The sequence below is a fragment of the Dactylosporangium thailandense genome (assembly GCF_059739745.1).
In genome coordinates this window covers 11024226-11081896 of record NZ_AP029195.1, presented here as the reverse complement: position 1 = coordinate 11081896, position 57671 = coordinate 11024226, and the positions used below count along the sequence as shown (strand labels likewise).

Annotated in this window: 45 protein-coding genes, 1 tRNA gene and 3 rRNA genes (1 of these 49 only partly in view); 13 read left to right on the top strand and 36 right to left on the bottom strand. The window is 70.6% G+C overall.

The features are described from left to right. A protein-coding gene (locus AC6JBM_RS49690) for a L,D-transpeptidase (RefSeq protein ID WP_497980515.1) crosses the window boundary here: on the top strand, positions 1–120 show its final stretch. 1110 nt of this gene lie to the left of the window's left edge; 120 of the gene's 1230 nt are visible here — the last part of the coding sequence; its start codon lies beyond the left edge, outside the window; the stop codon is at positions 118–120. Positions 121–328: 208 nt separating this feature from the next. After that, a complete protein-coding gene (rpsT, locus tag AC6JBM_RS49685; protein WP_350619458.1) occupies positions 329–598 on the top strand; it encodes a 30S ribosomal protein S20 in 270 nt (89 codons plus the stop codon). 476 nt (positions 599–1074) lie between these two features. Here rpsT and AC6JBM_RS49680 read toward each other — a convergent pair whose 3' ends face one another. The 9 genes from AC6JBM_RS49680 to nadD form a co-directional block, all read right to left on the bottom strand. Further along, positions 1075–2619 (bottom strand): hypothetical protein, encoded by a 1545-nt coding sequence (locus tag AC6JBM_RS49680; RefSeq protein WP_497980514.1) that lies wholly within the window; start codon positions 2617–2619, stop codon positions 1075–1077. After that, positions 2616–3593, bottom strand: coding sequence for a DNA polymerase III subunit delta (gene holA, locus AC6JBM_RS49675; protein ID WP_497986717.1), 978 nt, complete (start codon positions 3591–3593; stop codon positions 2616–2618). The genes AC6JBM_RS49680 and holA overlap by 4 nt, the downstream gene beginning before the upstream one ends. A gap of 4 nt (positions 3594–3597) precedes the next feature. Next, on the bottom strand, positions 3598–5868 hold the full coding sequence (locus tag AC6JBM_RS49670; RefSeq protein WP_497980513.1) for a ComEC/Rec2 family competence protein: 2271 nt from the start codon (positions 5866–5868) through the stop codon (positions 3598–3600). After that, positions 5865–6518: a ComEA family DNA-binding protein gene (locus AC6JBM_RS49665; RefSeq protein ID WP_497980512.1), complete on the bottom strand. Its 654-nt coding sequence runs from the start codon at positions 6516–6518 to the stop codon at positions 5865–5867. Before AC6JBM_RS49665 ends, AC6JBM_RS49670 begins: the two co-directional genes overlap by 4 nt. A 52-nt stretch (positions 6519–6570) precedes the next feature. Next, a complete protein-coding gene (locus AC6JBM_RS49660; RefSeq protein ID WP_497980511.1) occupies positions 6571–7437 on the bottom strand; it encodes a DegV family protein in 867 nt (288 codons plus the stop codon). A 37-nt stretch (positions 7438–7474) separates the two neighbouring features. Continuing rightward, positions 7475–7855, bottom strand: coding sequence for a hypothetical protein (locus AC6JBM_RS49655; protein WP_350619450.1), 381 nt, complete (start codon positions 7853–7855; stop codon positions 7475–7477). Positions 7856–7902: 47 nt separating this feature from the next. Then, on the bottom strand, positions 7903–8502 hold the full coding sequence (locus AC6JBM_RS49650; RefSeq protein WP_497980510.1) for a histidine phosphatase family protein: 600 nt from the start codon (positions 8500–8502) through the stop codon (positions 7903–7905). Then, entirely contained in the window at positions 8499–8882 is a 384-nt protein-coding gene (gene rsfS / locus AC6JBM_RS49645) for a ribosome silencing factor (RefSeq protein ID WP_433080130.1), read from the bottom strand. Before rsfS ends, AC6JBM_RS49650 begins: the two co-directional genes overlap by 4 nt. Before the next feature lie 81 nt (positions 8883–8963). Then, positions 8964–9557: a nicotinate-nucleotide adenylyltransferase gene (gene nadD, locus AC6JBM_RS49640; RefSeq protein ID WP_497980509.1), complete on the bottom strand. Its 594-nt coding sequence runs from the start codon at positions 9555–9557 to the stop codon at positions 8964–8966. A gap of 113 nt (positions 9558–9670) precedes the next feature. Here nadD and AC6JBM_RS49635 point away from each other — a divergent pair, with 113 nt between their 5' ends. Beyond that, entirely contained in the window at positions 9671–9883 is a 213-nt protein-coding gene (locus AC6JBM_RS49635) for a DUF397 domain-containing protein (RefSeq protein ID WP_497986716.1), read from the top strand. Between the two features lie 18 nt (positions 9884–9901). On the opposite strand, the gene AC6JBM_RS49630 is transcribed toward AC6JBM_RS49635, so the two are convergent. Together AC6JBM_RS49630 and AC6JBM_RS49625 are read right to left on the bottom strand one after the other, a co-directional pair. Beyond that, complete coding sequence (locus tag AC6JBM_RS49630; RefSeq protein ID WP_497980508.1) at positions 9902–10411, bottom strand: hypothetical protein; 510 nt, start codon at positions 10409–10411, stop codon at positions 9902–9904. Further along, on the bottom strand, positions 10408–10581 hold the full coding sequence (locus tag AC6JBM_RS49625) for a hypothetical protein (protein ID WP_497980507.1): 174 nt from the start codon (positions 10579–10581) through the stop codon (positions 10408–10410). Before AC6JBM_RS49625 ends, AC6JBM_RS49630 begins: the two co-directional genes overlap by 4 nt. Before the next feature lie 291 nt (positions 10582–10872). On the opposite strand from AC6JBM_RS49625, the gene trpS reads away from it, so the two are divergent. Further along, on the top strand, positions 10873–11898 hold the full coding sequence (gene trpS / locus AC6JBM_RS49620) for a tryptophan--tRNA ligase (RefSeq protein ID WP_497980506.1): 1026 nt from the start codon (positions 10873–10875) through the stop codon (positions 11896–11898). On the opposite strand, the gene AC6JBM_RS49615 is transcribed toward trpS, so the two are convergent. From AC6JBM_RS49615 to AC6JBM_RS49570, 10 genes are all read right to left on the bottom strand, one after another. Further along, positions 11831–12979: a hypothetical protein gene (locus tag AC6JBM_RS49615; RefSeq protein ID WP_497980505.1), complete on the bottom strand. Its 1149-nt coding sequence runs from the start codon at positions 12977–12979 to the stop codon at positions 11831–11833. The two genes, trpS and AC6JBM_RS49615, sit on opposite strands and share 68 nt — an antisense overlap. 16 nt (positions 12980–12995) lie before the next feature. Beyond that, positions 12996–13919 (bottom strand): GNAT family N-acetyltransferase, encoded by a 924-nt coding sequence (locus tag AC6JBM_RS49610; protein WP_497980504.1) that lies wholly within the window; start codon positions 13917–13919, stop codon positions 12996–12998. Between the two features lie 69 nt (positions 13920–13988). After that, on the bottom strand, positions 13989–15437 hold the full coding sequence (gene obgE / locus AC6JBM_RS49605; protein WP_497980503.1) for a GTPase ObgE: 1449 nt from the start codon (positions 15435–15437) through the stop codon (positions 13989–13991). A 231-nt stretch (positions 15438–15668) separates the two neighbouring features. After that, positions 15669–15926 (bottom strand): 50S ribosomal protein L27, encoded by a 258-nt coding sequence (rpmA, locus tag AC6JBM_RS49600; protein WP_350619430.1) that lies wholly within the window; start codon positions 15924–15926, stop codon positions 15669–15671. Between the two features lie 10 nt (positions 15927–15936). Next, positions 15937–16251 carry a 50S ribosomal protein L21 gene (rplU, locus tag AC6JBM_RS49595; RefSeq protein WP_345136130.1) on the bottom strand — a complete coding sequence of 105 codons (315 nt, stop codon included), beginning with the start codon at positions 16249–16251 and terminating at the stop codon, positions 15937–15939. Positions 16252–16381: 130 nt separating this feature from the next. Then, positions 16382–19258 (bottom strand): Rne/Rng family ribonuclease, encoded by a 2877-nt coding sequence (locus AC6JBM_RS49590; protein ID WP_497980502.1) that lies wholly within the window; start codon positions 19256–19258, stop codon positions 16382–16384. A gap of 172 nt (positions 19259–19430) precedes the next feature. Continuing rightward, positions 19431–20177, bottom strand: a complete 747-nt coding sequence (locus tag AC6JBM_RS49585) for a TIGR03936 family radical SAM-associated protein (protein WP_497986715.1) — start codon at positions 20175–20177, stop codon at positions 19431–19433. Between the two features lie 70 nt (positions 20178–20247). Further along, on the bottom strand, positions 20248–22221 hold the full coding sequence (locus AC6JBM_RS49580; RefSeq protein WP_497980501.1) for a TIGR03960 family B12-binding radical SAM protein: 1974 nt from the start codon (positions 22219–22221) through the stop codon (positions 20248–20250). A 15-nt stretch (positions 22222–22236) separates the two neighbouring features. After that, positions 22237–24594 (bottom strand): glycoside hydrolase family 65 protein, encoded by a 2358-nt coding sequence (locus AC6JBM_RS49575; RefSeq protein ID WP_497980500.1) that lies wholly within the window; start codon positions 24592–24594, stop codon positions 22237–22239. Then, positions 24591–25322, bottom strand: coding sequence for a beta-phosphoglucomutase family hydrolase (locus AC6JBM_RS49570; RefSeq protein WP_497980499.1), 732 nt, complete (start codon positions 25320–25322; stop codon positions 24591–24593). The genes AC6JBM_RS49575 and AC6JBM_RS49570 overlap by 4 nt, the downstream gene beginning before the upstream one ends. A 66-nt stretch (positions 25323–25388) precedes the next feature. On the opposite strand from AC6JBM_RS49570, the gene AC6JBM_RS49565 reads away from it, so the two are divergent. Then, entirely contained in the window at positions 25389–26255 is an 867-nt protein-coding gene (locus AC6JBM_RS49565) for a hypothetical protein (protein ID WP_497980498.1), read from the top strand. A gap of 83 nt (positions 26256–26338) precedes the next feature. On the opposite strand, the gene AC6JBM_RS49560 is transcribed toward AC6JBM_RS49565, so the two are convergent. After that, positions 26339–27868, bottom strand: coding sequence for a chitinase (locus AC6JBM_RS49560; protein WP_497980497.1), 1530 nt, complete (start codon positions 27866–27868; stop codon positions 26339–26341). 352 nt (positions 27869–28220) lie between these two features. Here AC6JBM_RS49560 and ileS point away from each other — a divergent pair, with 352 nt between their 5' ends. Beyond that, entirely contained in the window at positions 28221–31352 is a 3132-nt protein-coding gene (gene ileS, locus AC6JBM_RS49555; RefSeq protein WP_497980496.1) for an isoleucine--tRNA ligase, read from the top strand. On the opposite strand, the gene AC6JBM_RS49550 is transcribed toward ileS, so the two are convergent. Beyond that, positions 31318–31923 (bottom strand): helix-turn-helix domain-containing protein, encoded by a 606-nt coding sequence (locus AC6JBM_RS49550; RefSeq protein WP_497980495.1) that lies wholly within the window; start codon positions 31921–31923, stop codon positions 31318–31320. The two genes, ileS and AC6JBM_RS49550, sit on opposite strands and share 35 nt — an antisense overlap. Positions 31924–31950: 27 nt before the next feature. Between AC6JBM_RS49550 and AC6JBM_RS49545 the strand changes: the two genes are divergently transcribed. The 5 genes from AC6JBM_RS49545 to AC6JBM_RS49525 all read left to right on the top strand — a co-directional run bounded on the left by AC6JBM_RS49545 (position 31951) and on the right by AC6JBM_RS49525 (position 38997). Then, entirely contained in the window at positions 31951–32613 is a 663-nt protein-coding gene (locus AC6JBM_RS49545) for a B3/B4 domain-containing protein (protein ID WP_497980494.1), read from the top strand. Further along, positions 32610–33446 carry an EamA family transporter gene (locus tag AC6JBM_RS49540; RefSeq protein ID WP_497980493.1) on the top strand — a complete coding sequence of 279 codons (837 nt, stop codon included), beginning with the start codon at positions 32610–32612 and terminating at the stop codon, positions 33444–33446. Before AC6JBM_RS49545 ends, AC6JBM_RS49540 begins: the two co-directional genes overlap by 4 nt. A 328-nt stretch (positions 33447–33774) precedes the next feature. Further along, positions 33775–34479, top strand: coding sequence for a lysophospholipid acyltransferase family protein (locus tag AC6JBM_RS49535; RefSeq protein WP_350619408.1), 705 nt, complete (start codon positions 33775–33777; stop codon positions 34477–34479). 594 nt (positions 34480–35073) lie between these two features. Continuing rightward, complete coding sequence (locus AC6JBM_RS49530) at positions 35074–36330, top strand: ATP-binding protein (RefSeq protein ID WP_497980492.1); 1257 nt, start codon at positions 35074–35076, stop codon at positions 36328–36330. Between the two features lie 243 nt (positions 36331–36573). Further along, entirely contained in the window at positions 36574–38997 is a 2424-nt protein-coding gene (locus AC6JBM_RS49525; RefSeq protein ID WP_497980491.1) for a VOC family protein, read from the top strand. Positions 38998–39131: 134 nt separating this feature from the next. Here AC6JBM_RS49525 and AC6JBM_RS49520 read toward each other — a convergent pair whose 3' ends face one another. From AC6JBM_RS49520 to AC6JBM_RS49505, 4 genes are read right to left on the bottom strand one after another with little or no spacing between them, the layout of a single operon-like run. Then, positions 39132–40103 (bottom strand): helix-turn-helix transcriptional regulator, encoded by a 972-nt coding sequence (locus AC6JBM_RS49520; RefSeq protein ID WP_497980490.1) that lies wholly within the window; start codon positions 40101–40103, stop codon positions 39132–39134. Beyond that, the gene (locus tag AC6JBM_RS49515) at positions 40103–40459 is read right to left on the bottom strand and encodes a DUF4233 domain-containing protein (RefSeq protein WP_497980489.1); all 357 of its coding nucleotides are present in this window, start codon (positions 40457–40459) and stop codon (positions 40103–40105) included. Before AC6JBM_RS49515 ends, AC6JBM_RS49520 begins: the two co-directional genes overlap by 1 nt. After that, complete coding sequence (locus tag AC6JBM_RS49510; RefSeq protein ID WP_497986714.1) at positions 40456–41736, bottom strand: bifunctional folylpolyglutamate synthase/dihydrofolate synthase; 1281 nt, start codon at positions 41734–41736, stop codon at positions 40456–40458. The genes AC6JBM_RS49515 and AC6JBM_RS49510 overlap by 4 nt, the downstream gene beginning before the upstream one ends. 50 nt (positions 41737–41786) lie before the next feature. Beyond that, a complete protein-coding gene (locus tag AC6JBM_RS49505; protein ID WP_497980488.1) occupies positions 41787–44408 on the bottom strand; it encodes a valine--tRNA ligase in 2622 nt (873 codons plus the stop codon). A gap of 73 nt (positions 44409–44481) precedes the next feature. Here AC6JBM_RS49505 and AC6JBM_RS49500 point away from each other — a divergent pair, with 73 nt between their 5' ends. Then, the gene (locus AC6JBM_RS49500; RefSeq protein WP_497980487.1) at positions 44482–45375 is read left to right on the top strand and encodes a hypothetical protein; all 894 of its coding nucleotides are present in this window, start codon (positions 44482–44484) and stop codon (positions 45373–45375) included. Between the two features lie 141 nt (positions 45376–45516). Beyond that, positions 45517–46155, top strand: a complete 639-nt coding sequence (locus AC6JBM_RS49495) for a hypothetical protein (RefSeq protein WP_497980486.1) — start codon at positions 45517–45519, stop codon at positions 46153–46155. A 171-nt stretch (positions 46156–46326) separates the two neighbouring features. On the opposite strand, the gene rrf is transcribed toward AC6JBM_RS49495, so the two are convergent. The 9 genes from rrf to AC6JBM_RS49450 all read right to left on the bottom strand — a co-directional run bounded on the left by rrf (position 46327) and on the right by AC6JBM_RS49450 (position 57567). Beyond that, a 5S ribosomal RNA gene (gene rrf / locus AC6JBM_RS49490) occupies positions 46327–46443 on the bottom strand. Between the two features lie 106 nt (positions 46444–46549). Next, positions 46550–49657, bottom strand: a 23S ribosomal RNA gene (locus AC6JBM_RS49485). A gap of 351 nt (positions 49658–50008) precedes the next feature. After that, a 16S ribosomal RNA gene (locus AC6JBM_RS49480) occupies positions 50009–51523 on the bottom strand. The 16S, 23S and 5S rRNA genes sit together here, the layout of an rRNA operon. Positions 51524–52250: 727 nt before the next feature. After that, positions 52251–53045, bottom strand: a complete 795-nt coding sequence (locus AC6JBM_RS49475; protein WP_497980485.1) for a carbon-nitrogen hydrolase family protein — start codon at positions 53043–53045, stop codon at positions 52251–52253. Between the two features lie 10 nt (positions 53046–53055). Next, positions 53056–54354 (bottom strand): ATP-dependent Clp protease ATP-binding subunit ClpX, encoded by a 1299-nt coding sequence (clpX, locus tag AC6JBM_RS49470; protein WP_350616061.1) that lies wholly within the window; start codon positions 54352–54354, stop codon positions 53056–53058. Between the two features lie 236 nt (positions 54355–54590). Next, positions 54591–55250: an ATP-dependent Clp protease proteolytic subunit gene (locus tag AC6JBM_RS49465; RefSeq protein WP_350616060.1), complete on the bottom strand. Its 660-nt coding sequence runs from the start codon at positions 55248–55250 to the stop codon at positions 54591–54593. Between the two features lie 11 nt (positions 55251–55261). Continuing rightward, complete coding sequence (locus AC6JBM_RS49460) at positions 55262–55912, bottom strand: ATP-dependent Clp protease proteolytic subunit (protein WP_497980484.1); 651 nt, start codon at positions 55910–55912, stop codon at positions 55262–55264. Positions 55913–56043: 131 nt separating this feature from the next. After that, positions 56044–57429, bottom strand: coding sequence for a trigger factor (tig, locus tag AC6JBM_RS49455; RefSeq protein WP_497980483.1), 1386 nt, complete (start codon positions 57427–57429; stop codon positions 56044–56046). A 64-nt stretch (positions 57430–57493) separates the two neighbouring features. Further along, positions 57494–57567 (bottom strand) — tRNA-Pro (locus AC6JBM_RS49450). Positions 57568–57671: the final 104 nt, after the last annotated feature.

The window sequence follows — 57671 nt, the reverse complement described above, 5'->3', positions numbered from 1 at the left end:
GTGACCCACATCGGCGACCCGGTGATCGTGAAGGGCACCGAGGAACGCGTGAAATACGGCGACGGCTGGACCGACTGGGAGCTCTCCTGGGACCAGTACGTCAAGGGCAGCGCCCTCTGACCCAAGCCCCTCGGACACCGGCGCCATCTCCACTCGGAGACGGCGCCGGTTTCCTTTTCCAGCTTCTCGCCTCCGCGTCCCTCTCGGACGCGGCCCGTTTTGGCTGGCTGCGGGGTGACCTGGTAGCCTGATTCATCGCGCTAGGTGACGCGCCGTCGTGCCATGCGCTCTAGGAATCCAACCCGAGCTATCAAGACGAGGCTGTCGCGTGGCGAACATCAAGTCCCAGATCAAGCGCAACCGGCAGAACGAGAAGCGCCGCCTGCGCAACAAGTCGGTGAAGTCGTCGCTGAAGACGGCCATCCGCAAGTTCCACGAGGCGACCGCCGCCGGCGACAACGACACCGCCGCCGCGCTGCTCCGTGACGCTTCCCGCAAGCTGGACAAGGCCGCCAGCAAGGGCGTGATCCACAAGAACCAGGCCGCCAACCGCAAGTCGGCCATCACCAAGAAGCTGCAAGGCCTGACCTCCGCCTGACCGGAGCAGCAGCAGCTCACGAGCCCTGCGAAAAGCGCCGCCCACATAGGTGGAGCGGCGCTTTCGCCGTGCCCAGCTCCAAACCAACGCGGCCGCACTGACGCGGCAACAACCGAACGCCCGCACCACCGCGCGCTCCGGCCGCATCTCACCACCACCCGGCACGGCGACCCTCCGCACCGCTCCATCGCACGGCGACACCGGCACCGGACCACTCATTCCGAGGCGGCGCTCGATCGCCCCCTCGCATCCGGCCGCACCTCAACACCCCGGGCCCGTCCCAGCCCGCACCCCCTCCGGTAACGCGCCGAAGCCCGACGGCCCGAGAGGCCCGAGCGACACAAAAGTGGCCCTGGAGCACCGGAGAGCCGAAGCCCGCCGATCCTCCAAGGCCACACCACCGACACTCACATGCCGGATAAATCGGATTTACCGGTTACCTGCCGACCCTCAAGGCGAGCCGGCGACCAAAAGCCTCAGGCGAACCGCCCCTGGTTGACCCCACCCGTACGCTGCCGAGCCATCTCGTCCTCCGACCGCCAGCCCCGGTCCGCGTGCCGCCCGGAGCCGAAGTGCCCCGACGTCACGTTGTCGGTCTCGTCCGACCGCCGCCGCCCGGGCGGAGGCGGCTGCTGCCGAGCGTGCCGCCCGGGCGTCTCCCGGTGCAGCGGCCGGGTGTCGTGCCCGTGGTTCTGCTCCTCGTCATAGCGCCGGTGCCCTCCGGTGGACTCCCCGGACCGGTAGGCCTCCCCGCGCGCCGCCAGATCGCGAGCGGCCTGCTGCGGCCCCGTGGTCTCCCCGGTGTAGTCCGACACGTAGTCGGGCGCCCCCGGCTCCCACTGGCCCCACGTCGAGCCGGACGAGTACGGCGACCGCGCCGGAGTGCCCCAGGCCGCCTGGTCGGCGAACCCGGTCTCGTCGTCCCACTCGCCGGTGTCGGCCGCGGACGAGTACTGCGTCCCGCGCCCGTAATCCCCGGCCGCCCAGGCCGCCCGGTCGCCCCACGCCGTCTCGTCGCCCCAGTTGGCCTGGGCCTGCGCGCCGGAGCCCACCCGGGCGTTCCACGCCGCCTGGTCGCCCCACGCGTTGGTCTCCGTCGGCCAGTCCATCGGCGCCGCCTCGCGCACCGGCTCGGCGTAGGTCGCGGCCGCCTGCTCCGCCCAAGGGTCCTGGGCCGGCTGGTCGCGCCAGCGGTCCTGCACCGGCTGGTCGGCGCGGCGATCCTGCGCCGGCCGGTCGCTCCACTCCGATGGGTGCAGCGGCCGCGACCGCTGGAACCCGTGCGAGTCGGTGTCGGTCCACTCCTCGCCGGCCGTCTCCAGGGCGGCGTGCGACACCGGGGCCTCCGCCACGGGAACCGGAGCGTCGTCCGAGGCGGGCGAGATCCCGTACCCGGCGTCGACCACCTCCCGGTTGCCATCGTCGTCGGCCGCGTGCCGGGACCCCGCGTCCTTCGCCGGCACGGAGATCTTGATGACCCCCACCTTCTTGCGCTGCGCCGGCGGCTCGACGGTCCGGGTCCGGACGGCCGGCGCCTGCGCGGGAGCGGCGGGTGCCTCGGCGCCGGCGCGAGCCGCGGACGGGTCGGAGCCGGCCCGAGCCGCGGGCGCCTCGGCGCCGGCCCGCGCCGCCGCCCGCCCGGCCCGGGCGATCTCGGCGCGATCGAGCGCGGTCGCGGTCCGCCGGGGAACCGATGCCGGCTCGCCGGTGCGGTCATCCGGATCCACCCGAGTGGATGACGCTCGATCGGGTGAACCCCGCTCCGCTCCGCGCGCCAATGCACGGGCGCGACGGGACCCGCCGATGACCATGTCGTTGACCTTGACCATGATCGCCACGACGGCCGGCAGGACCGGGACCGCCCACCAGCTGACCAGCTCGGCCAGCGCCAGCAACACCCCGGCGGCGATCATGCACTCGAACAGCAGGAAACTCACGAACCCGCCCACGTGCAGGTGCCGAAGCCGCAGCGCACGGACATAGAGCGGAGCCTGTTGCGCGAACCCGTTGCTCGTCGTCATCGTCCTATTCCTCCACCGCGCGCAGCGACCACTGCGAACACCGCCCGCTCGAGGGCATAGCCGCGGTCATCCGATCCACCCTTCACGGCGGCATTGCACTCTGCAGCCGCTCGCATGGCATCAACGAGCGCCTCGGCCGTCCAGCCACGGGCTTGGCGCTGCGCGCGTTCGACCTTCCACGGAGGCATTCCCAAACTCCCGGCGAGTTGGTATGCGCTGCCCTTGCCGGCGGAGGCCACCCGGGCGACGGTCCGGACCCCGTCGGCGATGGCGTCGGCGATCGGCACGGGGTCGACGCCGACGTGCAGCGCCCACCGCAGCGCCTCCAGCGCGCCGGCCGTGTCGCCGACCATGACGGCGTCGGCGACGCTGAAGCCGGACACCTCGGCACGGCCCTTGTAGTACTGCGCGACGATCTTGGCGTCGATCCGCCCGCCGGTGTCGGCGACGAGCTGCGAGCAGGCCGCGACGATCTCCCGCAGGTCGTTGCCGACCGCCGCGAGCAGCGCCTCGGCCGCGTCGTCGCCGATCTTGCCGCCCTGCCGCCGGATCTCGTTCTTCACGAAGTCGACCCGCTCGCGGTGCTTGCCGATCTTCGCGGCGGGCACGACGTCGGCGCCGGCCGCTTTCATGCCGTCGGCGAGCGCCTTGCCCTTGGCCCCGCCGGCGTGCGTGACCACGAGCACGACGTCGTCCTCGGGCGCCTTCGCGTAGGCCATGAGGGCCGCCGAGACGTCCTTCTTCGCGTCCTGCCCGTCGAGCACGACGATGACCCGCCGCCCGCCGAACAGCGACGGGCTCAGCATCTCGGCCAGCTCCCCGGCGACCAGCTCCCCGCCGGCCCGCTGCCGCACCTCCGTGTCGGGCTCCTCGGCACGGGCGGCGGCGATGGTCTCGGCGACGGCGCGGGAGACGAGCAGCTCCTCGTCGCCGATCACCAGGCGAAGGCGCGGAAGGTTCGACACGCGGCCCATCGTGTCACGCATCCCGGGCCGCGACCGCGAGGTGCCCGGAGCCGTCGCGCACGACGGCCACGTCCCCCAGCTGATCGGTCCGCATGACCCGAATCCCGTCCCGGGCCAGCATCGCCATCAACGAGGGGTTCGGATGCCCGTAGTCGTTGCCCACCCCCACGCTGACCAGCGCCACCCGGGGCCGCACCGCCGCGAGGAACTCCGGCGCCTGATACGCGGAGCCGTGGTGCGCGACCTTCAGCACGTCGGCGTGCAGGTCCAGCCCGAGCAGGCTGAGCTGCTCCTCGGTCTCCGCGTCGCCGGTCAGCAGGATCCGGAACCCGCCCGCCGAGACGGCCAGCACGAGCGAGTTGTTGTTCGGATCCGAACGGGTCCCGGTCACCGGACGCACCGGCCCGAGCACGTCGATCCGCACCGCACCCACCGTCAGCGCGGAGCCCGCCGGCGCCGCGACGGCGGCCACCCCGCGGGCGAGCACGGCCGAGCGGGCCCCGGCCGGTTCCGCGAACGCGGGCGCGAGCAGCCCGTCGACCCGCCGCCCGCGCAGCACCCCGTCGAGCCCGCCGACGTGGTCGACATGGAAGTGGCTGATCACCAGCAGGGGCACCCGCCGCACGCCGAGCCGCCGCAGGCACGCGTCCACCGGGTCCGGGGCCGGCCCGGTGTCGACGACCACGGCCGCGCCCGGGCCGGCGGCGACGGCGAGCGCGTCGCCCTGCCCGACGTCGCAGGCCACGACGAGCCACCCGCGCGGCGGCCACGCGGCGGCGAGGAAGCGCACGGGCACGGCCCCGAGCACGACCGCCACGGCGGTGGCGAGCACCCAGCGCCGCACGACGGGCCACCGGAACCCGGCCAGCAGCGCCGCGATGAGCGCCCCGAGCAGCAGCCCGCCGCCAGTGCCGCCGGGCCACGGCAGCAGCCCGGCCGGCACGTCGGCCCCGCGATGGGCGACGAACACGAGCCAGCGGGCCGGCCAGGAGGCGACCCAGGCCGCGAAGGCCGCGACGGACGGCAGCACCGGCGACAGTACCGCCGCCAGAAGCCCGGCGACCGTGGCCGGCGCGACCGCGGGCGCCGCGAGCAGGTTGGCCGGAATCGTGGTCAGGCTGACGCCGGCCGAGATCGCCGCGATCACGGGCGCGCACGCCGCCTGCGCCGCGGCCGGCACCGCGAGCGCCTCGGCCGCCACCCGCGGCCAGCCCCGCGCCCGCAGCGCCTCGGTCCAGCCCGGCGCGATGAGCACCAGCCCGCCGGTGGCCAGCACCGACAGCGCGAACCCGGCGTCCACGGCGAGCTCCGGGTCGACGACGACCAGCCCGAGCACCCCGGCGGCGAGCGCCGGCACCGCCGCCCGGGGCCGCCCGAGCGCGAGCGCGACGAGCGCCAGCCCGCCCATGGCCGCGGCCCGCAGCACGCTCGGCGAGGGCCGCACGAGCACCACGAACCCGGCCAGCGCGACCACGCACACGAGCGCGGCGACCCGCGGCCCGGCCCGGCACCACCGCACCAGGACGAGCACCAGCCCGACCACGATCGCCAGGTTGGCCCCGCTCACGGCGGTCAGGTGCGTGAGACCGGTCGTCTTGAAGTCGTCGGCGAGCGCGGGATCGAGCCGGCTGGTGTCCCCGACCACGAGCCCCGGCAGCAACCCACCCGGCTCGGCCGGCAGCCCCCGGCAGGCCCGCTGCAGCCCGGCGCGCAGCGACCCGGCCGCCCGCTGCACCCACGGCGCCCGGCCGACCAGCTGCGGCGCCCCGTCGGCCGACAGCAGCGCGGCCCGCAGATCCCCGCCGTCCGGCGACGAGAGCCGGCCGGCGATCCGGACGTGCTGCCCCGGCAGCAGCCCGAGCCACCCGTGGTCGCTCGCGAGCACGAGCACACGGGACGACAGCTCGACCCGTCCGCGTTCGAGCCCGATCCAGTCGAGCCGCGCCGGCACGACCACCGTCGCGTTCCGGCCGACGTGCGCCCGCCCGAGCCGCGGGTCATCGGTGATCTCCAGCCCGGCGAGCACCGTCGCGTGCCGGGCGGCCAGCCCCCGCAGCGGCTCGGCATCCCGCTCCCCCACCCGCGCCGCCGTGGCCGCCGCGCCGCACGCCACCCCGGCCGCGACGGCGGCGACGATCCAGCGCGAGCCCCGGAACATCGCGAACACGACCAGGAGCGCGGCCCCGGCGAGCCCCCAGCCCCACAGCGCGGGCAGGAACAGCGAGCCGATCGCCGCGAACCAGCACCCCAGCGCCGCCCCCACCAGCCGCAGGTCGGCGCTCATACCGTGACCTTGTCCTTGAGCTGCGCGAACTTCGCGTCGCCGATGCCCTCGACGTGCCGCAGATCGGTGACCGCGCGAAATCCGCCGTGGGCCTCCCGGTATTCGACGATCCGCTGCGCCAGCACCTCCCCGATGCCGGGCAGCTTCTGCAGCTCGGCCGAGGAGGCGGTGTTCAGGTCCACCAGCCCGGAGCCCGGCCCGGCGACCGGCGCGGCCGGGACCCCGACCGCGATCATCTCCCCGTCGACGACCTTGCGGGCCAGGTTGAGCCCGGTGACGTCGGTCCCGGCCACGATCCCGCCGGCCGCCTCGATCGCGTCGGCGACCCGTGCCCCGGCGGGCAGCCGCACCAGCCCGGGCCGCTGCACCTTGCCGGTCACGGAGACGATGAGCAGCGCCGGGGCCGACGACGGCCCGGCGACCGCCGACACGCCCACGGCGGGAGCCGCGCTCACGTGCGGCCGCGAGAACCACACCACCCCGGCCGAGACGCACACCACGATCCCGGCCACCGCCAGCAACACCCGGACCCCCCGACGCCCGGGATCGAACGAGGTAGCCAACGAGGAGGTCAGGGGTCTTCGGCGCTCCCGGAAGGTCTCGTCCCAGGGATAGTCGTCATCGGGCTCAAGCGGCGTCACACGATCCATGCGCAGGAGGCTAGGCGGGCCGAATCCGCCCCGCCGCCCGCCTGTGGATAACTCACGAAACCCTGTGGACAACCACCGCGACCATGCCCGGCCCGACGTGCGCCCCGACCACGGCGCCGACCTCGGTCAGGTACAGCTCCCGCAGCCGCCCCCCGATGCGCTCCTTCAGCGTCGTGAGCAGCGCATCCGCCCGATCCGGGGCGGCCAGATGATGCACCGCCACATCGACGTCAGAAGATCCCGCCGACTCCACCGCGATATCCACCAAACGCGCCAAAGCCCGGCTCGCCGTGCGCACCTTCTCCCGCACCACGACGCCCTCGGAGGTCGTGTGCAGGATCGGCTTCACCGACAGCGCGGTGCCGAGCAGCGCGGCCGCCGCCCCGATCCGCCCGCCGCGCCGGAGGAACTCGAGCGTGTCGACGTAGAACAGCGTGGTCGTACGCCCCGCCGCCGCCTCGGCCGCCGCGCGCACCTCGGCGAGCGTGCCCCCGCCCGCGGCCGCCTCGGCGGCGGCGAGCGCGGGGAAGCCGAGCCCCATCCCGGTCGACTCGGTGTCGATGACCTCGACCTTGCCGCCGAAGTCCGCGGCGGCCAGGGCCGCGGCGTCGTGCGTGCCGGAGAGCCGCGCCGACAGGTGCACGGACAGCACGCCGTCCGCACCGTCGTCGAGCAGCTTGCGGTACACCTCCGCGAACGCCTCCGGCGACGGCCTCGACGTGGTGACGGCGACCCGGCGCGCGCCCAGCGCCTCGGCGACCGTGGCCGAGTCGATGTCGACGGTCTCCAGGCCCGGCACGCCGTTGACGACCACGGCGAGCGGCACGACGGTGAGCCGGCCACCGGTGGCGGCGGGCAGCGGCGGCAGATAGGCGGTCGAGTCGGTGACCACGGCGACGGCGGACTGCGGGCGGGTCATCACCGCACCGTAGCCGATCCCGGAAACGGCCAGAAGCCTAGTTCTCCACCCGGCTCACACGGAACGGCGTTCCCTGCTGGCAGGTGGTCATCATGCTGGGCTCGGGCGTGCCGTAGACGGTCAGCGTCTTGCCGCTCTTCATCGACTCCCGGTCGCCGCCGAGCAGGAGGTAGGTCTCCTTCTCGGTGGCCAGCAGCACGCAGCCGGGCTCGACGCCGTCCTTGACCGTGCCCCGCACCGAGACCAGCGGCTGGGCCGACCCGAGGGTCAGCGACGGCCGGGCGGACGGGAGGTCCGAGGACGGGGCGGGCGGCACGATGGACGGCGGCGGCGCCGTGACCGGCTCCGACGTCGACCCGCACCCGGCGAGCCCGGCCAGCGCGAGCCCACCAGCGACGATCAGCGCTACAAACCTCATGACACCTTCGACGCTAGACCCGCCCGGGCGGTTCCGGGCGGGAACGATCAGGGCAGGTTGTGCGCGTCCAGCATCCACCCGCGCAACGGGTCGTGCCGCAGATGGGTGCGGTGACAGTTGTGCAGCGGGCCGAGCAGGGGTGCGTATTCCAGCGGCCACCCCAGCAGCGCCACGGTGGCGAACCGGGCCGCCGCGCCGTGCGTGGCGGCCACGACCACGGCGTCGGGCCCGGCCGCGTCGACCGCGTCCTGCAGCGCCGCGACCATGCGCTTCGCCACGGCGCCGATCTCCTCGACGCCGGCGTCGCCGACCTCCTCGCCGCGCCGCCACCGGGCGAACGCCTCGGGCCAGCGCGCGGTCGCCTCGGGGTGCGTGAGCCCCTCCCACTCGCCGAACCCGCGCTCGCGCAGCCGCGGGTCCAACGTGGGGGTCAGCCCGGTGGCCGCGGCCAGCGCCCCCGCCGTGGTGGCGGCGCGCCGCAGGTCACTGGAGACGAGGACGGCCGGCCGCAGGGCGGCGAGCCTGGATGCGCTCTCGGCGGCCTGCTCAATGCCGAGGGCGGACAGCGGCGTGTCGGTCTGCCCCTGGAGCCGCCGGGCCGCGTTCCACTCCGTCTGACCGTGCCGCCACAGAATCAGCAGCGTCATGCGGTCGCGGGCAGGTCGCGGTCGACGAACTCGATCTGCGGGCAGTCCTTCCACAACCGGTCGAGCGCGTAGAACTCGCGCTCCTCGGTGTGCTGGACATGCACCACGATGTCGACGTAGTCCAGCAGCACCCACCGCCCGCCGCGCTCACCCTCGCGGCGCACCGGCTTCGCCTTCTCCGGCAGCTGCACCAGCCGCTCCTCGATCGCGTCGACGATCGACAGGACCTGCCGCTCGTTCGGCGCCGAGGCGAGCAGGAACGCGTCGGTGATGACAAGCTGGTCGGCCACGTCGAGGATCACGATGTCCTCGGCCTTCTTGTCGGCGGCCGCCTGCGCAGCGGTGAGCGCCAGCTCGCGGGCACGCTCAGTGGCGGGCACCGGACTCCCTTCGTCGGACCACCCCGGCCAAGATACGCCGGGCTGGTTCCAGCCTCTCACGCGAGCACGACATTGTGCCCCTCAGATGTTTCCGACTTTTCGGTACAAACCCCGCTTTGCGATGTACTGCACCACCCCGTCGGGCACCAGATACCAGACCGGTTTGCCCTCGGCGACCCGCCGGCGGCACGCCGTGGAGGAGATCGCCATCGCCGGGACCTGCACCAGGCTCACCGTGTCGGCCGGCAGGTGCGACGCGTTCAGCTCGAACCCGGGCCGGGTCACGCCCACGAAGTGCGCGAGCTCGAACAGGTCGGCGGCGTCCTTCCACGACAGGATCTTGCCGAGCGCGTCCGCGCCGGTGATGAAGAAGAGCTCGGCATCGGCACCGTACGAGTCGCGCAGGTCACGCAGCGTGTCCACAGTGTACGTGGGCCCGCCGCGGTCGATGTCGACGCGGCTGACCGTGAAGCGCGGGTTGGAGGCGGTGGCGATGACGGTCATGAGGTACCGGTCCTCGGCCGGACTGACCGTGAACTCGCTCTTCTGCCAGGGCTGCCCCGTCGGGACGAACACGACCTCGTCCAGCCCGAACCGGTCGGCCACCTCGCTCGCGGCCACGAGGTGCCCGTGGTGGATCGGGTCGAAGGTGCCGCCCATGATGCCAACACGCATCAGGGCATCGTAATGATCGAAACGCGGGGGCCGGGAGGTGTGCAGCATCACCCGAACGAGCGCGGCCGGTACGACGAACACGGTCGGTAAGCGGTACGGTGACGCGCATGACGATGTCCCACCCCAAGGGCGACTTCGACAGCTCCCGCGCCGTGTGGCGATCGGCGCCCGGCGACAGCCACGGCAGCCGCGTCGAGGTGGCGTTCGTCGACGACCTCATCGGCCTGCGCAACGGCGCCGACCCGGCCAGCCCCGTCCTGGTCTTCACTCAGGACGAGTGGGACGCCTTCGTGGCGGGCGCCAAGGACGGCGAGTTCGACGTCTGAGGCGCCCGCCGAGGGCGGCTAGAGCAGCAGCGACCGGATCGGGGCCATCCGCTCCAGCCGCGGCGCGAGTGCGCGCAGCCGCAGCGCGAGCGTGACCGCCTCGAACGCCGCCTCGTCCTCCCCGCCGAGGTCACCGCCGAGGCGCTCGAGCACCTCGCCCCAGTCGAAGACCCGGCCCGGCCCGACGGCCACCGGCCGCCCGACCCGCTCCGCGACCGTCGCCGCGGTGACCAGCGAGTCGTCCGCGATCGCCGCCGCGATCCCGAGCCCCGCCACGTCCAGGTCACGGACCCCTGACACGACGGCGTCGACCAGCGTCGGCGCCGGCCGGTCGAAGGCCACCCAGGCGACCCACCGCGCCCCGGCCCCGACCCCGGAGCCGGTGTCCAGGGCCGGCACGACGGGCAGCGCCCCGCCGCCGGGCAGCGTCTCCACGCACAGGTCGTCCGCCCGCCCGAACAGCGCGTCCGCCGCCGTCTCGGGCACCTCCCCGGCCACCAGGAGCCGGAACTGCCGCAGGCGCATCACGGCCGCCGCCCGCACGCCCGGTGCCGATGGGTGAACGCGTCGATCCGCCGCGCCACCCGGTCCGCCGACGGCCCCCGCGGCACCGCCGCCGGGATGCCGAGCCAGCCGTGACACCCCGGGCACTCCAGCCGCAGCCAGGCCCGTTCCTCAGAGTTCTCGAAGTTCCACACAGGTTCCTCCCCCGCCGATGCCTCCCCGCCCCACCCAGCGAACACCAAAATCCCCCGCCCGGGAGGGGCCAGCAACGCCCCCTTGACATCTCCCGGCCGCTGCTACTATGGGTCCCATGTCGTCGCGAACCGTCCGACAGAACAGCTGGCGCGCCCGCTAGGGGCGGCCAGACTTCGCGCATCGCGACAACCCCACAGACCACCAGGGCCGCCCGGAATCCGGGCGGCTTTTCGGTGTGTGCGGACACCGCCCGGGACCCGGCGGCTCCCCACCAAGGAGGAACGAGTCCCATGTCCGACCGCCGCATCTCCGGCTTCAAGCCCACCGGCCCGCTCCAGCTCGGCAACTACGTCGGGGCGATCCGCCCGGTGGTGGAGGGCCAGGACCGGCCCACGACCGTGTTCGTCGCCGACCTGCACGCCCTGACCGTCCCGCACGATCCGCAGCGCCTGCGCGAGCTGTCGCTGCAGGTGGCCGGCCTCCTGCTGGCCTCCGGCGTGGACCCGCGGCGCACGGTCCTCTACCGCCAGTCGGACCTGCCCGCCCACGCCGAGCTGCACTACCTGCTCGAGTGCGCCGCGAGCTACGGCGAGGTGCACCGCATGATCCAGTTCAAGGAGAAGGGCGGCGGCAGCGGTACCCGCCTGTCGCTGCTGACCTACCCGGTGCTCATGGCCGCGGACATCCTGCTGCACGACATCGCCGAGGTGCCCGTCGGCCGCGACCAGCGCCAGCACGTCGAGCTCACGCGCGACCTCGCGCTGCGCTTCAACGAGCGCCACGGCCCCGTCTTCACCGTCCCGCGGGCCACGCACCCGCAGGTCGCCGCGCGCCTGGCCGACCTCGCCGACCCGGGGACGAAGATGGGCAAGACGAACGCGTCCAGCAACGGCGTGCTGTTCCTGCTCGACCCGCCGGACGTGCTGCGGCGCAAGATCATGCGGGCGGTCACCGACACGGCCGACGAGATCGTCTACGACCCCGCGACCCGGCCGGGCGTGTCGAACCTGCTGGAGCTGCTCGCGGTGGCCACCGGGGAAGAACCGGGGCGGATCGCCTCCGGCTACACCGGCTACGGCGCGCTCAAGACCGCCGTCGCCGATGCGGTGATCGCCCTGCTGGAGCCGATCCAGCGCCGCTACCACGCCCTCACCGAGGACGACATCGAGCAGGTCCTGGCCGCCGGGGCCGAGCGCGCCGCCGAACGCGCCGACGCGACCGTGGCCCGCGTGAAGGCGGCCATGGGCCTCAGAAGCGCACGGCCCGCTCGCGCAGGTAGCCCAGCGACGCCGGGGACGGTGCCGGCGTCACGCTGAAGCGCGGGGGCCGGTACTCGATCTCCTCGAGCACGAGATCGGCCTCGACGAGCAGCGCCCACGGCACGTGGAACACCTTCTCGCCCGGCACGGACACGCCCACCAGATCCACGGCGGGCAGCAGCGCCGGCGTCCCGACCGCCCACTGGGCCGAGGTGAACGCCGAGCCGTCCGGCCGGGCGGTGAGGGTGGCCTCGGCCAGCCGCGGATCGCCCAGGGTGCGCCGCTGGTGCTCGGCGACGTCGACGGCGAGCCGCCGGCCGGCCCGCGCCGCGGCCGGGTAGGCCGGATGCCCGCGCTCGGGCAGGAAGGGCACCACGCGGCCGTCGTCGTCGGTCGTGTACGCCATCGGCGAGAGCGGCCGCGGCGTGCGCGCGTACTCGTCCGCCGCGAGCTCGTACAGCTGCTCGACCAGGCGCGGCTCGTCGGCGCACACGAGCAGCATCAGCGTGCTCGGCAGGAACGCGACCGCCCGGCCCCCGACCTGCTCGTCGAGTTCGGCCAGCCAGCCCTCCAGCAGCACCCACGAGACCAGCTGCTCGCCGTCGTAGTCGGGCACGTGCAGGACCGACGGCCCGAAGAACCCGGCCGCCGCGGGCAGCTCCGCGCGGGCGAGCGTGCGGGTATGGGCCGCGGCGAAGATCGCCTCCGCGCTCACCCCCCAGCGACCTGGGCTGTCGATGTCCAGCGGCACGTCCCCGGCGAGCACGACCTCGTCGAGGTGCGGCAGGGCGGGCCGGCGCAGCGTGCGGGTCCCGCGGGCGGCGTGGCGCAGGGCGAGGCGCAGCTCGGGCAGCGCCTCGGCGAAGGTGGCCGGCTGCGCGGGCGGGGTGAGGCTGTGCGCCACGAACTCCCGCACGAACTGTTTGCGGTCGCCGGGTTTGCGCTGGTACTGCGAAAACGCCTTCGACAGAAAGAGGGTGCTGTACGCGTCCTGGCCGCATTCGCAGACGATGGCGAACTGGGTCGGGCGGAATTCTGCGTCGGTGAACCCGAGTCTGCGCAGCTCGGCCAGGACCTGGTCGGCGAAGCGCTCCCGTGGTGAACGGGCCGGTCGGGTCAGCCGCTCGAGGATGCCCACCGAAGCGACACTAGCCTCAGCCGAGCTCCGACGCGATGGGCTCGGGGGCAATCACGAGTTTTTCGTAACAGAGGCTGAGCGGGCTGTGTACGTACGGCCCATACGGTGGAATCGGTCGGTAACCGGCCGATTCGTACAATCGGATCGACTCCGGCTGCCGCGCGCCGGTCTCGAGCCGGATGAACAGGTAGTGCGAGCCCGCGGCCAGGTCCTCCAGCAGGGCGAGCAGCCGCCGGGCGATCCCGTTGCCGCGGTAGGCCGGCCGCACGTACATCCGCTTGACCTCGACCGTCTGGTCGTCCAGCGGCTGGATGGCCCCGCACCCGGCGGCGACCCCGTCGACCGAGGCGACCACGAACTTCGCGCGCGGGTCGAGCGGGAACCGGCGGGCCTGCGGATCGCCGTAGCGGTGCGCGGCCTCGTCCGCCGCCAGCGTCACGAGCTCGGCGACGCCCGGATCGGTCACCGCCCGGCGCATCACCGACAGGTCCCGCCCGGTCTCGTCGAAGCGCTTCTCGAAGCACCGGCTGGCCTCGTACTTCACGTATCGCCCGAACCGCGGGATCGGCCGGTAGCCGGCTCCCAGGAACAGCGCGATGGCCTCGGGCGCGGTGACCCCCGCCTCCAGTCTCAGCACCCGGTGGCCGCGGGAGGCGGCGAGGTCCTCGAGCGCGGCGAGCATCCGGCGGCCGAGGCCGCGGCCCCGGTACCCCGGGCGGACGTAGAGCCGGGTCACCTCGGCCGCGTCCAGGTCGATGGCGAGCAGCGCGCCGCAGGCCACGGCCTCGCCGCCGACGACCGCGACCAGATAGCGGGCGGCCGGGTCGACCGCGTACACGTGGCCCTCCCGGCCACCGTCGCGCGCCCGCAGTTCGACCTGCTGGTCGACCACGAGCGCGATCACCTCCGAGTCGCCCGATGGACGTTGCTCGATCAACATGGAACGACGGTACGCACCCTCGATTTCCCCGATGTTTCACTCACCGGGCAATTCGCGTTGCGGAGCGGGTCAGAAGTCGTCGTCGTCGCCCGAAGGGGAACCTTCCAGCTCCTCGAAGCGGCGGCGGCGCTCGGCCCGCATGGCCTTGCGCTGAGCAGCCCCGACCCGCTGGTTGGGCTCCTCGAGGCGGTAGTCGGTGCCCCGGTTGCCGGGCATGAACTCCTCCTCGGCGAAAAGATTCGGCTGCCAATCGAATTCACGGGCGCCAATTCGGATCGGAGCGCCGGGCTCGGCGCCGGCCTTCTTGAGCGCGACCTCGACCCCGAGCCGGGCGAGCCGGTCGGCGAGGTAGCCGACGGCCTCGTCGTTGTCGAAGTTGGTCTGGCGCACCCACCGCTCGGGCGCGCCGCCCCTGACCACGAACACGCCCTCGGCGTCGCGCTCGACGGTGAACCCGCTGTCGTCGACGGCCACGGGCCGCAGCACGATCCGGGTCCGCTCCTGCGCCGGTGCGGCCAGCCGGTGCTGCTTGACCAGCTCGGACACGGCGAACGTGAGCTCCCGCAGCCCCTCGTGGGTCACGGCGCTGACCTGGTGCACGTCGAACCCGCGCTCCTCGAGCTCGGGCCGCACGATGTCGGCGAGGTCCCGCCCGTCCGGAACGTCGATCTTGTTGAGCACGACGAGCCGCGGCCGGTCCTCGAGCCCCCCGTACGCCGCGAGCTCGGCCTCGATCGCGTCGATGTCCGAGAGCGGGTCGCGCTCGGTCTCCAGCGCCGCGGTGTCCACGACGTGCACGAGCACCGCGGTGCGCTCAATGTGCCGCAGGAACTCGAGCCCGAGCCCCTTGCCGGTGGCCGCGCCCGGGATGAGCCCCGGCACGTCGGCCACGGTGTAGGTCTCGTCGCCGGCCTGCACGACCCCGAGGTTCGGCACCAGCGTGGTGAACGGGTAGTCGGCGATCTTCGGCCGCGCCGCGGAGATGGCCGCGATCAGCGACGACTTGCCGGCCGAGGGGAACCCGACGAGCCCGACGTCGGCGACGCTCTTGAGCTCGAGCACGACGTCGAGCTGCTCGCCCGGCTCGCCGAGCTCGGCGAAGCCCGGGGCCTTGCGCCGCGTGCTGGCCAGCGAGGCGTTGCCGCGCCCGCCGCGCCCGCCGCGGGCCAGCTCGAACTTGGTCCCGACCCCGACGAGATCGGCGATGACGTCGCCGTCGAGCGTCTGCACGACGGTGCCGTCGGGCACCCGCAGCTCGAGCGTCTCGCCGTTGGCCCCGTCGCGGTCGTTGCCGGCCCCGCCGTTGCCGTTGCGGGCCTTCTGGTGCGGGTGAAAGTGGAAGTCGAGCAGGGTGTGCACGCCCGGGTCGACGATGAGCGTGACGCTGCCGCCGTGCCCCCCGTCGCCGCCGTCGGGGCCGCCGAACGGCTTGAACTTCTCCCGGTGGATGGACACGCAGCCGTGACCGCCGTCGCCGGCCTTCACGTGCAGCACGGCCCGGTCAACGAACGAGGTCACCGCAGCTCACCTTTTCAACCAAAGATCCAACAAAGATCATGACTCGGGCCCGCGGTGGTGCGGACCGTTCCTCCCGCGAGACACCGCTCGGCGCTGCGCGCCGACGCTGCCAGGTCCGCGTGTGGTCACGCCGCCCCAAGCATCAGCCCGACGGACGGGAAGACTCCTGAAACGCAGCAACGGCGGGCGAGGAGCGTTTATGCCCCTGCCCGCCGTCGGAAACCCGCGAGATCAGCCCTCGGCCGGAGTGATGCTGACCGTCTTGCGACCACGCTTGGTGCCGAAGGTCACGTGACCCGGGGCGAGCGCGAACAGCGTGTCGTCCCCGCCACGGCCGACGAGGTCGCCCGGGTGGAACTTGGTGCCGCGCTGGCGGAGGATGATCTCACCCGCGTTGACCAGCTGGCCGCCGAACCGCTTCACGCCGAGCCGCTGGGCGGCGGAATCGCGCCCGTTCCGCGAGCTGGACGCACCCTTTTTGTGTGCCATCGCGCTTGCCCTACTTCCCGGTGGAGATGCCGGTGACCTTCACCTGGGTCAGCGGCTGACGGTGACCCTGGCGCTTGTGGTAGCCGGTCTTGTTCTTGAACTTGTGGATCCGGATCTTCGGACCCTTGGTGTGCGCGACGACCTCAGCGGTCACCGCGGCGCTGGCAAGCTTGGCCGCATCGGTGATGAGATCCTCGCCGTCGACAAGCAGGACAGCGGAGAGCGTCAGCGCATCGCCCGGCTCGCCCGCGAGCTTCTCGACCTCGATCACATCGCCCTCGGCGACCTTGTACTGCTTGCCGCCGGTCTTGACGATCGCGTACATGAGACGCGGACTCCTGTCGTAGAGCTCTGGCGGGCTGGTCCGGGATGCGTGCCGCAACAGGCACGCAAAAGACCTCGCGCACGAAAGTGCGCTTTAGAGAGAGTACGCCACGGGTGGCGTACTCCCCAAATCAGGGGCGGGTCCGGCGACGGACGCCACCCCGGCGAGTGCGGCGACGGGCCCCGTTGCCCGACCCCTCGTCCTCGTCCTCGTCGATGTTGTCGGGGTCGTCCTCCGAGGCGATCGGCGTGAAGTCCGCCTCCTCGGGCGCGTCCGCCGCGGCCTGGGCGGTCTCCTCCTCCGCCGGCGCCTCCTCGGCGACGGCGGTGGCCCCGCGGCGACCCCGGCGACGGCTGCGCGGCGCGGGCGCGTCGGCCTCCTCGACCCCGCTGGTCACGCCGGGCGAGCTCGCGGCCGAGGCGACCTTGGCCACCGCGTGGCCGTGACCGTTGCCGCCGCCCCCACCGCCGCCGCCACGCTTCTCCGGGATCGGCTCGGTGTGGATGATCAGGCCGCGGCCCTTGCAGACCTCACAGGTCTCGCTGAAGGCCTCCAGCAGGCCCTGGCCGACCCGCTTGCGGGTCATCTGCACCAGGCCGAGCGAGGTGATCTCGGTGACCTGGTGCTTGGTCCGGTCCCGGCCCAGGCACTCGGTCAGCCGGCGCAGCACCAGCTCGCGGTTGGACTCCAGCACCATGTCGATGAAGTCGATGACGATGATGCCGCCGAGGTCGCGCAGCCGGAGCTGGTGCACGATCTCCTCGGCCGCCTCCAGGTTGTTGCGGGTGACCGTCTCCTCGAGGTTGCCCCCGGCGCCGGTGTACTTGCCGGTGTTGACGTCGATGACGGTCATCGCCTCGGTGCGGTCGATGACCAGGCTGCCGCCGGAGGGCAGGAACACCCGCCGGTCCAGCGCCTTGATCAGCTGCTCGTCGATGCGCAGGTCGGCGAAGACGTCGGTGGCACCGGCGTAGCGGTGCACCCGGTCGACGAGGTCGGGCGAGACGTGCGACAGGTAGGGCTCGACCGACTCGAAGGCCTCGTTGCCCTGGATGACCAGCTCGCGGAAGTCCTCGTTGAACAGGTCGCGCACGACCCGCACGACGAGCTCGGGCTCCTCGTAGAGCAGCGCCGGCGCGCTGCTGCCGCCGGACTTCTCCTGGATGGCCTCCCACTGCGCCTGCAGCCGCTTGACGTCGCGGGCCAGGTCGTCCTCGGAGGCGCCCTCGGCCGCGGTGCGCACGATCACGCCGGCGCCGTCGGGCACGAGGTTCTTGAGCACGTCACGCAGCCGCTTGCGCTCCACGTCGGAGAGCTTGCGGCTGATGCCGGAGGCGTTGCCGTTCGGCACGTAGACCAGGTGCCGCCCGGACAGCGCGATGTGGCTGGTGAGGCGGGCACCCTTGGTGCCGATGGGGTCCTTGGTGACCTGCACGAGCACCGAGTCGCCGGACTTGAGCGCCTGCTCGATGGTGCGGGTGCGGCCCTCGAGCCCGGTGGCGTCCCAGTTGACCTCGCCGGCGTAGAGCACCGCGTTGCGGCCCCGGCCGATGTCGACGAACGCCGCCTCCATGCTGGGCAGCACGTTCTGGACCCGGCCGAGGTAGACGTTGCCGACCATCGAGCTCGACGACGCCCGGGTCACGTAGTGCTCGACGAGCACCTTGTCCTCGAGCACCGCGATCTGGGTGCGGTCGTTCTTCTGCCGGATGACCATCGTGCGGTCGACGGCCTCGCGGCGGGCCAGGAACTCCGACTCGCTGAGGATCGGCGGGCGGGTGCGGCGCTGCTCGCGGCCGTCCCGGCGGCGCTGGCGCTTGGCCTCGAGCCGGGTCGAGCCGGAGACGCCCTGCACCTCGTCGCGCGCGGCGGAGCGCGGCTCGCGGATCTTGACGACCACGTGCGGGTCGTCGGCGGCCTCGGTGTCGCTCGAGCCCTTGCGCCGGCGGCGGCGCCGGCGGCGGGTCAGGCCCTCGCCGTCCTCGTCGCCCTCCTCGTCGGCGGACGCCTCCGCCTCCTCGTCGGCGGCGCCCTCCTCGCCCTCGCCCTCGGCCTCGGCGCCCTCTTCGCCTTCCTCGAGGTCGTCGACGCCGTTGCCGCGACCCCGGCCGCGACCCCGCCGGCCCCGCCGGCGCCGACGGCGCCCGGTGCCCTCGAAGGCGTCCTCGTCCTCTTCTTCGTCCTCGTCGGTCTCGGCCTCGTCGGTCTCGACAGGCGCCTCGACGGCCTCGACCGGCGCCTCGGCCACGGCCTCCTCGGCGGCGGCCCGGCCCCGGCGGCGCCGGCGACCGCGGCCGACCGGCTCCTCCTCGGCGATCTCCTCGTCCTCGGCGGCCGACACGGGCGCGGGCCGCTCGGCCCGGACCGGCGCGACCTGCTCGCTGGGCGGCATGAACAGCAGCTGCACGGGCGCGGCGCGGCGGCCCCGGCGCGCCGGCGGCTCCTCCACGACCAGGGGCTCGAGCTCCTCGGGCGTGTCGGCGTCCTGCTCGGCGTCCTCGGACGCGAGCTCCTCGCCCAGCGGCTCCTCGGCCTCGGCGACCGGCAGCGGCCCGGCCTCGACCTCGGCCTCGACCGAGGCGAGAGGCTCGGCCGGAAGCTCGGCCGGAAGCTCGGCCGGAGGTTCGGAACTGGGCTCCGGAAGCGGCTCGGGCTCGACGACCTTGGTGCGGGTCCGCCGGGCCCGCGTGGCCTTGACGGGCGCGGGCGGTTCGTCCAGCGGCAGCGCCTGCTGCCCGGACTCGCCGGTCTCGGCGGCCTCCGCGGCCGGCGTCACCTTCCGCCGGCGGCGGGTGGGCGCGGGGGCCGGCTCCTCGGCCGAAGCCGCGGCCGCCGGGGTCTCGGGGGCCTCCGCCGCGGGCGCCTCGGCGGAGGCGGCCGCGGTGGCCTTGGTGGTCCGGCGCCGTGTGCGCCGGACGGGGGCGGTGGTCTCGTCTTCGCTGGCTGCGGCAGCAGCCACCGGCTCGTCGCCGGTGGTCTCGCCGCTCGCCGACTCGTTGTCGAACATGCGGACGTTCTCCAGTTCTGGCGCTCCCGGGCGCGTAGCAACGCAGCCACACGGGGGCACCGCATATATGTTGTGCCGGCGGAGGTATCCGCTCACGCGGACGATCCGCCGAAAGTCTGCCAACCTCGTGCCCGGCGACCGGCGGCCCGCCACCTGGCGGATCACCCGTCGTCTACTGCGACGAAGTTCCTACGACGGCCGCCGGCCGATCCCCGTCGCCGGACTGGGCGAGCGGATCGACGAGTTCACCCTGCTCGGTCAGCACTCCCTGAGCCAGTCGGGTCGCACGGGGCGGAACCGGCGGCTCCAGGTCGGCCACAACGCGCAGACCGGACAGCACATCGTCGGGTCGCACGGTCGGGGTCACCTGCCGCACGACAAGGTCGAGTATCGCACACGGTATGTCGGTGACCTCGGAAGGTAGGTCATCGTTGGTGGAATCTGACAGAATTTCAAGATCAGAGGCGTCGAGACGGACCACCGCGGCCCGCGTGTCGAAGGTCCGCCGGCCCTGCTTCGTGAGCCGGTCGACCAGCACCTCGGGCGCGTCGAGGAAGGCGCGGACGGCGACGGCGGCGTCCGCCCCGGAGATCCCGGGCAGCTCGATGCGCCAGGTCGACGCGTCGATGCGGTCGGCGAGGCTGCCCCCGCCGGTGAGCGGCGACTCGACCGCCTCCAGCACGTCGAGGCCGGGCGAGAGGGCCGCGTCGAGGGCCCGGCGCAGTTCGTCCGGCTCGACGACGGCCCGCAGGCCGATCTCCAGATACTCCGCCTCGCTGGCCACCCCGGTCGGCGCGGCGGACGCGTAGGAGACCTTCGGGTGCGGGGTGAAGCCCTGCGAGTAGGCGATGGGCACGTTGGCCCGCAGCAGCGCCCGCTCGAACGCGCGCGCGAAGTCCCGGTGGGAGGTGAACCGCAGCGGGCCCCGCTTGGCGTACCGCAGCCGAATCCGCTGCACCACCGGGTCCTGGTTGCCCTCCGGCTGCCGCTTAGCCATGCGTGTGCCCGATCCCAGCTCCGGCCCCGGGCACGCGCAGCCCGCCGACCGGCGTGAGCGGGAGCAGCTTGCGCCCGGTCGGGCCGATCTGGATCTCGGTGTCCTGGCTGGGGCACACGCCGCAGTCGAAGCACGGGGTCCAGCGGCAGTCGTCCTGCTCGTAGCCGGTCAGGGCGTCCTGCCAGTCCTGCCAGAGCCAGTCCTTGTCGAGGCCGGAGTCGAGGTGGTCCCAGGGCAGGACCTCGTGCTGCTCGCGCTCGCGGGTGGTGTACCAGGCCAGGTCGACGCCGTAGGCCGGCAGCACCTCCGCCGCCGCGTCGACCCAGCGCCGGAAGGAGAAGTGCTCCGACCAGCCGTCGAAGCGCCCACCGTTCTCCCAGACCCGCCGGATGACCGCCCCGACGCGCCGGTCGCCCCGGCTGAGCAGGCCCTCGACCTGGGAGGGCTCGCCGTCGTGGTACCGGTAGCCGATGGCCTTGCCCAGCGAGCGGTCCGAGTTGATGGCCTCCTTGAGCGCCTTGAGCCGCCGGTCGATGACCTCCGGCTCCTCCATCGGCGCCCACTGGAACGGCGTGTGCGGCTTGGGCACGAACCCGCCGATGGACACCGTGCAGCGGATGTCCCGCGAGCCGGTGGCCGAGCGCCCGGAGCGGATGACCTCGTGCGCGAGCTTGGCGATCTGCAGCACGTCGTCGTCGGTCTCGGTGGGCAGACCGCACATGAAGTACAACTTCACCTGCCGCCACCCGTTGGTGTAGGCGGTGACGACGGTCCGGATCAGGTCCTCCTCGGTGACCATCTTGTTGATCACCTGACGGATCCGCTCCGAGCCGCCCTCGGGCGCGAAGGTGAGCCCGGTGCGCCGCCCGTTGCGGGACAGCTCCTGGGCGAGCGTCACGTTGAACGCGTCCACCCGGGTGGAGGGCAGCGACAGCGAGACGTTCGTGCCCTCGTACTGCTGGGCCAGCCCCGAGCACATGTCGCCGATCTCGGAGTGGTCGGCCGAGGACAGCGAGAGCAGCCCGACCTCGTGGAAGCCGGAGAACTCCAGCCCCTCCTTGACCATCTGCCCCACCGTCGTGATGCTGCGCTCGCGCACCGGCCGCGTGATCATGCCGGCCTGGCAGAAGCGGCACCCGCGCGTGCAGCCGCGGAAGATCTCCACCGCGTAGCGCTCGTGCACCGTCTCGGCCAGCGGCACCAGGGGCTTCTTCGGATACGGCCAGGCGTCGAGGTCCATCGTGGTGCGCTTGTGCACCCGGAAGGGCACGTCGGCGCGGTTGGGCACGACGCGCTGGATGCGCCCGTCGGCCAGGTAGTCCACGTCGTAGAAGCGCGGCACGTAGACCGACTCGGTGCGGGCCAGCCGCAGCAGCAGCTCGTCACGGCCGCCGGGCTCCCCCTCCGCCTTCCACTCGCGGACGATGCCGGTGATCTCGAGCACCGCCTCCTCGCCGTCGCCGAGCACGGCGGCGTCGATGAAGTCGGCGATCGGCTCCGGGTTGAACGCCGCGTGGCCGCCGGCGACCACGATCGGGTGCCGGGCGTCCCGCTCGCGCGCGTCGAGCGGGATGCCGGCCAGGTCGAGCATGGTGAGCAGGTTGGTGTAGCCGAGCTCGGTGGAGAACGAGACGCCGAAGAGGTCGAACGCGGTGACCGGCCGGTGCGCGTCCACGGTGAACTGCGGCACACCCTCGGAGCGCATGAGCTGCTCGAGGTCGGGCCAGACCGCGTAGGTGCGCTCGGCGAGCACGTCGGGCTGCTCGTTGAGCACCTCGTAGAGGATCTGCACGCCCTGGTTGGGCAGACCGACCTCGTAGGCGTCCGGGTAGGACAGCGCCCAGCGGACGGTGACCGAGTCCCAGTCCTTCACGACCGCGCCGAGCTCACCGCCGACGTACTGGATCGGCTTGCTGATCCGCGGCAGCAGTCGCTCGAGTTGGGGGAAGACGCTCGTCACACTCACGGAATACCAGAGTACCTACCCGGGAACACCTTCCTCTCGCTGCCGCCGGTGGGGTGCCCGCCCGCGGGGCTGTTTCGGGGCCGGCGTGCCGGGGTGCGGGTCGGGAATGGGCAGCGTGACGGGCTCGCCGGCCTTCACCGACACCCGCTCGCCGTGGTGGCGCAGTGCGACCTCGCCCTCGTCCACCGAGTACGTCGCCCGCCCGTGCTCGACCTCCACCCGCAGCACGTCGCCGTGGACGGTGAGCGCGAACTTGAGCCGCTCGATCCGCGCGGGCAGCCGGGGCACGAACGACAGCTCCCCGCCGTAGTCGCGCATCCCGCCGAAGCCGGCCACGATCGCCAGCCAGGTGCCGGCCAGCGAAGCCATGTGCAGCCCGTCGCCCGCGTTGTGCTGCAGGTCATAGAGGTCGACGAAGGCCGCCTCGCCCAGGTAGTCGTAGGCGAGCTCGGTGTGCCCGACCTCGGCCGCCATGACCGCTTGGGTGCACGCCGACAGCGAGGAGTCACGAACCGTGCGCTCGTCGTAGTAGTAGAAGTTGCGGGCCTTCTCCTCCCGCGTGAACGCGTCGCCGCGCCAGTGCATCGCCAGCACGAGGTCGGCCTGCTTGACCACCTGGCGGCGGTACAGGTCGAAGTACGGGTAGTGCAGCAGCAGCGGGTAGTGCTCGGGCGGCGTGTTCGCGAAGTCCCACTCCTGGTGCAGGGTGAAGTTCACCGACTGCTGGTGCACGCCGAGGTCGTGGTCGTAGGGCAGGTGCACCTTCTCCGCCGCGTCGCGCCACGAGGAGATCTCCTCGTCGTCGACCCCGAACTCGCGGGCCTTCTCCGGGTGCCGCTCCGCCGCGTCGGCCGCCGAGCGCAGGTTCTGCTGCGCCATGAGGTTCGTGTAGATGTTGTCGTCGGCGATGGCCGAATACTCGTCCGGCCCGGTCACCCCGTCGATGTGGAACACGCCGTGGCGGTCGTGGTGGCCGAGCGAGCGCCACAGCCGGGCGGTCTCGACCAGCAGCTCCAGCCCCAGGTCGGCCTCGAAGCGGGTGTCGCCGGTCGCCTGCACGTAGCGCACCACGGCCGCGGCGATGTCGGCGTTGACGTGGAATCCGGCGGTCCCGGCCGGCCAGTAGGCCGAGCACTCCTGGCCGCGGATGGTCCGCCACGGGAAGGTGGCGCCCTTGAGCCCCAGCTGCCGGGCCCGGTCGCGGGCCAGGTCGAGCGTGTCGTGGCGCCACCGCAGCCCGTCGCGGGCGACCTGCGGGTGGGTGTACGTCAGCACCGGCAGCACGAAGCTCTCGGTGTCCCAGAAGACGTGCCCGTCGTAGCCGCGCCCGGTGAGCCCCTTCGCCGCGATCGGGCGGGCCTCGGCGCGCGCCCCGGCCTGCATGAGGTGGAACAGCGCGAAGCGGACCGCCTGCTGGATCTCCGCGTCGCCGTCGACCTCCACGTCGGCCTGGGTCCAGAACTGGTCCAGGTAGGTCCGCTGGGCCTTGATCAGCCCGTCCCAGCCGCCGAGCATGGCCCCGGCCACGGCGCCGTGCACCTGGTCGCGGATCGCCTGCCGGGAGCGCTGGCTGGACCAGCCGTAGGCGAGGTACTTCACGATCCGCAGCCGCTGGCCGGGCTGCAGCTCGCAGGCGAACGTGGTGCGGGCCCAGTCCTCGGTGGTCTCGGTCTGCGTGCGCACCGGGACGGGCGCGGTGACCTCGTGGTCCATCTCGGCGCCGAGGCGCAGTCGGCTGGCGTTGGTGCGGTGCAGCAGCTGGGCGTTGAGGTCGCGGACGTACTGCCCCTCGGCGACCAGCGCGTGCCCGAGCGCGGCGGCGACCCGCGGGTCCTTGCTCGGCGTCGGCACCTCCTCGTTGGCCACCAGCTCGGACTGCACGATGACCCGGGCCGGCTGGTCGACCGGCTCGACCTCGTAGAGGAACGCGGCGACCGAGCGCTGCTCCAGCGAGACCAGCCGGACCGTGCGCACCTTGATCCGCTGGCCGGCGGGCGAGGACCAGTCGACGTTGCGCAGCAGGGTGCCGGCGCGCAGGTCGAGCACCCGTTCGTGGCTGTGCAGCCGCCCGTACCGCACGTCGAACGGCTCGTCGTCGACCAGCAGCCGGAAGACCTTGCCGTTGGTGACGTTGAGGATCGTCTGCCCCTCCTCCGGGAAGCCGTACCCGGCCTCGGCGTAGGGCAGCGGGCGCTCCTCGAAGAAGGAGTTGAGGTAGGTGCCGGGCAGGCCGTAGGGCTCGCCCTCGTCCAGGTTGCCGCGCAGCCCCACGTGGCCGTTGGCCAGGGAGAACAGCGACTCGGTCTGGCCCAGCGCGTTGATGTCGAGGCTGGTCTCGCGCACGGCCCACGGCTCGACGGGAAAGGCGCTCATGACTGCTCCCCCAGCAGCTCGCCCAGGTCTCGTACGACCACGTCGGCACCGCTTCGGCGCAGGTCCTCGCCGTGCTCGCCGCCGATCCGGTCGATGCCCACCACGAAGAACCCGCCGGCCCGGCCGGCCGCGACTCCCGCGAGGGCGTCCTCGAACACGGCGGCCCGGGCGGGCTCGACGCCCAGCTCGCGCGCCGCCTCCAGGAACGTGTCCGGGGCCGGCTTGCCCTTGAGCCCGCGCTCGCGGATCGTCACCCCGTCGACCCGGGCCTCCAGCATCGGCGCCAGTCCCGTCGACGTGATGACCTGCAGCGTGTTGGCGCTGGAGCTCACGACCGCCCGGCGCAGTCCGGCCGCCTGCGCGCGCTCCAGGTAGGTCACCGAGGACGGATACGGCTGGAGCCCGCCCTGCTCGAGCAGCTTCAGCAGCAGCTCGTTCTTGCGGTTGCCCAGCCCGTTCACGGTCTGTTCATCTGGCGAGTCGTCGGGGGTGCCCTCGGGCAGGGAGATGCCCCGGGACGTCAGGAAGTCCCGCACGCCGGCCTCGCGGGGCTTGCCGTCCACATAGTCGTTGTAGTCGTGGACCGGGTCGAACTCCCGCAGGCCCCTGGCCTCGAGGAACTCGTTGAAGGTCGCGGTCCAGGCCTTGTTGTGCACCACCGCCGTCGGGGTCAGCACACCGTCGAGATCGAACAGGCACGCGGTCACATGATCCGGTAGACCCAGCACGATCCCGACGTTAGCCGCGAACGGCGAACTCTGCGCGGCGTGCGCGGGGTCGTTAGCCTTCGAGTTGTGACACAACCGCCGGACGAGTCGCCGACCCAGCGGCAGCCGGCCTCCCCCACGTGGGTCGGCTCCGCCTCCGTGCCGTCGGACGGGTCCCGCCGGCGCCGCCAATGGGAGGACACGCTCGACCTCCCGGCCCAGCCGGAGACCCGCCAGATGCCGCCGGTGCCGCGCACCCTGGATCTCCCGGCCGCGCCCGCCCGGCAACGGCCCCCCGAGATCCGCTATGTCCCCGTGGTCCCGCCCGGTTACGGCCCGTTGCCGCCCGGCTACCGCCCCGGCCCGCTGCCGCCCCCGCCGCAGTGGCGCCGCCGGCGTCGCAAGTGGCCGTGGGTGATGCTGTTCCTGCTCGTGCTGTGCGCGGGCTGCTGCGGCGGCTCCTACGCGTGGGCGCGGCCGTGGTGGGTGCAGTATCCGGCCTCGGTGAACGTCGACGCGAGCGTGGCCGGGCTGAGCCGGCTCAACGACGCCGGCACGAAGAAGACGGCCGAGCAGCTGCAGACCGCGCTGACCTCCGATCACCTGGACGAGTCCGGGTTCACGGTGGCGTACCAGGACACGACCGACGGCAAGGCGAAGATCATCGTGTTCGGGGCCACCCGGTTCATCACGAACCCGTCGCGCGACCTCGAGGCCAGCCTGCGCAAGCTGGGCACGAAGATCCAGGTGCAGAACGTGCGCGAGGTCGACCCCGGGATGCTCGGCGGCGAGCAGCGCTGCGCCGCGTCCCGCCTCGACGGCCGCTCGGCCACCGTGTGCGGCTGGGCCGACCACGGGGTGATCGCGATCGCGGTCTTCGCCGGCAAGACCGTCGACGAGGCCTCCCGCTCGATGCAGAGCATCCGGGCGGCGATCGTCACCCGCGACAACTAGACGCGACAACTAGAACAGCCCCGGGGGACGGGTGCTGGGAACACCCGATCCCCCCGGGGCTGCCTGTTGGTGGAGGAAAGTCCCTACGGCAGTGTCGCCAGGTGCGGCTTCACCGTCTTCGCGAAGCCGTTGCCGTTCTTCACGTCCCAGTTGATCGACCAGGTCATCGCGCCGCGGATGCCCGGGTAGGTGTGCGGCGGCTTGAAAGTTCCGCAGTTCGTGCCGACCGCGAGGCAGTCGAGGGCCTGGTTGACCACGGACGGGGAGACCACGCCGCCGCCGGCCGCGCCCGTGCCCGCCGGCAGGCCCAGGGCCACCTGGTCGGGGCGCAGGCCGTTCTCCAGCTGGATGCACGCGAGGGCGGTGATGAAGTTGACCGTGCCCTGCGAGTACGCCTGCATCTGGTCGCAGCCGAGCATGCTGCCGGAGTTGTAGTACTGCGTGTAGACGACGGTCAGGATGTCCTTGATCGACAGGGCGAGGGCGAAGTAGCTGCTGCCCGTGGACTGCATGTCGATCGTCTGCGGCGCCATCGTGATGATGAGGTTCGCGCCGGCCTTGGCCCGCAGGGCGCGCAGGGCCTGCGCCATGTAGGTCGGGTTCAGCCCGTTCTCGAGGTCGATGTCGATGCCGTCGAAGCCGTACTGCTGCATCAGCGCGTAGGCGGTGTTGGCGAAGTTCGTGGCCGACGCCGAGTCCCCGACGCTGACCCGGCCGGTCTCGCCGCCGACGGAGAGGATGACCTTCTTGCCCCGCGAGTGCAGGGTCGCGATGTCCGCCTTCTGGTCCGCGTCGGAGTAGCCGCCGAGCGCGCTGGACAGGCCGGAGTCGGCCGCGTACGTGAGCGCGCCGGGCTGCGAGCCGGCCTCCGCGAACGCCACGTCGATGAGGTCGTACTCGCTGGGCACGTCCCGCAGCCGCAGCGGCGTCGCCGGGTTGACGAAGTTCTGCCAGTACCCGGTCAGGAAGTGCTTGGGCAGCGACCCGGTCGGGGTGGTCGGCGACGTCGACGGCGAGCTGCTCGGCGACGTCGAGGCCGACGGCGAACTGCTCGGCGACTTCGACGGCGAGGCCGAGGCCGAGGGCGACTTGGACGGGGACGGCGTCGTCGGGCCGACCGTGGTCGGGTTGCCGCCGGGGCCGTTCACCGAGAAGTCGTCGGCGGTGTAGGCGGGCTGGCCGTACCAGCCGTGCACGTAGACGCTCGCCGTGGTCTGGCTCGCGCCCGTGGTGAAGGCGACCGACAGCTGCTGGTAGCCGCTGGTGCCCGGGGTCCAGGTGCTGGCGTCGACCCCGCCGGTCACGCCGATGAAGACGTAGGAGCCGTTGACCCAGCCCGACAGGGTGTACTTCGTGTTCGGCTGGACCGAGATCGTCTGCGAGCACTGGGCGGTCGTGCCGCCGGGCGTGCCGGCCAGCTTGTAGGAGCCCGAGTGCGCGGCCCCGGACGTGACCGACGCGGACTCGCAGGTCCAGCCGGAGGCGGAACCGGACTCGAAGCCGGGGTTGGTGAGCAGCTCGGCGGCGGAGGCGGGCAACGCGATCAGGACCCCGGCGAGGGTCAGGACCGCCGCGCCGGCCCCTGCGAGCAGGGTGACATGGCGTGGACGCATGGGCACTCCAGGTGGGGGTGACGTCGATGGGCGTCGACGTGTTCCTCCACGTTCCACGCACCGGAATTTAATGTCAAGGTTTCTTTACTATTTGCTAAGGCTCCCTCGAATACCCGATTCCGTGGCGCGCTATCCTCGGTGTACAGGCTTTGACCCGGCCATCACCGGCGAGCCTCCGGAAGAACGGCCGCCCCGGCAGCCCAGTAGAACCGGACGGACACCGGCCCGTCACAGCCGGCCAACGAGCGGCCGCCGAACGCACGACCCCGGCGGCAAGCGGGGTGGTACCGCGGACCCGAGGGTTCGTCCCCGCGTGGATGCGACACCGACCACGCGAGGAGAGCGACCACCGATGGCCTACCCGATGCACCGCACGGGCACCGGCGTCCCCGCGAGCCCGAACCTCCCCGAAGTCGAGCGCGAGGTCCTGGACTACTGGTCCGGGGACGAGACGTTCCAGGCCTCGGTGGACCAGCGCCCCGCGGGCGACAACGGCTCGAACGAGTTCGTGTTCTACGACGGGCCCCCGTTCGCCAACGGCCTGCCCCACTACGGGCACCTGCTGACCGGCTACGCCAAGGACGTCGTCCCGCGGTACAAGTCCATGAAGGGCTTCCGCGTCGAGCGCCGCTTCGGCTGGGACTGCCACGGCATGCCCGCCGAGGTCGAGGCCGAGAAGCAGCTCGGGATCACCACGAAGGCCGAGATCCTCCAGCTCGGCGTGGACAAATTCAACGCGGCCACCAAGGAGTCCGTGCTGCGTTACACCAGCGAGTGGGAGCGGTACGTCACCCGCCAGGCCCGCTGGGTCGACTTCACCAACGACTACAAGACGCTCGACCTGCCCTACATGGAGAGCGTCATGTGGGCCTTCAAGACCCTGCACGACAAGGGCCTGGTCTACGAGGGCTTCCGGGTGCTGGCCTACTGCTGGCGCTGCGAGACGCCGCTGTCCAACACCGAGCTGCGCATGGACGAGGACGTCTACCGCGACCGGCAGGACCCCGCGCTGACCGTGGCCTTCACGCTGGAGACCGGCGAGAAGATCCTGGTCTGGACGACGACCCCGTGGACGCTGCCCTCCAACCTGGCCATCGCGGTCGGGCCCGAGATCGAGTACGCCCTCTTCGAGGAGGACGGGCAGCGGTACATCCTGGCCGAGTCCCGCCTCGGCGCCTACGAGAAGGAGCTGGCCGGCGCCACCCGGGTCGGGTCGGTCTCCGGGGCCGAGCTCGTCGGCCGGCGGTACACCCCCCTCTTCGGCTTCCTCGCGGACACCCCGAACGCGTTCCAGGTGATCGGGGCCGACTTCGTCACCACCGAGGACGGCACCGGCGTCGTGCACATGGCGCCGGCCTTCGGCGAGGACGACCAGAACGCGTGCGCCACGGTGGGCATCCCGACCGTCGTCACCGTCGACGAGCACACCCGGTTCACCTCGCTGGTCCCGGACTACCAGGGCCTGCAGGTCTTCGAGGCCAACAAGCCGGTGATCCGCGACCTCAAGGCGGCCGGCGTCGTCGTGCGCCACGACAGCTACACGCACTCCTACCCGCACTGCTGGCGCTGCGACACGCCGCTGGTCTACAAGGCCGTCTCGTCCTGGTTCGTGCAGGTCACCGCGTTCCGCGACCGGATGGTGGAGCTCAACCAGCAGATCACCTGGACGCCCGAGCACATCAAGGAGGGCTCGTTCGGCAAGTGGCTGGCCAACGCCCGCGACTGGTCGATCAGCCGCAACCGGTTCTGGGGCTCGCCGATCCCGGTGTGGAAGTCCGACGACCCGCAGTACCCGCGCGTGGACGTGTACGGCTCGCTCGACGAGCTCGAGCGCGACTTCGGCGTGCGCCCGGGCGACCTGCACCGGCCCGAGATCGACAACCTGACCCGGCCCAACCCGGACGACCCGACCGGGCAGTCCGTCATGCGCCGCGTGCCCGAGGTGCTGGACTGCTGGTTCGAGTCCGGCTCGATGCCGTTCGCCCAGGTGCACTACCCGTTCGAGAACGCCGACTGGTTCGAGCACCACTACCCGGGCGACTTCATCGTGGAGTACATCGGCCAGACCCGCGGCTGGTTCTACACCATGCACGTGCTGGCCACGGCGCTGTTCGACCGGCCCGCGTTCAACAACTGCGTGTCCCACGGCATCCTGCTCGGCGAGGACGGGCGCAAGATGTCCAAGAGCCTGCGCAACTACCCGGACGTGTACCGGGTGTTCGACGAGTACGGCTCCGACGCCATGCGCTGGTTCCTGGTCTCCTCGCCGGTGCTGCGCGGCGGGGACATGCCGGTGACGGAGCCGGGCATCCGCGACTCGGTCCGCCACGTGCTGCTGCCGCTGTGGAACGTGTACTACTTCTTCTCCCTCTACGCCAACGCGGACGGGTACACCGCCCGGCGCCGGACCGACAGCGCCGACCTGCTCGACCGGTACGTGCTGGCCAAGACCGGCGAGCTGGTGGCCACGGTCGGGCGGCAGCTGGACGCGTACGACATCTCCGGCGCCTGCGGCACGGTGCGGGCCTACCTCGACGCGCTCACCAACTGGTACGTGCGCCGGTCCCGGGACCGCTTCTGGTCCGGCGACCACGACGCGTTCGACACGCTGTTCACCGTGCTCACCACGCTGGCCCAGGTCGTCGCGCCGCTCGCCCCGCTGACCGCGGAGGAGATCTTCCGTGGGCTGACGGGCGAGCGGTCGGTACACCTGACGGACTGGCCGGCCGCGGAGGACTTCCCGGCCGACCACAGGCTCGTGGCCGACATGGACGCGGTGCGCGAGGTGTGCTCGGCCGCGCTGTCGCTGCGCAAGGCCCGCGGGCTGCGGGTGCGGCTGCCGCTGTCGACGCTGACCGTGGCCACGCCGGACGCCGAGGCGCTGCGCCCGTTCGCCGCGCTCGTCGCCGACGAGGTCAACGTGAAGACGGTCGAGTTCACCGCGGACGTGGCCGCGCACTGCACGCCGGTGCTGACGCTGGTGCCGCGGGTGCTCGGCCCGCGCCTCGGCGGCCAGGTCCAGCAGGTGATCAAGGCGGTCAAGGCCGGCGACTGGAGCCAGGCCGGCGGGGTCGTGACGGCGGGCGGGGTGGAGCTGAGCGAGGGCGAGTACGACCTCAAGCTCGTCGCCGCCGACCCGACCCAGTCCGCGCCCCTGCCCGGCGGCGAGGGCGTGGTCGTGCTCGACAGCACCGTCACGCCGGAGCTCTCGGCCGAGGGCGTGGCCCGCGACCTGGTCCGGGTCATCCAGCAGGCCCGCCGCGACGCCGACCTCAACGTGTCGGACCGGATCGTGGTCGTGGTCGACGGCCCCGAGTCGGTGGCGTCCGCCCTGGCCGTGCACGACTCGTTCGTGGCCGGCGAGACGCTGGCCAACTCGGTCTCGCTGGGCACGCTCATCGACGGCTTCGCGGGCGAGGTCGGCGAGGGCGAGGCCGTCAAGGTGACCGTCACGCCCGTCGGTCGTGCTCTCCCTGGGGCATGACGACGACCATCGTGAGGACCGCCTCCACCGGGCCGCTGTTGCGGTACCGGTGGGGGCGGTCGGCCTGGAAGTCGATGGTCTCCCCCGCCGTCACCCGGTAGGCCGTCCCGTCGATCTCCGTTTCGAGCTCGCCGGCGTGGACGTGGATGATCTCCCGCGTGCGCGGCGTGTGGTCGCCGGAGTCGTGCTCCTCCCCCGGCGCCATCCGCCAGTCCCAGACCTCGACGAACGCGGGATCGTTGACGCCCCGCAGCAGCCGGCCGGTGCCGCCGTCCGGGCCGCGCCACAGCACCGCGGGCTCCTCGGCCCCGACGATCTTCACGACGGGCTCGGGCTCGGCCTCCAGCAGCCGCCCGATGCTCACCCCGAACGACTCCGCGACCCGGCACAGGGTGCCGATGCTCGGGTTCGTGCGGGCGCCCTCGATCTGCACGAGCATGCCCTTGCTCACACCTGAGCGGCTGGCGAGCTCGTCCAGCGACCAGCGTCTGCCCTGGCGAAGGCCCTTCACCTGACGCGCGATCGCCAGCTGGGCGTCCCGCTCGCGGTCGGTCAACATATTTTCCTTCACGGTCATTATTATGGTACGACTAGCGGCATGTTCGCCGTTGCCGATGACGTTCTCGACCTGTGCCGTTCCGTGGGGCACGAGGCTACCGTGCTCGCGGTCCTCGCCGACGGGCTGCGCAACGGCCCCGGCGATCCCGCGCTGCTGCACGACGCCGTCGCGGCCGCGGGCGACCTGGGCGCGCCCCACCCCCACCTGGAGGCGTGGCGGGACGTGTACCGCGCATTCGGCGCCAAGCCCCAGCGCACCCCGTGCTCCGCGGAGGCGTTGCGCAAGCGGGCGGCGAAGGGCGATGTGCCCTCGGTGAACCGGATCGTCGACGCGTACAACGCCGTCAGCATCCGCTTCGCCGTGCCCATCGGCGGCGAGGACCGCGCGGCCCTCGTGGGCACCGAGCGGCTGGTCCGTGCGGCCGGCGACGAGCCCTTCGACGGCGCCCCGGCCGATGACCCCCCTCACCGGGTTTCGGGGGCCGATGAGCCCCCGAAGCCCGGTGAGGTCATCTGGCGCGACGACATCGGCGTGACCTGCCGCCGCTGGAACTGGCGTCAGGGCCGCCGCACCGCCCTGACCCCGGACACGACCTCGGCCGTGTTCCTCCTCGAAGGCCTCGACATCGACCTGCGGCCGGCGGCCGAGCACCTGATCTCCCTGCTGGACGCGGAGTCGGCGACCATCGAGCAACTCGCATGATCGGCATCGCGCTCGCCGTCCTGTCCGGGCTGGTCTGGGGCGTCGGCGACTTCTCCGGCGGCAAGGCCAGCCAGCGGGCCGACTCCCTGCTGGTCGTGGTGATCTCGAAGGCCGTCAGCCTGCCCGCGGTCGCCCTCTATCTCCTCCTCGTTCCCGGCGTCCTGCACGCCCGGGCCCTCGGCTGGGGCGCGGCCGCGGGCGTCTTGGGCGTCCTGGGCATGTTCGTCTTCTACCGCGCACTGGCCGGCGGCGCGATGGCGATCGTCGCCCCCATCAGCGCCGTGACCACCGCCCTGATCCCGGTCGCGTTCGGGCTGGCCGCGGGCGAGCGCCCCGGCACCCTGGCCCTGACCGGCGCCGCCTGCGCGATCGCCGCGATCGGCCTGGTGAGCGCCGCGGGCGGCACCGGCGGCCCGGTCACCGGCAGGCTCGTCGCCCTGGCCCTGCTCTCCGGCGCCGCGTTCGGCCTGTTCTTCACGTGCCTGTCGAGGGCCGGCGACGACGCGGGCCTGTGGCCGATCGCGGGCGCCCAGGTCGCCGCGATCGCGCTCGGCGCCCCGTTCGCCCTGCTCCGCGTGCGCCGCGACGGCCTGCGGCTGGACCCTTCATCGCGGCGCTGGCTGGTGTCCGCCGGGCTGCTCGACATGAGCGCCAACGCGCTGTACGTCCTCGCCGTGACCCGCGGCGACCTGAGCATCATCGCGCCGATCGCCGCCCTGTACCCGGTCTCGACCGTCCTGCTGGCCATGCTCGTCGACCGCGAGCGCCTGCGCCCGATCCAGCTCGCGGGCCTCGGCCTGGCCGCGACCGCCCTGGTCCTCGTCGCCTCCTAGCCTCGGTCCGCCCGGCCTGCGCCGGCGCCGGGTTCCTCGCCCGGATCGCCCTCGACGCCCCAGGCGCGGGGCCGGCCCGGGGCCGCGGGGCGCGGAGCAGGCGCGCGGAGCGCGGACCAGGCGCGCGGGGCGCGGGGCGCGGGGCGCGGAGCGCGGGGCCGGGCCAGGGCGGCGCGAAATCCGAACCTCGTCGCGACTCACATCATCGACCGGACGGGCCTACCCTTCGCCGGGTGGTGTTGCCCACCATGTGACCCGCCCGGCTGCCATTGCCGCGACCGGCCGTTAGAGTGTGCGACAGCGTCGAGTTGAGCCTGGTGGAGGGCATTTGTCCGCGCTCTATGCGGTCGGCAAGATGACCGTGGCACCGACGGTCCGGATTCTCTGGCACCCCAAAATCATCGGCCTCGACAACGTGCCGAAGACCGGCCCAGCGATCCTCGCCAGCAACCACCAGTCGGTGCTCGACTCGGTGATGATGGGCGCCATCGCCCCGCGCAACGTGTACTTCCTGGCCAAAGACCAGTATTTCCGCGGCCCCGGCCTCAAGGGCGCGGCCCTACGCAACATCATGTACGGCCTGAACCAGATCCCGGTCGACCGCTCCGGCGGCCGAGCCAGCCTCCTGGCCCTGGACGCCGCCCTGCCCGTCCTACGCGCCGGCCACGTGCTCGGCATCTTCCCGGAGGGGACGCGCTCGACCGACGGCCGCCTGTACCGCGGCCGCCCCGGCGTGGCCAAGCTCGCCCTGGACGCGCCGGCCCCGATCATCCCGGTCGGCCTGATGGGATTCGACCAGGTCATGCCGGTCGGCGCCAGGCTGCCGAAGCTCGGCCCCAAGGTCGAGGTGCGCATCGGCGAGCCGCTCGACCTGAGCCAATGGCAGGGCGGCGGCGAGGTGGACAGCCGCGCGCTGCGGGAGGTCACCTTGAAGCTCATGAACGCGATTCAGCAGCTGACCGGGCAGGAGTATGTCGGGCGGTACGCGCCGAAGCGGCCCGACCAGATCGCGGCCGCGGAGCCGGACGCCTGAGCTGGGGTTTGCTGGATATGTCGGGCGCTTCGCGCCACAACATGTCCGCATTTTTCTCCTGACGGGGTATTCGGGAATCTAGCGTATTTCTCGACCGATTCCCGCGCCGACGAAAACGACCCCTGGCAGCGCTACAAGCCGTGGCGGCGGCGGCTTGAGCCGCGCGCGACAACGGCGGCCGCAAGCGTGGCGGGCTGCGGCGGCGACCATGAGCCGCGGCCGAGACGGCCGTAGCGCGGCATCGGGGGCACGGCATGAGGCGCGGGCGGAGCGACGCCCGCGCCGGACAACCGCGGCACCAAGCGACGCCCGCGGCGGACAATCACGGCACCAGACGACGCCCGCGGCGGACAACCGCGGCACCGAGCGACGATCGCGGCACCGGACGCGGCACGGCGTGGCGACCGGCGGCCCTGGTCGCGGTCAGAGCCGAAGCTGGGGCCGGAGCCGGAGTCAGGACGGCACTCGCGGCGAATCGGCGCGGCCATCGTCGGCAGATCGAAACCCAACCCTTCGGCAGATCTAAAGCCACCCCATCGGCAGATCGAAAGTGCCCGCGTCGGCAGATCGAAGGCCAACCGGTAGTCTGAACCCGTGCGCCGAGCCGCCGAATACCTGCCCCGCCACGCCGCCGACCTGGTCCTCGATGCCCTCGAAGACACCCGCGTGGTCGTCCTCAACGGCGCCCGCCAGGTCGGCAAGAGCACCCTCGCCGAGCTCGTCCTGCGCCAGCACCCCGGCGGCGTCGCGCGCTTCCTGGACAATCCCGGCACGCGTACGGCCGCCCAGGCCGACCCGATCCGCTTCGTCCAGCACGAGGGGCTCATGCTCATCGACGAGGTCCAGCGCGTGCCCGACCTCTGGCTGGCGATCAAGCACGTCGTGGACCGCGACCCCCGCCCCGGGCGGCTGCTGCTCACCGGCTCCGCCCGCCTCCTCGCCCTGCAGAGCGTGCCCGACGCCCTGCCCGGCCGCTCCGAGACGATCGAGCTCTGGCCGCTCTCCCAGGGCGAGATCGACGGCGCCCCCGACGGGTTCGTCGACGCCGCGTTCCGGCTCGGCCCCGAGCTCACCGCGGCGGCCGCCGAGGCCCCGGACTTCTCCCGCCGCGACGGCCTGGCCCGGGCCCTGCGCGGCGGCTACCCCGAGGCCGTGCGCCGCGAGACTCCCCGCCGGCGGGAGCGCTTCTTCGAGGGCTACCTCGACGACGTCATCACCCGCGACGTGAAACAGGTCGCCGACATCGAGAAGGCCGGCGACATGCGGCGGCTCGTGTCGCTGCTGGCCGCCCAGACCGCGGGCCTGCTCAACGTGAACCGGCTCGCCGGCGAGCTGAGCCTGTCCGCGCCGACGGTCCGGCGATACGTCGAGATCCTCGAGACCATCTACCTGATCCGCCTGATCCCGGCCTGGTCCGCGAACGCCACGACCCGGACGGTGGCCACCCCGAAGGTCGTCTTCGTCGACCCCGGCCTCGCCGGGTTCCTGTCCACCGGCGCGACCGGCGGCATGCCCGAGGGCGGCCTGATCGAGAACTTCGTGGTGAGCGAGCTGGCCCGCCAGCTGACCTGGGCGCGCAGCTCGATCCGCCTGTTCCACTACCGCGACCGCGACCAGTACGAGGTCGACGCCGTCCTCGAGGACAACGCCGGCAATGTGGTCGCGATCGAGGTGAAGGCGGCCGAGACCGTCCGGGCCGAGGACTTCCGCGGGCTGCGGCTGCTCCAGCGGCGGCTGGGCGATCGCTACCGGGCGGGCTTCGTCCTGTACTGCGGCACCGAGCCCCTCAGCTTCGGCGACGGCCTCGGTGCTCTGCCGATCTCGGCCCTGTGGACGACGCCGCCCGACTGAACCGCCGGGTTACCGGAAATCGCTCCGGGCCGATTACATACGATCGACCTCGGCAAATGTCGTCGGCATCCGATCAACGACGGCGCAGAAATACCCGGATTGTGCCCGGCCGCGCCAGCGTGCCGGAGACTTCCGTTTCGGTAATGATCAGGCATAGCCTGGTGTCAGTCGTCTGGGGAGGTCGACTTGCCGTCCAGCAACCGTGCGTCATCGAGCGACAGCCGGAACCTGGTCATCCTGTTGATGGTGGTGATCGGCGGGTTCCTGGCTTTCTGCGGCCTGGGCATGTCGAGCCCGCTCGTCATCGCGCTCGGCGTGATCGTGGCCCTGGCCGGCCCGGTGATGATCGCTGTCGTCAACAATCGCAACAAGGTCCGGCTGTACGTCCAAGGCACCGCCGTCGTCGAAGAGATCACGGCCCGCCCGACCCAGGAGGGGCGCTCGGCCCGCGGCCGGCTGAAGCTCACCATCACCGCGACCGGTATCCGGGGCGTGACCGTCAGCGGCACCGACCCCGCCATTCCGATCGAGAAGTGGCCGGAGCGCGGCGCGACCCTGCCCGTGCAGGTGCTCAAGGGCGCCCCGCGCAAGTTCACGGTGCTGTGGGAACGCGTCCAGACGCACCAGGAGGTCGTCCTCGCCGAGCAGCGCCGCCCCGCCGACGACATCGAAGACGACTACAGCGCCCTGAACGCCCAGCTGGACAAGGCCCGCCAGGACATCTACGACCCCGACGAGCCCTACCGCCGCCCGGGCACCTACCTCCCGCCCGACAACTCGACCACGCTGACCGACCTCCCCCCGGTCAAGGCCGAGACCGCCGACGCGCGGGTGGCGACGGTCGCCCCGCCCGCTCCCGCCGAAGCCGAGCAGATCCCGGACGCGGCGGCCGGCCGCCCGTCGCTGCGCGGCTACTTCGGCTTCCCGACCCGCCAGAGCAAGCCCCGCCACGCCGCGGGCGGTGGCGGTCCGGCCCACCGCACCGACGAGCCGATGGGCGCGGCCACGACCTTCCCCCCGCCGGCCGCCGCCGAACCCGAGACCGCCACCGCGGAGCCGAAGGCCGAGCCGATGATCGGGCCGGGGGGCGAGCCAGGGGCCGAGCCGAAGATCGGGCCGGGGGCCGAGCCGAAGACCGGGCCCGGGGCTGAGCCCGGTGCCGAGCCGAAGACTGAGGCGAAGACCGGGTCGGAGGCCGAGTCGGAGGCCGAGTCGGAGACGACCGAGGAGGCCGCCGCGGCGGAGTCCTGGCCGGAGCCGACCGAGACCCGCCCGACGGTCATCGGCGAGGAGGACGAGCCGATCATCATGCGGCTCCGTTCCACCCCGCGCCCCGGCGGCAGCCAGCACCGCCGCCCCAGCCCGCACCCGCGCTCGGGCGCGCACGACCGGGTCCGCCGCAGCCGCCCGGGACGCACCCGCCCGGTCACGCCGGAGCCACCGGCGCTCCCCGAGGCCCTCGCGGCGGCACAGGCCGAGCCGATTCCCGCGATCCCGGACGAGCAGGCCGAACCTCAGGCGGTCCTGGACACCACGCAGGCCGAGCCGATCCCCGCGACCCCGGACGAGCAGGCCGAGCCCGCAGCGGCCCTGGACACACGGACCGGACCGCTCTGGGCCGAGAACGTCCACGCCGAAACCGTCGACGCCGAGGCGGAGGGGACGACCGAGGACCCGCGGGGAAAGCCGGGGGCGTACACGATCCCGGAGTCCGGCTCGATGGTCCCCGCCCCGCAGGCCGACCCCGAGGTCGAATGGTGGACGAGCGCGGACGAACCGCGCCCCGCCGCCGCGTACTACCCCGACCGCGAGTCCGAACTCCCCCCGACCCGCGGCACGCACACCGATCCCCCCGTCATCGAAGGCGAGCTGGCAGACCCCCAACCCGAAACAGACCCCCAGCCCGAAACAGACACCCAGCCCGAAGCAGACACCCGACCCGAAGCAGACCGCCGACCCGAAGCAGACACCCAGCCAGAAGCGGAAGCCGAGACCCAAGAGGAGCGCACCGGCTCCGCGTGGTCGGTCAACGGCAAGGGCCTCTACAGCGCCCCGCCTGTCCTCCGCGCCCCCGCCGGCGAGGACGACGACGAGGAGCCGGTGTCCCCCGATCCGTACGCGTCGGAGCACTACCTCCCGGACGACGGAAGCAACGGGAGCAACCACAGCAACGGAAGCGGCCGCGGCGATGAGGACGGCGAGGACGCCGACGCGCTCGAGGAGCAGCCGCTCAGCGAGGGCGCCGTGGCCGAGTTCCTGGCCGCCGGCCCGCGCCGCCAGCAGACCACGCCCCTCGACGGCGTCAACGGTGTCAGCATCACGCTCATCGTGTCCGACCTGCAGCGCTCTCGCCGCTTCTACCGCGACACCCTCGGCCTGACCGAGCTCGACAGCGGCGAGACCAGCGCCGTGCTCGAGACCGGCACCGCGCGGGTCGTGCTGCGCCGCGTCGCCGACATGCCGCCCGTCGACCGCCGCGTGGTGCACCTGAACCTCGACGTGCCGGACGTGTACGACGCCTACGAACGCCTCCGCGAGCAGGGCGTCGACTTCGTCCACCGGCCCCGCACGGTGCCGCAGGGCGAGCAGCTGGAGCTGTGCTCGGCGACCTTCCGAGACCCGGACGGCCACGCGATCGCCCTGACGCGCTGGGAGCTACGCCGCTGAGCAAAGCGCGCTGGGAGCTACGCCGCTGAGCAGAGCACGCTGGCAGCTACGACGCTGAGCAGAGCACGCTGGAAACAGCGCGCGAGAGAGCTAAGACGCTGAGCAGAGCACGCCGGAAACAGCGCGCGAGAGAGCTAAGACGCTGAGTAGAGCCGGCCCAGCGCCGCCGCGTCGGCGATCATGAGCGAGCGCAGTTCGGGCGGCGCGACCACCTCGAGGTCCGGCCCGAACCGTGCGAAGGCGACCCGCGCGTGCTCCAGCGACTCGATCGGCACGTCCACCCGCACCCAGCCGTCGCCCGAGTCCACGGCCGACTCGCGCAGCGCCCGTTGCGCGACCGGCCCGAGCAGGAACCACAGCGAGACCGCCCGAGGCGACAGCCGCACCGTGGCCGAACCCCCGGCATAGAGCGTCGACTGCAGCCGGTCGGAGAACTCCAGCCAGTACCGGCGAAGATCGAAGTCGGCCGGGCGCGTGAAGTGCTCGTCGGTCAGGGCGAGCGACGAGATCCGCGAGACCCGATAGGCGTTCGTCCGCGAGCGGCCGACCGCGACCACGTACCACGCGGTGCCCTTGAGCACGAGCCCCAGCGGCGAGACCAGGCGCGACACGGAAACGCCGTCCCACTTCTGGTACGACATCTGGATCCGGCGCTGCTCCCAGACGGCCGTCGCGACCGTGTCGAGGTGCGGCGGCGCCTCCGGATCGCGGAACCAGCCCGGGGCGTCGACGTGGACGCGCTGCTGCACGCGCCCGGCCATCGTGCGCTGCTCGGCCGGCAGGGCCGCCAGCAGCTTGAGCCGCGCCGCGTCGAGCATCGGCCCGAGCCCGAGATCCCCGGCCGTCGCCCCGCTGCCGGCGAGGAAGAGCGCGGCCGCCTCATCGCTGGTCAGCCCCGTGAGACTGGTTCGGTACCCGTCCAGCAGCGCGAACCCGCCAGCCGGACCACGATCTGCGTACACGGGCACGCCCGAGGCGGACAGGGCCTCGATATCGCGGTACACCGTGCGCACCGACACCTCGAGCTCGTCCGCGATCTGCTGCGCGGTCAGCCGGCCCCGGGTCTGCAACAGCAGCAGCGTCGACAGGAGCCGGCTGGCGCGCATCAGTCGGGCTTGTTCGCGTAGACGGATCGGCGCACGTAGAGCGCGTACAGCCAGGCCGGCCCGAACACGAGCCCGAGCGCGAGCAGCGACCAGTGCAGGAACCCGCCCGCGAGCAGCACGACCTGCACGACCAGCCCGGCGATCCACGCCCACGTGCGCTTCATGAACCCGCACAGCAGGAAGCACACGACCGCGAGCGCCGCGCACACCCAGATCGCCCCGGTGGTGTTCCCGTGGCCGAGCTTCGCGAGCGGGAGGAGGGCCAGCAGCAGTACGACACCCTCGACGGCGAGGCCCGCGGCCCCGACGCCCCGCACGGCCGCGCCCGGGTTCTTCAGTCCGGCGGGCGAGCTCATCGCTTCAGCAGCCCGCGCGCGTCGGCCACGGTCACGACCGAGCCGGTGACGAGAATCCCGACGGTGCCGGGCACGGCGTTGTCGCTCTCGGCGAGCGTGACGGCCGCGTCGATCGCGTCCGGCAGGTCCGGCACGACCCGCACCCGATCCCCGCCGTAGAGCTCCTCGGCGATCTGCGCCAGCTGGGCGACCGGCATCGCGCGCGGCGAGCTGTTGCGGGTCACCACGATGCTCTCCGTGATCGGCTCCAGCAGCTCCAGCATGCCCTCGACGTCCTTGTCGGCGAGGGCCGCGACGACCGCGACGAGCCCGCTGAACGCGAACTCCTCGGTCAGCGCCCGGACCGTGGCCTGCATGCCGTGCGCGTTGTGGGCCGCGTCGAGCAGGATCGGCGGCGAGTTGCGCACCCGCTCCAGCCGCCCGGGCGACGTGGCCCCGGCGAACCCGTCGCGCACCGACTCGGCGTTGAGCGCCCGCTCGGAGCCCGCACCCAGGAACGCCTCGACCGCCGCCAGCGCGATGGCCGCGTTCTGCGCCTGGTGCTCGCCGTGCAAGGGCAGGAAGATTCCCTCGTACACCCCGGAGAGCCCCTGCAGCGTGAGCACCTGCCCGCCGACGGCGAGATCGCGGTTGACCACCCCGAACTCGCGCCCCTCCCGGGCCACGGTCGCCCCGACCTCGGCGCAGCGCTCCAGAATCGGCCGCATCGCCTCCTCGGGCTGCAACGCGCAGATGAGCGTCGAGCCCTTGTGCACGATCCCGGCCTTGGCCCACGCGATCTCCTCGATCGTGTCCCCGAGCCACTCGATGTGGTCGAGGCCGATCGGCGTGATCACCGTGGTCTGGGCCTGCAGCACGTTCGTCGAGTCGTCCGCGCCGCCGAGGCCGACCTCGACCACGGCCACGTCGACGGGCGCGTCGGCGAACGCCGCGAACGCCATCGCCGTGGTCATGTCGAAGTACGTCAACGGGGCACCAGACTCAGCCGCTGCGGTGGCGTCGAGGTACTCGGCCAGCGGCGCCACCTCCTCGTACACCTCGACGAACTTCTCCTCGCTGATCGGCTCGCCCTCGATGCTGATCCGCTCGGTGATGCTCTGCAGGTGCGGGCTCGTGTACCGCCCCGTCCGCAGCCCGTGCGCCCGCAGCAGCGAGTCGATCATCCGGGCCGTCGACGTCTTGCCGTTCGTGCCGGTCAGGTGGATCGCCGGGTACGCCCGCTGGGGGCTGCCGAGCGAGTCGAGCAGCCCCTCGATGCGCGACAGGTCGAACACCATGCGAGTGAACCCGCGGGCGTTCAGCTCCTGGTCGACCTCCGTGAACCGGGTCACTGCAACGCGTCCAGCTGCGCAGAGATACGTGTGAGATCGGCCTCGGCCGCCTCCAGCCGCTCCCGGATCTTGGCCACCACCGCCTCCGGGGCCTTGCCGGTGAAGGCCGGGTTGCCGAGCTTCGCCCGGCACTGCGCCGCCTCCTTCTCCGCCGCCGCCTGGTCCTTCGTGAGCCGGGCCCGCTCGGCCGCGACGTCGATCGCGCCCCGGGTGTCGAGCTCCACGGTGACCCCCACGCCGACGGCCAGCTTCGCCGTCGCCGCGAAGTCCCCGCCGGCCGCGTCGAGCCGGGCCAGGGACCGGATCAGCCCCTCGTGCGCGGCCAGGCCGGCCGCGTCCAGCCCCTCGAGCCGGGCCACCACCCGCTGCGCCGGCTTCACGCCCTGGTCGGCGCGGAACCGGCGCACCTCGGTGACGACCCGCTGCAGGTTCTCGACCTCGCGCTCGGCCGAGTCGTCGGCGAGCTCCTTGTCCGGCGTCGGCCACTCGGCGCGGACCACGGTCGGCCGGCCGGTGAGCGTCGTCCACAGCTCCTCGGTCACGAACGGCATGATCGGGTGCAGGAGCCGCTGCAGGCTCTCCAGCACGTGCCCCAGCACCCGGCGGGTGCGCGCCTTGGCCGCCTCGTCGTCGCCGGTCAGCACCGGCTTGGTCAGCTCCAGATACCAGTCGCAGACGTCGTCCCAGGCGAAGTGGTACAGCGTGTCACACACCTTCGCCAGCTCGAACGCCTCGAACTGCTGGTCGACCTCGCCGATCACGTGCTGCAGCCGGGACAGGATCCAGCGGTCGACGGTGCTCAGGTCCTCCGTGGGCAGCTCGCCCTCGACGGTGGCGCCGTTGGCCAGCCCGTAGCGCGTCGCGTTCCACAGCTTGTTGGCGAAGTTGCGGGCGCCCTGCACCCACTCCTCGCTCACCGGCACGTCCGCGCCCGGGTTCGCCCCGCGCAGCAGCGTGAACCGGGTCGCGTCGGCGCCGAAGCGCTCGATCCAGTCCAGCGGGTCGACGACGTTGCCGAAGGACTTCGACATCTTCTTGCCGTACTGGTCGCGGACCATGCCGTGCAGCATCACGACGTCGAACGGCTGCCGCCCGTCCATCGCGTACAGACCGAACATCATCATCCGGGCGACCCAGAAGAACAGGATGTCGTACCCCGTGACGAGCACGCTGGTCGGATAGAACTTCGCGAGGTCCGGGGTCTCGTCGGGCCAGCCGAGCGTCGAGAACGGCCACAGCGCCGAGCTGAACCACGTGTCGAGCACGTCGGCGTCCTGGGTCCAGCCGTCGCCGGCCGGCACCTCGTCGTCCGGGCCCACGCACACGACCTCGCCGTTCGGGCCGTACCACACCGGAATCCGGTGCCCCCACCACAGCTGCCGCGAGATGCACCAGTCGTGCATGTTGTCGACCCAGCCGAAGTACCGCTTCGTGAGCTCCGGCGGCTCGACCCGCACCCGCCCGTCGCGCACCGCGTCGCCCGCGGCCCGGGCCAGCGGCTCGGTGCGCACGAACCACTGCAGCGACAGCCGCGGCTCGACCGTCGTGTTGCAGCGCGAGCAGTGCCCGACCGCGTGCATGTACGGCCGCTTCTCCGCGACGATCCGGCCCTCCGCGCGCAGCGCCCCGACGACCGCCGGCCGCGCCTCGAACCGGTCCAGGCCCAGGAAGGGCCCGTGGACCGTGATCACGCCGTGCTCGTCCATGATCGTGAGGCTCGGCAGGTCGTGGCGCTGGCCGATCTCGAAGTCGTTCGGGTCGTGCGCCGGGGTCACCTTGACCGCGCCGGTGCCGAACGCCGGGTCGACGTGCGCGTCCGCGACGATCGGAATCCGCCGCCCGGTCAGCGGCAGCTCGACCTCGGTGCCGATCAGGTGCTGGTACCGCTCGTCGTCCGGGTGCACCGCGACCGCCGTGTCGCCGAGCATCGTCTCGGCGCGCGTGGTCGCCACGACGATCGCGTTCTCGCCGTCGCCGTAGCGGATCGACACGAGCTCGCCGTCGTCGTCGGAGTGCTCGACCTCGATGTCACTCAGCGCGGTCAGGCACCGCGGGCACCAGTTGATGATGCGCTCGGCCCGGTAGATGAGCCCGTCGTCGAAGAGCCGCTTGAAGATCGTCAGCACGGCCCGCGACAGGCCCGCGTCCATGGTGAACCGCTCGCGGCTCCAGTCCACGGAGTCCCCGAGCCGCGTCATCTGCCCCAGGATCTTGCCGCCGGACTCCTGCTTCCACTGCCACACGCGCTCGACGAACGCCTCGCGGCCCAGGTCGTGCCGGGACTGCCCGTCGGCGGCCAGCTGCCGCTCCACCACGTTCTGGGTGGCGATGCCGGCGTGGTCCATGCCGGGCAGCCAGAGCGTCTCGTACCCCTGCATCCGCTTGCGCCGCGTCAGGGCGTCCTGGACCGAGTGGTCGAGCGCGTGGCCGATGTGCAGGGAGCCGGTGACGTTCGGCGGCGGGAGCACGATCGAGAACGGCGGCTTGTCGCTTCCCGCGTCCGCCTTGAACAGACCGTCGGCTACCCATTGCTCATACCGCCGCTGCTCGACCTCGCCAGGGGCATACTGAGCCGAGAGCTCCGGGGTTGCGTGCCCCGTGCGTGGAGTATCCGTCACATGCAAAGTCTAGAACTGTCGCGCAGGGGGTCTACGCTCGCCATTGCCCCTACACTCAGGAGACTGATCGACGGTGACCTACCCGCCGCAGAACCCGGACGACGAGCCGCGCTCCGAGCCCTTCCGGCCCATCTCGTATGACCTCGCTCCGGAGTACGGCACCACCCCGCCGGTGAACAACCCGGGCCCCTATCCGCCGCCGCAGCAGCAGCCACCGCAGCCGCAGCAGCCGCAGTATCCGGTGTCGGGCCCCGGCTATCCGGTCTCGGCCCAGCCGTATGGTCAGCCGCCGCCTTACCAGCAGCCGCCCGCGCCGGCCTACCCGCCGGCGTACCAGCAGCCCGGCCCCGGTTTCGCGCCCCCGCCGCCGCCCCGCAAGGGCAAGGGGCTGAAGATCACCCTGAGCGTCGTCGGCGGTGTGTTCCTGGTCTGCGGGCTGATCGCGTGCATCGCCCTGTACCCGATCTACCGTGACTCCGGCGCGCACGTGACCGCCCCGCCGACGCTCCCGGGCGGCCTCACCAAGCAGGAGACCCAGCAGTCGGACGCGCTCAAGTCGAGCATGGAGTCCGACCTGCGCGGCAGCATCGACAACATCGACGAGATCGAGACCGGGGTGTACTCCGCGGCCAAGGACGACGACCCGACGAACGTGGTCATCCTCGTCGCCGCGACGGGCACGTTCTTCTCTCCCGGCTCGGAGGTCGACTCCGCGTTCAAGGGCTTCGGCACCAGCAGCGGCTTCACGACGGTGACCCCGCCGACCGACTACCCCGCGGGCAAGCTGGGCGGCACGGTGAAGTGCGGGAGCAGCAAGTACACCGTCGGCTCGGACAGCCTGAAGATGAGCATGTGCGTGTGGGCCGACCACGGCAGCGTGGGCCTGGTCGTCTTCATGGGCCAGGACATCAGCGGCGCGTCGACCCGCTTCGTCGACATCCGCGAGGCGGTCCAGACCCGCAGCTGATCACCGCCGGCACTTCGACGACAGGGGCGCTCGACGCGCCCCTGTCGCGTTTCCGCCCTCATCCGCCGCGCGTCCCCCGGCGTGTGCTGCCCGACCGCTACTAGGCCCCACCCGTTGAGCCTGAGTTGCTACAGTGCGCCGATGGTCGACCCCGACGGCGGTCCCGCCGGTCTGTACTACGAAGACGACGACGATGACGCCTCCGAGGCCCCGGCGAGCCGCGTCCCCCTGAAGCGCATCGCGATCATCACCGGCTCGGTCGCGGCCGCGGCCGTGCTGGTCTCGGGGATCTTCTACGGCCCCACCTTCTTCCGCGTGCTGGGCCAGAGCGACACCGAGATCAAGTCCCCGGAGAAGGTCGGCGCCTTCACCCTCGACAAGAGCGACGGCGCCCAGCAGACCAGCGAGTACATCCGCGACGCCATCGCCTCCAAGGTGAGCCTCGACAACAGCGTCGGCCTCATCTACCGCGACGGCAAGACGGACGCGATCCTCGTGGCCGGCACCGCGCGCATCTGGAAGCCCGAGGACACCCTGAAGACCGCCTTCGACATGCTGACCGACGACAAGGGCGGCGTGCGCGACACCAAGGACGTCGACGCCGGCCCCCTGGGCGGCACCATGCGCTGCGGCACGACCAAGGTGGACGACGCGGACCTGACGGTGTGCGGCTGGGCGGACAACGGCTCCCTGGGCGTGGCCCTGTTCTCCAACAGCCCCGTGTCCGACTCCGCCAAGTCCCTGGTCGAGCTCCGCACCGCGGTGGAGCACCGCGGCTGAGCGGCCGCCTGACCGCTGCGCGACGTTGCCCGGGCCCCCGCCCCAAGGGCGCTCAGCCCGATCCCGCACCAACAAAAAAGCCGGCCCCGCAGCATGCGGGGCCGGCTCGAAAAGGCCTGGGAAACGCTTCAGGGGGCCCACCGAATTCGGTGAGCCCCTGAAGGAACGTTAGTCCGGCGGCGTCCTACTCTCCCACACTCTCTCGGGTGCAGTACCATCGGCGCTGGAGGGCTTAGCTTCCGGGTTCGGAATGGGACCGGGCGTTTCCCCTCCGCTATGGCCGCCGTAACACTATGAACCTGTCAACCCCGCACACCCACCCGAATAGGTGGGGTGCGTCCGGTGTTGGTTCAGAATCACACAGTGGATGCAAGATCTTCAAAGCAAAGATTTGTAGGTCAAGTCCTCGGCCTATTAGTACCGGTCAGCTCAAACCTGTTACCAGGCTTCCACTTCCGGCCTATCAACCCAGTGGTCTCGCTGGGGGCCTTAACCCTCAAGGGGTGGGATACCTCATCTCGAAGCGAGCTTCCCGCTTAGATGCTTTCAGCGGTTATCCCTTCCGAACGTAGCCAACCAGCCGTGCTCTTGGCAGAACAACTGGCACACCAGAGGTTCGTCCGTCCCGGTCCTCTCGTACTAGGGACAGCCCTTCTCAAGTATCCTACGCGCGCGGCGGATAGGGACCGAACTGTCTCACGACGTTCTAAACCCAGCTCGCGTACCGCTTTAATGGGCGAACAGCCCAACCCTTGGGACCTACTCCAGCCCCAGGATGCGACGAGCCGACATCGAGGTGCCAAACCATCCCGTCGATATGGACTCTTGGGGAAGATCAGCCTGTTATCCCCGGGGTACCTTTTATCCGTTGAGCGACACCGCTTCCACCTGCCAGTGCCGGGTCACTAGTCCCGACTTTCGTCCCTGCTCGACCTGTCAGTCTCGCAGTCAAGCCCCCTTGTGCACTTGCACTCAACACCTGATTGCCAACCAGGCTGAGGGAACCTTTGGGCGCCTCCGTTACATTTTAGGAGGCAACCGCCCCAGTTAAACTACCCACCAGACACTGTCCCTGAACCGGCTCACGGTCCAAGGTTAGATACCCAAATCCAACAGAGTGGTATTTCAAGCTTGCCTCCACCCACACTGGCGTGAGGGTTTCACCGGCTCCCACCTATCCTACACAATCGAATTCGAGTACCAATGTCAAGCTATAGTGAAGGTCCCGGGGTCTTTCCGTCCTGCCGCGCGTAACGAGCATCTTTACTCGTAGTGCAATTTCGCCGGGCCTGTGGTTGAGACAGTGGGGAAGTCGTTACGCCATTCGTGCAGGTCGGAACTTACCCGACAAGGAATTTCGCTACCTTAGGATGGTTATAGTTACCACCGCCGTTTACTGGCGCTTAAGTTCTCCGCTTCGCCCCGAAGGACTAACAGGTCCCCTTAACGTTCCAGCACCGGGCAGGCGTCAGTCCATATACGTCGTCTTACGACTTAGCATGGACCTGTGTTTTTAGTAAACAGTCGCTTCCCCCTGGTCTCTGCGGCCACCAACCGCTCCACCAGCACGTGGTCTCACCATCGGTGGCCCCCCTTCTCCCGAAGTTACGGGGGCAATTTGCCGAGTTCCTTAACCACAGTTCGCCCGATCGCCTCGGTATTCTCTACCTGACCACCTGTGTCGGTTTGGGGTACGGGCCGCTCGAAACTCGCTAGAGGCTTTTCTCGGCAGCATGGGATCACTGACTTCACCTGAAACGGCTCCGCTTCACGTCTCACCCACATGTGCTGCGGATTTGCCTACAGCACGGGCTACACGCTTGCCCCGGCACAACCACCGGCCGGGTCCAGCTACCCTCCTGCGTCACCCCATCGCTTGCCTACTACCACCCGAGTTCCGAAACGCCGGCCATCCCCCCGAAAGGTTCAGACCATTGTGACGTTAGTACAAGCAGGTTCAGCATGGACGCTTCTACGCGGGTACGGGAATATCAACCCGTTGTCCATCGACTACGCCTCTCGGCCTCGCCTTAGGCCCCGACTCACCCAGGGCGGATTAGCCTGGCCCTGGAACCCTTGGTCATCCGGCGGCAGGGTTTCTCACCCTGCTTTCGCTACTCATGCCTGCATTCTCACTCGCGTCACCTCCACGGCTGGATCACTCCGCCGCTTCACCGGTGACACGACGCTCCCCTACCCATCCACACACCTGGACCACAAAGGCCTGGTACACGTGTGAATGCCACAGCTTCGGCGGTGTGCTTGAGCCCCGCTACATTGTCGGCGCGGAACCACTTGACCAGTGAGCTATTACGCACTCTTTCAAGGGTGGCTGCTTCTAAGCCAACCTCCTGGTTGTCTATGCGACCCCACATCCTTTACCACTTAGCACACGCTTAGGGGCCTTAGCTGGTGATCTGGGCTGTTTCCCTCTCGACTACGAAGCTTATCCCCCGCAGTCTCACTGCCACGCTCTCACTTACCGGCATTCGGAGTTTAGTTGACTTCAGTAAGCTTGTGGGCCCCCTAGGCCATCCAGTGCTCTACCTCCGGCAAGAAACACGTGACGCTGCACCTAAATGCATTTCGGGGAGAACCAGCTATCACGGAGTTTGATTGGCCTTTCACCCCTAACCACAGATCATCCCCCAACTTTTCAACGTTGGTGGGTTCGGCCCTCCACGCGGTCTTACCCGCGCTTCAGCCTGCCCATGGCTAGATCACTCCGCTTCGGGTCTAGGACACGCGACTGAACGCCCTATTCAGACTCGCTTTCGCTACGGCTCCCCCACACGGGTTAACCTCGCCACGTATCACTAACTCGCAGGCTCATTCTTCAAAAGGCACGCCGTCACCCCCAGCCTAAGCCAGGACGCTCCGACGGATTGTAGGCGCACGGTTTCAGGTACTATTTCACTCCCCTCCCGGGGTACTTTTCACCTTTCCCTCACGGTACTCGTCCGCTATCGGTCACCAGGGAGTATTTAGGCTTACCAGGTGGTCCTGGCAGATTCACGGCAGATTACAGGAGTCCGCCGCTACTCGGGAACACGCCAACACAGACCGTCGAATTTTCGCCTACCGGACTCTCACCGTCTACGGTGCCGCTTTCCAGCGGACTTCGACTAACCCACGGCTTTCTGACTGTGCCACCAGCCGGCAGACCGGTGCAGACATGCCCCACAACCCCAAACATGCAACCCCTGCCGGGTATCACACATGCCTGGTTTAGCCTCATCCGCTTTCGCTCGCCACTACTCACGGAATCACTATTGTTTTCTCTTCCTGCGGGTACTGAGATGTTTCACTTCCCCGCGTTCCCTCTACCTGCCCTATGTGTTCAGGCAGGAGTGACACCACATGACTGGTGCCGGGTTCCCCCATTCGGACACCCTGGGATCACAGCTCGGTTGACAGCTCCCCCAGGCCTATCGCGGCCTCCCACGTCCTTCATCGGCTCCTGGTGCCAAGGCATCCACCGTACGCCCTCAGCAACTTGACCACAAAGCAATAAAGATGCTCGCATCCACTGTGCAATTCTCAACCAACACCAAACCCGCACCGTCTTGTCAGCGGCAACCTCGACAGACACCCTGCCTGGTTTTGCACGCCGGCGCAGATTCACGTCCGAAACACACCATCGCTGGTTGTTTCAGGACCCAACAGGGTGCCTATACGATCCACACGAACCGCATCCCAGAACTGTTTCCACGCCAGCCTTCCAGCTAGCAGTACTCGACTCCGGGACCGTTGTCCGCAAGACCTTCGCCAGTGTCTCCGCCATTGAGCACCCCACCAGCACACTCGGCCGATGCGGGCTCCTCACAGTCTTTCGACCGAAGGTGCTCCTTAGAAAGGAGGTGATCCAGCCGCACCTTCCGGTACGGCTACCTTGTTACGACTTCGTCCCAATCGCCAGCCCCACCTTCGACGGCTCCCTCCACAAGGGTTGGGCCACCGGCTTCGGGTGTTGCCGACTTTCGTGACGTGACGGGCGGTGTGTACAAGGCCCGGGAACGTATTCACCGCAGCATTGCTGATCTGCGATTACTAGCGACTCCGACTTCACGGGGTCGAGTTGCAGACCCCGATCCGAACTGAGACCGGCTTTTTGGGATTCGCTCCACCTCACGGTATCGCAGCCCTTTGTACCGGCCATTGTAGCATGCGTGAAGCCCTGGACATAAGGGGCATGATGACTTGACGTCATCCCCACCTTCCTCCGAGTTGACCCCGGCAGTCTTCGATGAGTCCCCGGCCGAACCGCTGGCAACATCGAACAAGGGTTGCGCTCGTTGCGGGACTTAACCCAACATCTCACGACACGAGCTGACGACAGCCATGCACCACCTGTGAACGGCCCCGAAGGACCCGACATCTCTGCCGGATTACCGTACATGTCAAACCCAGGTAAGGTTCTTCGCGTTGCATCGAATTAATCCGCATGCTCCGCCGCTTGTGCGGGCCCCCGTCAATTCCTTTGAGTTTTAGCCTTGCGGCCGTACTCCCCAGGCGGGGCGCTTAATGCGTTAGCTGCGGCACAGAGAACCGGAGAGGCCCCCCACACCTAGCGCCCAACGTTTACAGCGTGGACTACCAGGGTATCTAATCCTGTTCGCTCCCCACGCTTTCGCTCCTCAGCGTCAGTATCGGCCCAGAGACCCGCCTTCGCCACCGGTGTTCCTCCTGATATCTGCGCATTTCACCGCTACACCAGGAATTCCAGTCTCCCCTACCGAACTCAAGCCTGCCCGTATCAGCTGCAAGCCCACAGTTGAGCTGCGGGTTTTCACAGCTGACGCAACAAGCCGCCTACGAGCTCTTTACGCCCAATAAATCCGGACAACGCTCGCGCCCTACGTCTTACCGCGGCTGCTGGCACGTAGTTGGCCGGCGCTTCTTCTCCAGGTACCGTCACTTGCGCTTCGTCCCTGTCGAAAGAGGTTTACAACCCGAAGGCCTTCATCCCTCACGCGGCGTCGCTGCATCAGGCTTCCGCCCATTGTGCAATATTCCCCACTGCTGCCTCCCGTAGGAGTCTGGGCCGTGTCTCAGTCCCAGTGTGGCCGGTCGCCCTCTCAGGCCGGCTACCCGTCGTCGCCTTGGTAGGCCATCACCCCACCAACAAGCTGATAGGCCGCGAGCCCATCCCAGGCCGAAAAACTTTCCACACCCCACGATGCCGCGGAACATGAATATTCGGTATTAGCCCCCGTTTCCGAGGGTTATCCCAAAGCCTAGGGCAGGTTACTCACGTGTTACTCACCCGTTCGCCGCTCGAGTACCCCGAAGGGCCTTTCCGCTCGACTTGCATGTGTTAAGCACGCCGCCAGCGTTCGTCCTGAGCCAGGATCAAACTCTCCAACAAAACCTGTGTTGGTGAATCAATCACCCGGCAACAAACATGTTGTCACCAAAGGAATCCCAGACACGCAACACACTCCCGAAGAAGCGCGCCCATGCCACGGGGTAATAATCATTTGGCACTGGCTTAACAAGCACCCTGTTGAGTTCTCAAACAACCAACACACACCGTCGAGGCCCGCAATCGCTTGCGTGTCCCGCCCGGGGCAACTTCTCTACTTTACCAGGTCGCTCGCCGTTGTCAAGTCCGTGTCCGAACTCTGGAACTTTGAGCGGTTTTTCCGAGCATAGCAAGGCCACCGTCTCCGGTGATCTTGTTTCGGAAGGTCCGGTTACACCGGCCGGCACTTGGGAGCTTGTCGCTCGCTTGGCCCGCCCGGCTCGTTCCCGGCCCGTTTACTTTACCAGCTCGTTCCGTTCTGTCAAGTCCGCGTTTTCCGCTTGTTGACCGTCTGGAACGTTCCCCCGCACAGGCCATCCGCGCCGTTTCCGGCGCCAGATCTGCTCGGGGTTTCGGTAGGCCGGCCAGCTCTTGCAAGCTCGCCCGGTTCCCTACCGGCTGGAGTACCTTACCCGGTCGGCTTCGCGTTCGCAAATCGCTTCCCGAACCGCCCTGGTGGTACTAATCCGACGAACCGGGCGTTTCCGCCCATCCCCCTCGGACTTGGAGAACCTTACGGACCCGGTGCCGACCGAGTCAAATCGGCACCATAGAAGGGATCCGGGGCCGTTCAGAGCCGGCGGTTGGCGAGGCTCGGGAGCGTTTCGCGGATCTCGGCGAGCCGGTCGAGGTCAAGCTCGGCGATGGTCACGCCGGCGACATCGGGGGCCTGGGCGACGACCGTCCCCCACGGATCCACGATCATGCTGCGGCCGAAACAGGTGCGGTCCGGATCGTGGTTGCCGATCTGCCCGGAGGCGAGCACGTAACACTGGTTTTCGATGGCTCGCGCGCGGAGCAGAACCTCCCAGTGGTCCCGTCCGGTGTGGAGCATGAAGGCGGCCGGCACCACGAGGACTGTGGCGCCGTCGATCGCCAGTTGACGGTACAACTCAGGAAATCGCAGGTCGTAACAGATCGACAGGCCTAGTCGGATCTGCTCGACATCGACGGTGCTCGTCGACTCCCCCGGTGCGACGGTCGCGGACTCCCGGTACGAGACGCGCCCGGGGATCTCGACATCATAGAGGTGGATCTTTCGATAGGTCGCGGCAAGTGCGCCGGATCGATCGAATACAAGCGATGTGTTGTACGTGTGCTCGGGGTCGGGTCCGGTCTCGTGGAACGAGCCGGCGTGGACCCACATCCCGAGTTCCCGCGCGGCGTCGGCGAAGAACGCGGCGAACTCCCCGTCGACGGGCTCGGGCGCCGGAGCCGAGTGGCCGCGCCCGAGGTAGTCCACGTATTCCGGGAGGACCGCCAGATCCGCTCCCCCATCGGATGCCCGCTGGAGGAGCGTTCGAGCCGTCTTGAGGTTCTCAGCCCGGTTGTCGCGGGCATTGAGCTGACATACCGCTACGCGCATAGGCGCCAGGCTACGCCGACTTCTCCTCGCGGTCCGCGCGTCGACGACCGACCCGGTGGGCGGCCAGGTCCCGCGGCACGATGGTCGGTATCACCTTCTCCAGCACCACCTCGCGGGTGATGAGCACCCGGGCGATGTTGGGGTTGCTCGGCACCTCGTACATCACGGAGAGCAGAACCTCCTCCATGATGGCCCGCAGTCCGCGGGCGCCGGTGCCGCGCAGGATGGCCTGATCCGCGATCGACTCCAGGGCCTCCGGGGCGAACTCGAGCTCCACCCCGTCCAGCTCGAACAGCCGCTGGTATTGCCGGACGAGCGCGTTGCGCGGCTCGGTCAGGATCTTCACCAGCGCGTCGCGGTCGAGGCTCTTCACGCTCGTGATGACCGGCAGCCGCCCGATGAACTCGGGGATCAGGCCGAACTTGAGCATGTCCTCGGGCATCACGTCGCTGAAGGCGTCGTCGGCCGTCCGGTCGGTGATCGAGCGCAGGTTGGCGCCGAAGCCGGTGCCGCCCTTGCCGACCCGCTGCTGCACGATCCGGTCGAGGCCGGCGAAGGCGCCACCGCAGATGAACAGCACGTTGGACGTGTCGATCTGGATGAACTCCTGGTGCGGGTGCTTGCGTCCGCCCTGCGGCGGGACGTTGGCGACCGTGCCCTCGATGATCTTCAGCAGCGCCTGCTGCACACCCTCGCCGGACACGTCCCGCGTGATCGACGGGTTCTCCGACTTGCGCGCGATCTTGTCGACCTCGTCGATGTAGACGATGCCGGTCTCCGCGCGGCGGATGTCGTAGTCCGCGGCCTGAATCAGCTTCAGCAGGATGTTCTCGACGTCCTCGCCGACGTATCCCGCCTCGGTGAGCGCCGTGGCATCGGCGATCGCGAACGGCACGTTGAGCATCCGCGCGAGCGTCTGGGCCAGGTGCGTCTTGCCGCAGCCCGTGGGGCCGATGAGCAGGATGTTGGACTTCGCCAGCTCGACGCCGTCGCCGCCCGAGTTGCCGCCGGACTCCGCCTGCACCCGCTTGTAGTGGTTGTAGACCGCCACCGCGAGCGCCTTCTTGGCCTGGTCCTGGCCGACGACGTACTGATCGAGGAAGGCGCAGATCTCCATCGGCTTCGGCAGCTCGTCGAACTTGACGTCGCCCGACTCCGCCAGCTCTTCTTCGATGATCTCGTTGCAGAGATCGATGCACTCGTCGCAGATGTAGACGCCGGGGCCGGCGATCAGCTTCTTCACCTGCTTCTGCGACTTGCCGCAGAAGGAGCACTTCAGTAGGTCGCCGCCGTCGCCGATCCGTGCCACCTACGATCTCCCTGCCTTCGGCCGGACCCTACGTCCGGATCGCATCTGCTCGCCGCGTGCGCGTTCCCGCCTCACGCTGGCTACTGCCTCGACGTTACCTGGTGGTCGCCCGTATTCCGACCCCCTACGAGGGGGTGTCTTTTTGGGCCGGCCTCCCGACGACATTCGCCCGACACTCCATCGGCCCGCCCAACCTCCAGGTTAGGGCGAGCCGATGGGTGTTGCACGCAGAGTCGTCAGCTGCCCGACGCCACGAGGCTCGACTTCTTCCGGCTGACCAGCACGTTGTCGACCAGGCCGTATTCCTTGGCCTCGTCCGCCGTGAGGATCTTGTCGCGGTCGATGTCCTTGCGGACCTTCTCGACCGGCTGGCCGGTGTGGCGCGACACCATCTCCTCGAGCTGGGTCCGCATGCGCATGATCTCCCGAGCCTGGATCTCGATGTCCGAGCCCTGCCCGTAGCCGCCCTCGGTGGCCGGCTGGTGGATGATGATGCGCGAGTTGGGCAGCGCGAGGCGCTTGCCCGGCGTGCCCGCCGCGAGCAGCACCGCGGCCGCGCTCGCCGCCTGGCCCAGGCACACCGTGAGGATGTCGGGCCGGACGTAGAGCATGGTGTCGTAGATCGCCGTCATGGCCGTGAACGAGCCGCCGGGCGAGTTGATGTAGAGCGTGATGTCCCGGTCCGGCTCCGTGCTCTCCAGCGTCAGCAGCTGCGCCATCACGTCGTTGGCCGACGCGTCGTCGATCTGCACGCCGAGGAAGATGATCCGGTCCTCGAACAGCTTGTTGTACGGGTTGGTCTCCTTGATGCCGTAGGACGTCCGCTCGACGTAGGACGGCAGGATGTAGCGGTTGTGCACCTCGCGCAGCGCCGGGGGCAGGCTCAGATCGGTCATGGCTTCGCTCCTCAGGCCAGGGTTCCGGCGCCTTCCGGAGCCTGCTGGGCCCCGGTGATCACCTTGTCGATGAAGCCGTAGTCCCGCGCCTCATTGGCGGTGAACCAGCGGTCACGGTCGGAGTCGGCCTCGATCTGCTCGAGCGACTGCCCCGTGTGGAACGACACCCGCTCCTGGAACATGCGCTTCGTATACAGCATCTGTTCGGCCTGGATGGCGATGTCGGCGGCCGTGCCCCCGATGCCGCCGGACGGCTGGTGCATCATGATGCGCGCGTGCGGCAGAGCCATCCGCTTGCCCGGCGCACCGGCGCACAGCAGCAGCTGGCCCATCGAGGCGGCCATGCCCATCGCCACAGTCGCCACGTCGTTGGTGACGAACTGCATGATGTCGTAGATCGCCATGCCCGAGTAGACGGAGCCACCGGGCGAGTTGATGTAGAGCCAGATGTCGCGCTCGTCGTCCTCGGCGGCGAGCAGCAGCATCTGGGCGCAGATCCGGTTGGCGACCTGGTCGTTGACTTCGCTGCCAAGGAAGATGATGCGCTCCTTGAGCAGCCGGTTGAACACCGAGTCGTCGAGCGTCAGGCTCGTGTCCGCGCCCCTACCGCGCCCCTGGGGCGCGGGACTGAATGGCGACGCTGGAATATGCAGGTCGGTCATGGCAGCCCTTCGCAAGAGTCTTGTACTTGCCGACCCTAACCGGTGTGGGGGGCCGCAGCTTCCCGTGCTCACCGCATTTCGCTATGAGCGCACCGTGGTGAAGGCCGGGGCTTTTGCCCCGGCCTACAACGTTAGTGGTTGTGACCCTCATGCGAGCTGTGATCGTGGCCCTCGTGGTCGTGACCCTCGTGGTCGTCGGCCGCGCCGCGCAGGTCGTCGAGGCTGAGCTCGGCACCCTCGCTGTCGACGATCTTCACACGCTCGAGCACGATCCCGAGCGCCTTGCCGCGGCGCACGTCACCGAAGACCGCACCGGCCACGCCGGCCTGGACCAGCTGGTCGTAGTACTGCTGAGGGCCCATCCCCGCGCGCTGCGCCCGGTGCACGATCTCGTGCCCGAACTCGTCGTCGCTGACCTGGACATCCTCGGCGTCGGCCAGGGTGTCGAGCACCAGCTGGACCTTCACGCCCTCGACGGCCGCCTCGTTGAGCTCGGCGTCCATCTCCTCCTCGGTCTTGCCCTCGGTCTGCAGGTAGTCGTCGAACGAGGCCCCGATCCGCTGGAGCTGGTCGTTCATCGACTCCTTGCGCGACTCCACCTCGTCCTTCACCACACCCTCGGGCGCGGGGACGTCGGTCGCGTCGATGACCGCCTTCAGCGCGAGGTCACGAGCGGAGTAGAGCTGCTCCATGCGCTTCGCCCGCGTCAGGCGCGTGCGCAGGTCGTCCTTGAGCTCGTCGAGCGTGTCGAACTCGCTCGCGAGCTGCGCGAACTCGTCGTCCACCTCGGGCAGCTGCTTGTCCTTGACCGACTTCACGGTCACCGACACCTCGGCGTCGCGGCCCTCGAACTCCCCGCCCACCAGCTGCGTGGTGAACGTCGTCGAGTCGCCGGCGCCCATGCCCACGAGCACGTCGTCGAGGCCCGGAACCAGCTGGCCGGAGCCGACCTCGTGCGAGACGTTGGTCGCGCTGCCGCCGGGCACCTCCTCGCCGTCCACCTTCGCGACGAGGTCGATCTGCACGTAGTCGCCGGCAACGGCGGTCCGCTCGACGGTCTTGAGCGTCGCGAACCGGTCGCGCAGCCCCTTGAGCTGCTCGTCGACGTCGTCGTCGGACACGGCGAGCGCGTCGACCGTGACGGTGATCCCGCTCAGGTCGGGCAGGGTGATCTGCGGCCGCACGTCGACCTCGGCCGTGAACTTCAGCGGCTGCCCGTCGGCGAACTCGGTGATCTCGACCTCGGGCCGCCCGAGCGTCTTCACCTCGTGCTCGCGGACCGCGGCCAGGATCTGGGTCGGAATGACCTCCTGCACGGCCTCGTTCAGCACGGCCCCGCGCCCGACCCGCTGGTCGATGACGGCGGTGGGCACCTTGCCCCGACGGAACCCGGGGATGTTGACCTGCGACCCGATCTCGCGGTACGCCTTCTTGAGGCTCGGCTCGAGCTCGGCGAACGGCACCTCGATTTCGAGCCGCACGCGAGTCGGGCTCAGGGTCTCGACGGTGCTCTTCACAGAACTTTCTCCCTCGTTACTACGACTGGTTGGACTGGCGGCTGCGCTACGTCGTTGTTCCCGGTCGGGGTGGCGGGATTTGAACCCACGGCCCCTCGCTCCCAAAGCGAGTGCGCTACCAAACTGCGCTACACCCCGGTGGTGTGCGTCGGCAAGTGTATGCGCTCCGCCGGAGACGTCGCCGGTCGGTATGCCGGTGTCGCACACCGTGGACCCCCACCGCTGACCCGGCGCGCGGGGAT

Excerpts from the sequence above, each read along its gene's own strand:
- AC6JBM_RS49515 (WP_497980489.1), bottom strand. The coding sequence starts at position 40,459 with ATGAGCTCGCCCGCCGGACTGAAGAACCCGGGCGCGGCCGTGCGGGGC.
- trpS (WP_497980506.1), top strand. The coding sequence starts at position 10,873 with ATGTCCGACCGCCGCATCTCCGGCTTCAAGCCCACCGGCCCGCTCCAG.
- AC6JBM_RS49590 (WP_497980502.1), bottom strand. The coding sequence starts at position 19,258 with ATGTTCGACAACGAGTCGGCGAGCGGCGAGACCACCGGCGACGAGCCG.
- AC6JBM_RS49650 (WP_497980510.1), bottom strand. The coding sequence starts at position 8,502 with ATGACGCTGCTGATTCTGTGGCGGCACGGTCAGACGGAGTGGAACGCG.
- ileS (WP_497980496.1), top strand. The coding sequence starts at position 28,221 with ATGGCCTACCCGATGCACCGCACGGGCACCGGCGTCCCCGCGAGCCCG.
- AC6JBM_RS49475 (WP_497980485.1), bottom strand. The coding sequence starts at position 53,045 with ATGCGCGTAGCGGTATGTCAGCTCAATGCCCGCGACAACCGGGCTGAG.
- nadD (WP_497980509.1), bottom strand. The coding sequence starts at position 9,557 with ATGCGTGTTGGCATCATGGGCGGCACCTTCGACCCGATCCACCACGGG.
- AC6JBM_RS49670 (WP_497980513.1), bottom strand. The coding sequence starts at position 5,868 with ATGAGCGCCGACCTGCGGCTGGTGGGGGCGGCGCTGGGGTGCTGGTTC.
- holA (WP_497986717.1), bottom strand. The coding sequence starts at position 3,593 with ATGGGCCGCGTGTCGAACCTTCCGCGCCTTCGCCTGGTGATCGGCGAC.
- AC6JBM_RS49545 (WP_497980494.1), top strand. The coding sequence starts at position 31,951 with ATGTTCGCCGTTGCCGATGACGTTCTCGACCTGTGCCGTTCCGTGGGG.
- AC6JBM_RS49680 (WP_497980514.1), bottom strand. The coding sequence starts at position 2,619 with ATGACGACGAGCAACGGGTTCGCGCAACAGGCTCCGCTCTATGTCCGT.
- AC6JBM_RS49520 (WP_497980490.1), bottom strand. The coding sequence starts at position 40,103 with ATGCGCGCCAGCCGGCTCCTGTCGACGCTGCTGCTGTTGCAGACCCGG.
- rplU (WP_345136130.1), bottom strand. The coding sequence starts at position 16,251 with ATGTACGCGATCGTCAAGACCGGCGGCAAGCAGTACAAGGTCGCCGAG.
- AC6JBM_RS49655 (WP_350619450.1), bottom strand. The coding sequence starts at position 7,855 with ATGAGGTTTGTAGCGCTGATCGTCGCTGGTGGGCTCGCGCTGGCCGGG.
- rpmA (WP_350619430.1), bottom strand. The coding sequence starts at position 15,926 with ATGGCACACAAAAAGGGTGCGTCCAGCTCGCGGAACGGGCGCGATTCC.
- AC6JBM_RS49460 (WP_497980484.1), bottom strand. The coding sequence starts at position 55,912 with ATGACCGACCTGCATATTCCAGCGTCGCCATTCAGTCCCGCGCCCCAG.
- AC6JBM_RS49665 (WP_497980512.1), bottom strand. The coding sequence starts at position 6,518 with ATGGATCGTGTGACGCCGCTTGAGCCCGATGACGACTATCCCTGGGAC.
- AC6JBM_RS49660 (WP_497980511.1), bottom strand. The coding sequence starts at position 7,437 with ATGACCCGCCCGCAGTCCGCCGTCGCCGTGGTCACCGACTCGACCGCC.
- AC6JBM_RS49560 (WP_497980497.1), bottom strand. The coding sequence starts at position 27,868 with ATGCGTCCACGCCATGTCACCCTGCTCGCAGGGGCCGGCGCGGCGGTC.
- AC6JBM_RS49510 (WP_497986714.1), bottom strand. The coding sequence starts at position 41,736 with ATGGTGTTCGACCTGTCGCGCATCGAGGGGCTGCTCGACTCGCTCGGC.
- AC6JBM_RS49465 (WP_350616060.1), bottom strand. The coding sequence starts at position 55,250 with ATGACCGATCTGAGCCTGCCCCCGGCGCTGCGCGAGGTGCACAACCGC.
- AC6JBM_RS49575 (WP_497980500.1), bottom strand. The coding sequence starts at position 24,594 with ATGAGCGCCTTTCCCGTCGAGCCGTGGGCCGTGCGCGAGACCAGCCTC.
- AC6JBM_RS49540 (WP_497980493.1), top strand. The coding sequence starts at position 32,610 with ATGATCGGCATCGCGCTCGCCGTCCTGTCCGGGCTGGTCTGGGGCGTC.
- AC6JBM_RS49525 (WP_497980491.1), top strand. The coding sequence starts at position 36,574 with ATGGTGGTGATCGGCGGGTTCCTGGCTTTCTGCGGCCTGGGCATGTCG.
- AC6JBM_RS49610 (WP_497980504.1), bottom strand. The coding sequence starts at position 13,919 with ATGTTGATCGAGCAACGTCCATCGGGCGACTCGGAGGTGATCGCGCTC.
- AC6JBM_RS49635 (WP_497986716.1), top strand. The coding sequence starts at position 9,671 with ATGTCCCACCCCAAGGGCGACTTCGACAGCTCCCGCGCCGTGTGGCGA.
- AC6JBM_RS49495 (WP_497980486.1), top strand. The coding sequence starts at position 45,517 with ATGGTCGACCCCGACGGCGGTCCCGCCGGTCTGTACTACGAAGACGAC.